Source organism: Nostoc sp. (assembly GCF_036917635.1).
In the GTDB taxonomy this organism is placed as follows: Bacteria; Cyanobacteriota; Cyanobacteriia; order Cyanobacteriales; family Nostocaceae; genus Nostoc.
On record NZ_JBALCW010000088.1, the window covers coordinates 57,672 to 115,342 of the forward strand.

Below are 57,671 nucleotides of genomic sequence, written 5' to 3' on the forward strand. Positions count from 1 at the left end.
TGATTCAACTAAAGGTAAAAGATGAGGAAAACAAAACAACTTACCGCGATTATTGAGCGCGAGGAAAAGGGCTATGTATCGCTTTGTCCAGAATTAGATAAGTAAGTGGGTCAAATTAAATATAAAACCTCACCCTCAATCCCTCTCCTTGTTATTGTCGGGGTCAGCCGGATTCAGGGTGAGGTTTGATATAAACCGCGTCTATCTTGAAACCTGTAGTTCTTCAGTGATGAAAAGGATTTGCCCTCATCCCCCAACCCCGAATCCCAAAATTGGGATTCGGGGAGCCAGAATTTCAAAGTCCCTCTCCCATATCTGGGAGAGGGATTTAGGGTGAGGGCAAAAACTACGGTTCTCAACTTAGATGAGGTTTAGATGTTTAATTACGCCTACCTACTTATTGTTAGCCAAGGTGACACTATCCAAAAAGCACGCAGTAATTTGGTTGAGGCATTGGAATTATTTTTTGAGACAGATGAACCCTCGGAAATCCAAGATCGGCTAATTACAGAAGATGGAAGAACTGCTAGAACTTAGGCAATTTTTAGAACAAGGCAAAATCCATGAGGCGCTGCTGTTGGTGGATGAGTTAGAAGAAATGAGCCTCGGTGACAAAATCAATAAAATTGATAGTTATGGTGTAATTCTGCTCATCCATTTAATTAAACAAAAAGCCGAAAAACGTTCTACTCGCTCTTGGGATGTTTCGATAGAAAATACAGTCCGTGAAATCAACAAAATAAACAAGCGCCGCAAATCCGGTGGTTTTTACTTGAATCAGGCAGAATTAATCGATATTCTGGAACAAGGATATCAAGTGGCACTGAAAAGAGCGGCGCTAGAAGCTTTTGAGGGGCGTTATGAAGCCCAAGAATTAGCTGCAATGGTTGACCAGCAAGAAACTTTAGCCGAAGCGCTGAAACTGATTCAACAATAGCCGATCAGTTCGTTGCCAGTCCATTCCAGGGTGTCGCCAATTTTTTTGCCGTCGTGGTAGGCGGCGAGTAAGATTTCGCTGGTTTTACCCCAAGCGATCGCTCCACTTGCATCTAAGGCGATCGCTCCCAAATCCCGTTGGTTCTGGTGCGCTTCTTTAAAGGATCGCTGCATCGCCTCCTTTAGAGACATCCCATCAGTGACACGTACTACAATCCGGGGAGCTAGACACTCATCGATGATATCTTCGCCAATGCCAGTACAGCTAACACCAGCGTTACTAGTAGCATAATTACCTGCTGGCATCGCCGAATCACTTACCCTGCCAATCCGCTCAAAGCCCTTACCACCAGTAGATGTGCCAGCTGCTAACCTACCAGATGCATCTAAAGCTACCACACCTATGGTGCCGCGTCCAGCATTGCTAGTTTCTACCAGTTCGGGTTCTGCTACCACGCCAGCCATTGCACTTTTAAAATTATCCTGTCGCTCTTGTATCCACTCTTGTAACCGCAAATCAGTTAAAGCGTTATAGCTGGGAAGTTGCATTTCCCGCGCCAACTCAGCCGAACCGAAGTCTGATAGCACTCGGTCTGGGGAGTTTTGTAAAAATTGCGCTAACTCAATCGGATTTTTCACCCGCGAGATATTAATTACACCACTAAACCGCCCTAATGCACCATCCATCAAAGAAGCACTCATGCGGATTTGCCCATCAGATTGTAGTACCGAACCAGTACCAGCATTAAAGCGGGGGTTATCTTCGAGCATTTGGCAACCATGCACCACCGCCTCAGAGGCAATTGCTCCGCATAATAGTAGACAATAGACTTCTTCTATGACTGTATGGAGCGATCGGCGCACCGCCTCCAATCCGCCTTTACCGTGGAGAGAACTACCAGCCCCCCCATGAATAATTAATTTAGGTTGCACCTGTGACTCCATTAATCTCTTGCGCTATTTGCGTCTGTGTTGCGGTTAGTTTCATTTTGAGCTTCAGAACGGCGACGACGACAACGTTCTGAGCAGTATTTCACATCGTCCCAACAATCTTGCCACTTTTTACGCCATCTGAAAGGACGTTGACATACCGGGCATATTTTTGTGGGTAGGTCAGATTTAGAACGAACACGTCCCATATAAATGCTGTGTATATAAGAATTTGATTTGTGAGAGAGATGGAAAATAATTATAACCAGTTTGCTAGGAAGGGAGGAAACTTTCGGCGAAGAAATGTAATGTCAATCTATCCTTAGAATTATTTTTGAGCTACGTCTTTAGGAATATAGAACTATGAGCAGATGCCTCAACTCTCAAGTAAGTCTGTAAATTTTTCCAGAGAGGGGTTTTCGTAGCATTGTCAAAGAAAAAGAGAAATACTGAGAAAATTATAGCGATTCTGACGTATGGTGCAACACAGTCATAACCTCACCCCGTATTTGAGGAAACTTACACTCCCCTCTCCTTGCTAAGGAGAAGCGTTGGGCGTGAGGTTTAAAAATGTACTTCATGCAAAGGAGAACCGCTATATATGTATTAGATAAGTCTTACAAGTTGAAACTAGAAAAGTGAGTAAGAATTGAGCAAGTTTTGGTCTGGAAAGTGAGTAAGTAAGCCCAGAGTTATTTCATTCTATTTTTAGGGCTATTTTTACGAATCTTTTTGGGAAAAACAATAATTTAGTAACGAACCTACCCCTTAAAAATGCCCATTTTGTGAGAATTAATTCGTAATAACAATTCTGTATGAAGGTGCGCCGAACTATATGAGGAACGAACCGCAAAGGACGCAAAGGACACAAAGAAAGAAGAAGCAAAGGAAATTTGGCGCAGCTTCACAAATAAATGGTATAAGCATAAAACGTAACATTTTAGAATGAAATAGCCCTGAAGTAAGCCGACTTTAAAAAATCAACCTATGTGATGAAATCTAAAATCAGCGAACAACTTATAAAGCAGCCATTACACAGTAATTACAAAACTAAATATACATAGGTTTTATCGTGCCGACCTACTTAGTAGGAGCCAATAAGCTATGAGAGACTTCGGTAATAACCGCACTGTTTACGCATACAATACTAGAGACAATACACCTCAACAAGGGCAACTATGAGAATAAATGCTCAGAGTTTCATCTCTTTTATACCAACTCAAGGGTGGGTATTTGTAGATAAACTAGTCCAAAATATGGCATTTTTTCCGATCAAGCGATCGCTGACTAAAGCTACTCGTTTTTTTCGTCCCATAGTGGCATTTGTCGCTATTTTGCTGGTAGTCCTAACCTATGCAACCCCTCAAGCTTTGGCTTCAGATCACCAGGACACAATTTTTCTTGCCAGTAGGCTTACTGCTGCGGATCTCACAGATTTGTTTGTGTTTGAGAGTCCGACAAACCCCAAAAATGTTGTCTTAGTGATGGATTTCGACCCTCTGATCGTTTCTGGTGAAAAAAGACCATTCGAGCCAAATGTTCTTTATCAGTTCAAGATTGATAACACTGGCGACAGTATTGAAGATGTCGTACTTCAATTCAATATAAATGGTAAAGGCTCACAGCAAACGGTCACAGTGCGCGGCCCAAGTAGTCCAATCAAAGTAGGAACAACGTCAGCTTTGCTTCCAGTAAGTTGGACGGGGCAACTTAACCAAACATTCTCGGCATCTAACGGCATTAAGTTCTTTGTTGGCACACGCAAAGACCCGTTCTTTTTCGATCTGGAACAGTTCTTCAAAATCATCCCAGATCGTAATTATAATATTCAGCCTAATCTTAATCCTCCCTTCACAGTTCTTACCTTCAGACCACCTGGACAAGCAAAAGACACTCTAGCCCCATTCAATGTTCACTCAATTATTGTCGAGCTACCCAGGAAACTGCTTGGTAAAGGCAAGATTGGTGCTTGGATAACAACTAGTGTTAGAACTCCTAAACTCAGAAACGGGAATTTAGCTCAGATTGAGCGGTTAGCAGTTCCAGCCCTGAATGAACTTTTTATGGACTACAAGGATCATAATAATAGTAATCTTCAGACACCAACAAAAGATGCTAGCAATCAATCCCAATTCATTAAATCCTTTGTCAAAGCGATTGGTAGACCTCAAGGCATAGCGGATGCAGTTATCTCAGTGGCGATTCCTGATGTGATCCAAGCTGACCTTTCTAAAGCTAACGGTAGTTATTTTGGTACTCAGTTAGGCAAAAACTTTGGTGGTAGAAGACTAAAAGATGATGTAATCGATGTAACAGCATCTGTTGTCTTTGGTAATGCAGTTACAGGGATTACTGCCGGACAAATTCCGGCGCTGACTAGCGATAATGTTGGGCCGAATAATGCTAACTTTCTTACTGCCTTCCCTTATTTAGGCAATCCTTTGTAAGGTTTATGCATCTAAGAATACTATGGGTGTTAGTGCTGACTAGCCTACTGGTTTTACTAAGACCCTGTGATACACAAGCGCTAAGTTTAGGCTACACCGATGGTAAGTTAGGCACATATTCCTTTACGGTGCAACTGCTGACTGTTAATTCTAGGCAGATATTACCAGTTCAGCAGTCAGATTTAGTCTTTCCTGATTATTTACAGCGATCGCATATTATCAGCGTCTATGAGCAGAAAGTTGCCCAATCTCCCGATTCCTCAATATTTTTACGTCTGTTAGCCGATCAATATTTGAGGCGCTTTCGAGAAATTGGAGATATAGACGATGTGTTAAGAGCAGAACAAGCGGCACGTAGATCCCTGGCACTACAGCCGCTCCATAATGATGTTTCTTCCATGCTCCTAGCATCAGCTTTACTATCTCAACACCAGTTTCGAGAAGCTTTAGAAGTATTAAATAATTCATCTGTTGATAATCCCAGCATTATCTCGCTCTTGGCATCGATTCAGATGGAGTTGGGTGATTATGAAGCAACTCATCAACTATTGCAGAGCCTTGCTCATGAGGAATCGAACTCTGGTCATAACGCAATTGTCGCCCGTTACTTAGAGTTAACCGGCAATCTAGCCTCAGCAAGGCAACTGCTAGATGAGGCTATGCAGGAGATGGACTCTTTCTACACGACGAGCGCAGAAACTCGTGCTTGGTTTCATGTGCGGACTGGGGATCTGGCTTTTGCATCTGGGGATTTTGCCCTGTCTGAACAGCGATATCGGGAAGCTTTTGACCTCTTCCCACGGCATATACCTGCGTTTACAGGACTAGCCCGCCTCTATGCGGCACAGCATCGCTGGCAGGATGCCCTGAATGCAGCCAATCAGGGTATAGAACTAATGCCGTTGGTAGAAACGCTGGGGTATAAAGCTGATGCTCAACTAGCTCTGGGAGATCAAAAAGGCGCAGCTGAAACTGAAGATTTGATCGGGGTAGTAGCTTACCTAAGCAAGGTTAAAGGAATCTACGATCGCGCAATGGCAGTCTACTATACCGAACACGGAATCCACTTACCAGAGGCGCTACAGATTGCCCGTAGTGAAGTGGCAGTCCGAGATGATGTATATGCAGAGGATACATTAGCTTGGGCAGCTGCGGCTAATGGGCAATGGGAAGAAGCGCAAAGGGCAGCACAACGGGCAACTCGCTTTGGAACAGAGGATGCTTTGCTGCAATTCCATGCTGGCATGATTGCATTTCACTTAGGTAAACGTGAGGAAGCAATAAAGCGATTAACTCAAGCTGTTACCCTCAATCCTCAATTTCATCACAAATATGCTGATCAAGCTCGTCAAGTTTTGGCTAACTTAGCTGAATCAGCAGAAGCCCCACACTAAAGAGTTCTTTATGAAAAAGCTGCTACATTACTTGGCTTGGAGTACTGCAATCATCGCAATATGTTTATTTTGGATGCCGAGGGCCGATGCCCATCCTTTAGGCAATTTTACCATCAATCATTACGCAGGAGTGCAGGTAGCAACCGATGGTGTGGGGATTGATTATGTTCTAGACATGGCAGAGATTCCGGCTTTTCAGGAAATTAATCACTTAGATATTAATCGCGATCGCAAAGCTGAACCTGTAGAGACGGTTCGATACCCTTCACAAAAATGCCAGGAAGTCAACTCACATCTGGAACTGTTGATCGATAAACAGCCTTTAGCACTGTCTTTGATCAAATCAACAGTCGAATTTCCTCCAGGTGTAGGAGGATTATCTACACTGCGGCTGAGTTGTAATTTTCAAGGGACAAGGGAGTTAGTAGGCGCGAATCAGTTAATCGAGTTTGAAGATCAGTTTTATCCACAGCGTTTAGGCTGGCGTGAAATTACTGTGGCTGCGAATGGCGTTCCCATTCAAGGTGATTTCACCTCTAGTAGTATTACCAACCGCTTGAGAGATTACCCCACTGAGTTACTTAGCAGTCCTCTCGATCAGCGTCGGATTGACTTTAAACTCAATCCGTCTCTGACATCGAGTCAACAAGCGCCTCCACCGTCTGTTAAATCATCCACGCGTTTAGATAATGCTTTGACAGGAAGAAGCAACGATATCTTTACTAGCCTAATTACCCAGGAAAATCATAATTTCCTGACTATTCTAATAGCTCTAGCGATCGCCTTTTTATGGGGTGGTTTACACGCCCTATCCCCTGGTCATGGGAAAACGATAGTTGGTGCTTATTTGGTGGGTTCCCGTAGCAATGCCAAACACGCCCTATTTCTGGGGCTAATTATGACGATTACCCATACTGCTGGAATATTTGCTCTGGGTCTAGTTACTCTTGGCACATCCCAGTTTATCTTGACAGAGCAATTGTACCCTTGGTTAAGCGTCCTCTCTGGTGTGCTGGTAACTGTAATTGGTCTGAATTTGTTTATCAGTCGATTGCAAGGGACTCAGGTTTCTCATTCAGATGACCATGTACATAGTCATCAACACAGCCACGACTTGCATCATCACCATCACCACAACCATGAGCATTCGCATCTACCGCCTCACGGTGATGTAACTTCCATGAAGTGGTCTAGCCTATTAGCGCTAGGAATTTCCGGCGGCTTGTTACCTTGTCCTTCAGCCTTAGTAGTGTTGCTGAGTGCGATCGCAATGGGACGAGTTGGCTTTGGATTAGCGCTGGTGTCTGCCTTTAGCTTAGGTCTAGCAGCAGTACTAACTGGAATCGGCTTAATACTGGTTTATGCCAAGGATCGGTTTGAACATTTGTCATTCCAAATACCCAGGATAAAAATGTTACCTGTGGCAAGCGCCTTATGTATTACCCTAATTGGCTTAGGCATTACTTCACAGGCTTTACTCGCTCATCCCTGGAACTAGATGAAAGTGCAATCATACAAAGCACTCAGTTTTGTCAAATAACCCTGAACAACTAGATGTCAGAAAATCTTATTTCGAGGAAAATATGAAACGATTTATCTTCATCTCTTTAATAACTGCTTTGTGCATAATCGGCTACTTTGAAATTAGCTTATCACAAGCTGAAAAACTTTTTTGGCTTAATTTGAGTCTTTGAAAACCTGCTCACGAAATGATTTTACACTTCGCACTAGGAATTTTTCCTGATTATTAGTACATTGGTAGGGGCGTATTGCAATATGCCCCTACGATGGGATATTTTTTTGATTTAAGTTCTGCAAAATGGATGGTTCGCGTTTCTCGCCATACCATAAAGCCATACAGTTCAGTTAAGCATTTCTTCCTTCTCTTCCTTCTCTTCCTTCTCTTCCTTCTCTGCGAGACGCAAACGTGAGTGCGTTCTTCTCTACAAAACGCACTCACGTTTGCGTCCTTAGCGGTAGCCTGCGGCAAGCCGCTTTGCGTCTACGTTAAAAAAATTGACTTTGGTAAAGAGTTAAGTCTTAACTTAACCGTATTTTACCATAAAGAGGGCGATTTAATGCTTAATTCAGAGGGTTATAGTCTGAGAGTAGATGATCTAAAAGCTTAACTTCGTAAGGATTTAAATCTGAAGCAGATGTTCCGAATTCCTGTAATTTATGGTAAATAAAATCACGTTCAAATGTTTCGATACGTTCTTCTAAGTTTCCATAAAGTTCCTGAAAGGTGAACTCAGTTGCTAAAGCTAAGGTAATTTGTTCTCGATTTTTACCAAGTGATCGACCGTTGAATTGATAATCACCTTGAGAATTATGCGATAGTAACCCAAGAGCGATCGCTAACAGCAGAGTTTGATAAGCTAATTTTAATTCCCTACCAGAACCAATTTCTTCTGGGATTAAATCGGGAATGTTTTCGTCTTCATCAATTTGTTCGCTCTGAGTCCGTTCATAACAGTCTCGATAATACTCAATTTGGCTGAGAAAATAAGCCGGAAAGCCCAACGAACGAGTCAAAATACACAACCGTTGCTCATCTTCAGCTACCAAGGCGGTTAAACTACGACTAAATCGACTGTAAAACGCAAAAACTTGTTCTTTATCTTTTGCTCCCAGCCAGAGGGTAATCTCCCGTTGAGAAGTTGGGTTTAAGTGAGTGTCAATATCTTGAATTCGCAACAATCAAATTAGCGCTATCATAAAGTTGATTAAAACGCAAATTAGCTGTACTAGCGGCAATTAAATCTGATTGCTTTAATACTTCGCCAATGGACAAATTACCCAATTGCTCGAACTGTTGAATATAGGTCAAACGTGAGAACCCAAAAAAGTGTCACAAAATGACAAATCCGTTTTTTCAGTTTCAATCGTCTGAAAACTATACTCTGCAAACGTTATGGGTGTTAAAAAGGTTTTACTTAGATAAAATTTAAAATTGATACATATAAAATAATTTGTACGGGTAAAAACCCACTGCGATCGCACCAAAAACAAACTGCGGGCGACGCGGGGGTGCTAGGAGGTGTGAAAGTTCGACATGGACTAACACGTAATGGTAAGAGTAAAGGTATCAGCTATGTAATGAAAAACCAGCAATTTAGCGGTACAAATTTGGAAACAGCTTATACATTCCCCGGATTGCAAAAACATAAAGGAGTTAATTATCAACCAAAACGTGATGACGGGCGTATTATCGCACTGCTATTAAATCCAGCCAAACGTACACAGGACAAATCTGATGAACGGAAGAAGAATCAATAAGCGCTACGAGATTATTCGTGAGTTAGGAAAAGGGGGATTTGGAGACACATATCTTGCTCATGACCAGTGGGGAGACAGTGATAATCAGTGTGTTGTCAAGCAACTCAAGCCTGACAATATTAATCCTTTGACTCTGCTGTTATTTAAGAATGAGGCTGAGTTTTTATACAAGTTGGGTATTCATAACCAGATTCCTAAACTTTTGGCACACTTTGAAGAAGATAATAAATTTTATCTTGTACAAGAGTTTATCGATGGGCATGACCTCACAAAAGACATCAAGATAGGGGAACGTTGGGGTGAAACTGAAGTTATCAAGCTTTTAGAAGATATTCTGGAAATCCTGGAGTTTGTGCATAAGAAGAATGTCATTCACCGTGATATCAAGCCTGCAAATATTATGCGGCGAAATCAAGATGGCAAAATTATGCTGATTGACTTTGGAGGAGTTAAACAAGTTAGAATCCAGGTGAGTTCCACGGTGTTAACTCCTGTTATCTCAACCCCTGGGTATACACCAGACGAACAATTCAAAAATAATGCTCAATTTTGTAGTGATATTTATGCTGTGGGAATAGTGGCTATCCAAGCACTTACAGGATTACAGCCTCTAGAACTTTCAAGAGATACCAAAACTGGGCGACTTCTCTGGCACAGCGAAGCACAGGCGAGCAATAGGTTAGCAGATGTTTTAGATAAGATGGTGCAATTTCACTACTCTGAACGCTATCAATCAGCAGCCGAGGTGTTAGATGCTGTGAAAAGTTTATCAACCACAGCATTATATTGGTTCCATCGCGGTGATAAATTAGTGGAGTTGAAAGATTATGAAAAAGGAATTGCAGTCTACGATAAAGCAATTCAAATTAATCCGAACTACTATCAAGCTTGGTATCATCGTGGCATTGCGCTACGTCAATTGAAAAAATTTGAAGAGGCGATCGCATCTTTTAACCAAACAACTAAAATTAATCCTAATTTTTATGAAGCTTGGTACAGTTGCGGTTTAGTCTTAGGAGAATGGGAGAAGTACGAAGAAGCGATCGCATCTTTTGACCAAACAACTAAAATTAAAGTAAATTATTATCACGCTTGGTATAAACGCGGGTTGATACTAGAGAAATTGGGAAGGTATAAAGAAGCGTTAGCTTGTTTTGATGAGACAATTCAAATCCAAAGCAATTACCTTTCACCTTATATTAGTCGCGGCAAAATATTAAATAAATTAGGAAAGTACGAAGAAGAAATAGAATCTTATTATCAAGCAATTGAAATTCAACAAAATTACCTTGAAGCTTGGATCAGGCATGGTTTTGCGCTAAATAATTTAGGCCAGTATCTTGATGCGCTCGCCTCTTTTGAGCAAGCGATTCAAATTCAAACGAATAATAATGAAGCTTGGTGCGGTTATGGCTTAGTTCTAAATAATTTGAAACGATATGAAGAGGCGTTCGCTTCTTTTAACAAGGCACTGGCTATCAAAGCTGACTACCAATTAGCTATAGAAAACCGTAAACTGGTAGAAAAAAAATTGCACACGCCACGATTTCTGCGATGGTTAGGACTGTAATAATTGCTTTATTAAAGAAAAATTAAAATTATATAAGGTTGTGCGAAATCGCTTGTTTGTAAAGTGTATTAGTTAAAGTACATAGGTTATTCCCTGTAACACATCATTATTAAAGTGGTGCGTTAAGGCTTTTACAACACTGTATTATCATGATTAACAAAATACTCAGAGAGCGCTATCAAATCATTGGACATTTAAGAAATGGCGGATTTGGTGAAACCTATCTTGCCCAAGATTTGCAGCAAACCAATGATAATCAATGTGTGGTTAAGCGACTCAAGCCTGATCTTATTAATCATTCAAACCTGGGCTTATTCAAGAAAGAGGCTAAAATATTGGACATATTGGGAAACCATGACCAAATTCCCAAATTTTTGGATGATTTTCAGGAATATCAAGAATTTTATTTGGTGCAAGAGTTCATCGAAGGACACAACCTCAGCAAAGAAATTAAGCTGGGGGAGAAATGTAGCGAAACTTATGTAATAAAGCTTTTAGAGGATATTCTGGAAGTCTTGGATTTTGTGCATCAAAACCATGTTATTCACCGCGATATCAAGCCTGCAAATATTATGCGGCGAAATCAAGATGGCAAAATTGTGCTGATAGACTTTGGAGGAGTTAAGCAAGTCAGAACTAATACTTCTGCTGGCTTGTCTACTGCTGTTGTCGGTACACCTGGATATATGCCCCAAGAACAAATCCAAAACAAAGCACAATTATGTAGTGATATCTATGCTGTAGGAATGGTGGCTATCCAAGCACTGACTGGTGAAAATCCTGCTGATGTCTTAAAAGATCGCATAACTTTGCAACCCATCTGGCGCGATAAAGCTTTTGTGGGCAACAGGCTAGCAGATATTTTAGATCGAATGGTGAGATTCGACTTTACTGAACGTTACCAGTCAGCAAGTGAAGCTTTAGAGGCTGTCAAAAGTTTGTCATTTACAGCCAATGAGTGGTACAACCAAGGAGAAAAACTATATCAGTTACAACGTTACTCTCAAGCCGTTTTTGCTTTTGACCAAGCGATTGAAATTCAACCAGATTATGCTCAAGCTTGGAAAAATCGCGGCATTATCCTAACTCAGTTAGACCAGTTCAATGAAGCCGTTTTTGCTTTTGACCAAGCGATTGAAATTCAAGCAGATTATGCTCAAGCTTGGGATGATCGTGGCTGGGCATTATACAACTTGGGCGGATACGAGGAGGCGAACATATCATTTAACAAAGCTATTTCAATTCAACCAAATTACTGTGAAGCATACTATCATCGCGGTTTAGTATTAGGTGAATTAAGCCAGTACGACAAAGCGATCGCATCATTTGACTATGTTATTCAAATTCAACCAGATAACGCTGATGCTTGGTATTATCGCGGTTTGATGTTAAACAGGTTGAAAAAATATAAAAAAGCTCTTACATCATTTAAACAAGCAATCAAATTTAGAGAAAATTATGCGGATGCTTGGTACAATCATGGTCTAGCGTTAACTCATTTGAGAAGACATCAAAAAGCGATTAAGTCATTTGACTATGTTATTCAAATTCAACCAAAACATTATCGAGCTTGGTGTAGTCGCGGTTTAGCCTTATATAAATTGACTTATTGGAATGAAGCGGTCACTTCTTGCAACAAAGCACTTAATATTAAACCCGATTATCAAGAGGGGAGAAAAACTCTAGATTTAATTAATCAAAGAGGAATAATTGTTATTAGAGCTTTTATAGTTTGTGGAGTTTTGAATATTATATATATAATATTAGTAGTAATATCCTTCTCTCATTCCTATAATTTTATTCATGCTTTAATTTCGATAGCAGTTATATCATTATTTTTATTAATTGCAGCACATAACACACCGACACATATCCGTGACCAAAATATGCATTATAATTGGTCAAATGTTATCAGAATTTATTTCCTTAATTTATTATATTTATTATTGCCACTAAAGGATATACCAAATATATCACCATATATTAAAAAAAATAGACGTTATACTTTGGTGAGTATTATAAGTATTTATATTTTTTATAAATTGGTGATTTTGCTAAAAATAGCAGGGTTATTTAGACAAATTAATTCATCTTTTAATCTCGAATTTGCTAAAACTTGGATTATAGGTTTATGTGGCTTACTTGCATTACCAGTACTTGTGATAATTTTATTGGTTTATTATGTGGTTCTTCACGAGACTCTGCCTAAAAATATCAATAATAAAACACTAAATTTAGTTGATAAAATAATAGAATTTATTATAAAACTACTCCCCTAATCACTCTGATTGAGAATTTGTCTGAGCAAAATCTTTTTCATCTGTAATTAAGGATTTGCGGGAAGGTAAGCGCATCTGCGTTTAAATTTCAACTAAATACAGTACTTCATTAATTTGTAGCAAATTATCCGCGTGCCTCTGCGCCCCTCTGCGTTTAAACTTTAACCCTCAATTCGCCACGATTTTACACTAAAAATTATCACCAACTAAAGTCAACAACAAGCGGCTAACTACCCGATTATCTGGTAATTGATAGAAATTCAACTCTCCTCCGAGTTCCTGCATAAGGTTTTGGCAGATTACCAGATGTAAACCTGGCGGTTGATCGAGGTTGGAGGGAGCAAGCACATCTTTGGGTCTATTATCATGTAGTTCTGTTAATAGCTGTGGTTCGATCGCACCGTTGTATGTAATCGACAGTTCTAGAGATGTCTGATTTTCAGTCCCTCCACTTCCAGAAGAATGCTTTGTATTTAAGGGTTTTGACGCATCAAAACGACGACACCAAATATCAATTCTGCCGCCGCTTTGAGAACGGTTACAGGCATTAACCAATAATTCATGGATAACTAACTCAATTTTGACAATATCACCAGCGATCGCCATTGCAGATTGAGCGTTAAAAGTAGGAACACCTTTAGCGTGTAAAGAATTCTTTGGCGATTGTTCCTCAATCTGTTGTCCCAAACCATGTACACCAATCCACAGCTTTTGTTGTTTAAGTAAATTTTCGATGCGTTCGAGCGATCGCTTTAGTAAACTGGCTATGGGCATAGTTTCCCAACTTATATTTAGCTGCCATTGCTCAAGTTTTAGCATTCCACTCATAGAGGCAGCTGTATGATCTAATTGCCGCAGCAATAGTTCGTAGCGCATCTGAGTCAGTTCATTAGTAGGAATACCCAAATGATGTATTTGTTTAAGGGATAGCGCCGTTATTCTTTGAATTTCCTCTAAGCGGCGATGTTTGTACCAGTTAAGTTGTCGTAAATCTTCTGTTGTGGATTCTAAAAGTCGGGTAATTTGCTTTTCACGACGCCACCAGCCTAATTGAGAAATCAGAGTTGCGGTCGCACTGAGATTTTGTTCTGACCAGCGACGCTCTTGATAGTCTGCTAACAACACTACACCCGTAATTTCATAATCAGCATTGGTACGTAATGCCATCAGCAAAATTTGACCTTTGTCTGGAATATTCAACCATTTTCGAGTTTTGGGGGGTAAATCATCTACGTTCAAAATTAGGTAACTCTGTGTGGCAAGTCCCCACTGAATTAAGGCTTCTGTTTGGATAGAAATAGATGCATCGGAAAAAAGCCCAAATAGGCTATTTTCAGCCACTCCAGAGATAATTTCTGCCCAACTTTCACCAGTTGACCAGGATAGCAGTAGCGCTAAAGGACAACCCAAAATTGATGCTATTTGTTCGAGTGCTGTACGTTCTAAATGCTTTTTTTCTACCTCAATTTTGCTATTTGGGGATTGTGTCAGGATGCGTAGGCATTGCTCAAATGCTTGGGAAGTTTTTTGCTGCTGCGTGGTGCGGCTATGTAATTGCCACTGGCGAATAATTACACCAATCTGTTGACTAACAGCCCATAGTAATTCTTTTTCTAGAGTTGTCCAAGAACGATGGGTTTCGTGAGCGATCACCAAAAGCGTTACTGGTATATGCTCGTGAGTGCATTTACAAATAAGTAGCGATCGCACTCCACTTTCTAACAACAAGGGACGCCAATTAAAAAAGCGTAAATCTTCATCTAAATTCTCAATTTCCACCGCTTGAGTTGAACGTTGCAAAAGCTGCCCATCTAATTCTTTGAGAGGATTAAGGGCAAATGTCAACGGTCGGCGATTAGAGGGCTGACTTTGGTAAATAAATTTATAATGATTCTGTTGATGATCATACTGCAACAACAAAAATCGCGTAGCAACTAATCGAGCTAAAACTCTTTTAGCACATCTGTCTAAAGTTTCCTGAAGGTCATGTTCGCTATAGATACCTTGAGCAACTTGACCAGTCAGTTGGGCATCCTCTTGAATCTGTTTGATAGTGTTTTCCATGCTTTCGGTAGTTGCAACCAGAGAAATTAAGCCAGCAGCAGCTTGAACAAAATTTTTGTCTGTCTCCGTCCAGATTCGAGGTTCATTGCTTTCTACCGCCAGAAAACCGAGCAAGTTCTTTTGCCAGATTATTGGAGCTGCTAAGAGCGATCGCACCTTCAACCGTTGCAGCAATTTTGCCGTAAAATGACTCTTTAAAGAACTGCGGGCATCACCAATCGAGACAATTTGGTTAACTGTCAAAGCATAATAAAAGTCACTCAACTCCTGTACTGTCATTCCCGCTGCTTGCTGACTGCTAGAATTGCGATCGATTTTCACCAGATGATTGCTCATTCGACACCAAAAATAGCGCCCTTCCCGCTCAAACCAGTAAATATTTGTCCGGTTGGGGGAAACAAATTTATGAGTTGCTTGCACCGCAGCTTCAAGTCTTTGATTAAGGTTATCAAGGGTGCGTAAATTTTCTAGCAATTCTAATAATTGTTCGTCGGTTCGCTTGGTTTGCTTTTGCTGCAAATGTATCTCATTTTGAGAAAGCACTGCCCCCAATTCGCCTAAAACCATCATCAAACGGGCTTTTGCTTCCCCTGTCAGTAGGTAGCCCCAGCGTTCTGAACCCAGTAGCAGCACACCTAAGCAACGGTCTTTATAGCGAATTGGTAAAAGAATCGTTCCTTGGATTTGGAATTTTTCGGCAATTTTTCGCCATTCGGCGGCGCGGATTTCAGTTCGCAAATCAGCTATGCCCAAGGGATGCTGTTCAATCACCACTTCCTCTAATAAATCCCCAGGACTGAGAACAACCTTTTGGTGTAAAAAGCTCGTGTCCCGATCGGGTATGATGCCTCCTTTGCCGAGTAATATGTGATTCAGGCGATCGTAAAGAGCAATCCAAATCAGTTTGTAGTCAAACTGTTCTTTAAGATAAGAAATAGTAGTTTCAATCAGAACGTCAACATCTTCTTCTTCTCTGAGGTTTTGGAGGACGCGCCCCAATGAGAGGATCTGCTGTTCGGCGGCTATAGATTTTTGCGGCTGCCCCATCTGATTTATTGGTTTACATAACTTGTAATATATAAGATGCCCAGAAAAGCACCCTGAGTAATAAGCGATCGCAATTATGCCATCTTCAGAACCAAAGTAGGGCTTAACTCTGTTCCTGAACCCAGTCCTCTTAGTGCCGTAGCAATTGCTGGTGTCATGGGATGGATGATCAAGCGCAAGCAAAAAGCCTCTCAACCAGAATAAATTCGTCGTGTTATACAGCTAAAGAACTGTTTTATCCCTGTTTTGTCACTTTCGGAAAACAATAATGGAAGCCAAATTCTGAGACTTTGAGCTAATGGATATTTATAAATTTGCCATTCGTCCGCTTTTGTTCAATGTGGTAAAAGCCGATTCGGAGTGGTTACACCAGCAGACGATTCGCAGTTTTAGCTGGCTGTCGCAAACCCCTAGTAGTTGGGCAAACCAACGCTTACAAAAATCCTTGTGTCTGTACGATTCCCGCCTAGAACAGAATTTGTTTGGACTAAACTTTCCTAATCCCGTAGGGTTAGCGGCTGGGTTTGATAAGGATGGAGTAGCTGCTAACATTTGGTCTAACCTGGGTTTTGGCTTTGCGGAATTAGGAACTGTAACTTTTCACGCACAGCCAGGAAATCCACCTCCCCGTTTGTTTCGCTTACCGTTGGATAAAGCTGCTCTGAATCGGATGGGCTTTAATAATCGCGGTGCAGCAGCAATGGCGGCACGTTTGGCACAAAAAAACCAGAACCTAACCCAGTCAATACCCATAGGGATAAATTTGGGTAAATCTAAGGTAACTCCTCTAGAAGCAGCCGCACAAGAATATCTTGATAGTTTTCGCTACCTCAAGGATTTGGGAGACTATTTTGTTGTTAATGTCTCTTCTCCCAATACACCGGGGTTGCGATCGCTCCAAGATGCTTCTATGCTTAGTGCTATCTTGAATTTATTACAACAAGAAAATACTACACAAAAACCAATTTTTGTCAAGATAGCGCCAGATTTATCATGGTCTGCGATCGCTGACATTATTTCTTTGGCTAAAAGCTACCAACTGGCAGGAATTATCGCCACTAACACCACCATCAGCCGTGATGGACTCAAAACCCGGGTGATTGACCAAACAGGCAAATCACCTCAGGATGAAGCTGGCGGAATTAGCGGTGAACCATTGCGCGATCGCTCCACTGAGGTAATTCGTTTTATTTGGCAGCAAACCCAAGGACAAATCCCGATTATTGGCGTTGGTGGCATCTTTTCTGCTGATGATGCTTGGGAGAAAATTACTGCTGGTGCTAGTTTAATCCAGGTTTATACAGGCTGGATTTACGAAGGTCCACTAATGGTACGCCAGATTCTCGCAGGTTTGCTTGTCCTACTAGAACAAAGCGGCTTAAATTCCATCAACGAAGCTGTAGGTTTACAAACAAAAATTCCAAAATTCTAATTACGAATTACGAATTACGAATTACGAATTGTTTAACCCTTCTTCCTCCACTGGGAAAAACTCCTTCGTTTTTTCTGAGTATGACCAGGCAATACCATCAGGGTCTTTGCTGCGACTCCACTCAGGAAACTCTGGATCGTTTCGCCGTTTATAAACCGTGCTGGAATAGACATTTAGCCGTTTGGCAAGTTCAGATTGAATCAGAGAGCCAAAAATTAACTGTTTTTCCAGCGATCGTGTAGCTGAATCATGGGTTGGCTGTGGTGGTGATTCGGTTTCTGGTTCCTCCTGTGGGGTTGGTGGTGGTGCTAGGAGCGATCGCGCAGTTTTAGTAACTGCTTGAGTAGGAAGTTCTTTAACAGGCTCACTACTATCAAGAATATTTCCGAGAATGCTGGCAGTTATAAAGTAATAAGACTGCCCCGCTTCTTCGGAGTTTACTATACTAGCGCCAAATTCCGAGGCTTTACTATCCAAGTAGCGTTTTGCCGTTGTTCCAGGAAAATTGCCCCTCATTGCCAAGTCCATTGGCGTAAGTCTGCCCTGATTTTCCCGAACTAACTGATGAAAAATTGGGTTAACTCGATGAGTCCACTGTTGCCATTGATATTCCTGCCAAACCTTGAAGCCAATTACCAGCAAAATTAGTGCCAGTAAAAATCTCCAAGTGGTAACTAGGAAAATAATCAAGAACGAGATGGGCAAAAGTAGAACGAGAAAAGCCTTGCCGTTATCTTCTATGGGTTTCTCACTCATGCCGATTTTTGCCAAGTGAATTTTTGGAAATAATACTATATATTGGCAAAAATTAGGACACTTTTTTGTATCTTTTGGCAAAGTTGCGGCAAAACCTTTCTTTGCTCAGACTTCTCTTTGCAAAGTAATAATTCTAAATTAGTTTGCCAGCCCCTTGACAACAAATAATACATATACTACATTAAGAATACAAGTCAACTTTCATTAGGGAGTTAGCTTTCACCAGTAGCGGATAGCTCAAATGGCAGAGCGCCCATTTTGCCCGGAAAGGCCGACATATCGAGGGTTATCGCATATAACTAAAACACCCTTGATCAAACTTCTGGAGGTGTAAGTAAAAATCTTACTTCGCTACAGCAAATGAGTGCTGAGTTTTAAATTGTCATGTGGTGGGTAGCCAAGTGGTAAGGCGCTTAATATCCTTATTCAACCCTTGCCTGCAAAGGCCGACGAATTGAGGGTTATCGTTAAAAACGAGCATTCGCGGGTTCAAATCCCGCTCCACTACACCAAATTTAGTACTGAGTGGAAAGTTAAAAGTGAGGAGTTTTAAATATTTAACTCATAACTCCTCACTCCTAACTCCTAATTCCTAACTTTATATGTGGCAGGTAGCTCAGTTTGGTAGAGCGCCGAAAAACATCCTTGTTCACACCTTGCCTGAAAAGGCCGACGAATTAGGGTTATCGCCTGTTAAGCCGGATGTCGCGGGTTCGATTCCCGCTCTGCCACATGGAAATTTTTGCCCACAAGGGCCGGGAGATGAAGCCATGAATTACAACTTCTTCACTAACAAGAAGACAACTACACCACAAAATCAGCCTATCCCCGGTCGGGAAGCCGAAATGGTTCAGGGACGTTCCGGCGGCTGGATGTTTGATGCTGGTATTTGGAAGATGCTGCGTCGTTGTCTTTTGGTTGGCACAGCAAAAAGCACTTACTACGCTGGTAAACAGGAATTAACTGAAGATTTTGTGGCAGTTGTAAGACTTGCTGTTGCTGAAAATCCCGGTCGTATAGCAGAAGAAATTTTATATGCTAGCGATGGACGCGCCATCAATAACAGTGCGCCAATATTAGCTTTAGTGTTGCTGTCGATGGGTGAAGCACCAGAAGCAAAACAGGCATTTGGTGAAATCTTCCCGCAAGTCGTCCGCACTGGTAGCCACTTTTACGAATGGCTGAATTACACCAAATCTTTGCGGGGATTTGGCAAAGTAGTGCGGGAAGCTGGTAAAACTTGGCTCTCAAGGGAAGATGTCAAAGGCTTGGCTTATCAACTCTTGAAATATCAACAGCGTCAAGGCTTCTCGAATCGAGATGCGTTGCGGTTGTTCCATGTCAAACCCCCTACAGAAAATCACCGTCAACTATTTGAGTGGGTAGTTAGAGGCTGGGAAGAATTACCAGCAGATATTCCCTCAGAGGCGTTGGCGCAGATTTGGTGGTATGAGTGGCTCAAGCGGAATCCTACCCAAACCCATGAAGCTATTTCCCAAGGACGCTTAACCCACGAAATGGCTGCACCTGTGGGCAAAATGGACAAGCTTGCTTGGCAGCTGCTATTTCAGGAAATGCCAATAGGTGCAATGCTGCGTAACCTGGGTTCTTTAACTGAACTGGGTGTGTTACGAGCCGATGAAAGCGCCAATTTGCTGCAAGTGGAAGCAGTTCTTAATCGCAGAGAACATCTGCGTAAAGGTCGCATCCATCCGATTGATGTTTTGAAAGCACTCAAGACTTATCAATCTGGTGGAACATTAGGACGCAGTAAGAAAACTTGGAACCCAGTTCCTCGGATTGTGGACATTTTAGAAAAGGCGGTTGAACTGTCTTTTGATGTTGTGCAACCCACACGTAAAGTATTCATGCACGCCGTAGACGTTTCTGGTTCTATGGGTAACTTGGTTACAGATATGGGGCTAACTTGTTGTGAAATTGCCACCACAATGGCATTAGTGACAGCAAAAGCAGAAAAAAACTACATGATTCGCGGCTTTGCTACCGAATTCCGTGAATTAGGTATCACCACCAAAGATAGTTTTAGTTCTGCGGTTCGCAAAGCTAGCAACCAAAACTTCGGCGGAACGGATGCATCTGTAGCTTACGACTGGATGATTAAGAATAAGTTTAAAGCAGATGTAGTCTGCTTTTGGACTGATTCGGAAAGCTGGGCTGGAAATAAACATCCAAGTCAAGCGCTGAAGGAGTACCGCAAAAAGGTAAATCCTAACGTGAAGGCGGTGTATGTCACCTTGACACCTTACCAAATTACTTTGGTAGATCCTGAAGATTCGCTGTCTTGGGATTTGGCAGGATTCGATCCGGGTACGCCTCGGATCATCCAGATGCTGGCTATGGGTGAATTGTAGATATTGCTGAAGGATAAAGTGTTTTATCCTTCATGCTTCATGGCGGGTTATCCCTGTTCGCAACTTGCCTTTCGGGGCCGAAGAATTTAGGGTTATCGGTTACGTCTCCACCATTGTGGGGATTAGCGGGTTCAATCCCCGCACCCGCCTTTGTTTGATCGGATGATTGCCCAAACGAATTGAATTTGCAACTACACGAACAAAGCCTACCTCCGTGGGCTATTAAGATATCACATTTACTCTTTAAGTTACTATTTTTTAATTTCAGCGATGCTAAGAGTAAGGTGTCTTAAAATTTTATATTATTATTAAATAGTTTGACAAAGAATATTATCCAACGGTTTTTGATTCTATAATTTCTATAGCCTGCTGATAGTAATCGTTTGCTTGTTTGTATTCTCCTAAAGCACGATAAGCATTACTTAGATTACAAAAAGTAATATGCATACCTTGTAGCGCCGAAGCTTTCAGGTTAAAGTTCCCAATATCTTCTGCAATTGCCAATCCTTTTTTATAAAAATCAATAGCTTGGTCATACAGATTAAGCAAACTGTGCTGAAATTTAAAAGCTAGGTTGTTAAGAAGGCTACCTTGAGCAATTAAAGCCATCCCCAACCCTTCTAGAGAAAAAGATACCATGCTACTATTACCAATATCTCGTGCGATTGTCAAGCCTTTATTAAAAAATATAATTGCCTCCTCGTATTCTCCCATCTGATTATAATTAGATGCTATGTTGTTTAAAATAGCACCCTCAGACCAATAGTTACCAACGTTATTTTGAAACCGAGTACCCACTTTTTCTAGCATTTGTAGCGATTTCTGAAAGCAATCAATTGCTTGCTGATTTTCCTTGATAAAACCATAAGCATTACCCAAACTACCCAGTGCGGTTGATTCTAAATATAAGTCACCAATCTCTTGAGAAATTGTTAAGGATTTGTTTGCATATTCAATTGCTTTTTCAGAATTACCTTGCCACAAATAAATACTACTTATATGGTGCAGTGAAACTGCTTCCCATGATTGATTATTAATCACCCTTGCTATTGCTAGGTGCTGCTTGTGGCATTCTAATGCCTCCTCATACTGCTCAAGCCGTTCATAAGCATTACCCAGACTACATAATGCATCGGTTTCAGCCTGATAATTACCTAACTCCCTTGCAATTTTTAGTCCTTGCAAACAAATTTCTATAACTTTGTTAGGCTGTCCGATATAAAGATAGGCGCTACCTAATTTTGTTAGAATTACTGCCAGTTTTTCTATTCCTAAATTACTTTTATCGAATACCTGTAATAGATACTCATACAGATCAGCTAGGAGAGTGTTATAACCTCGTAAATGTAAATATTCATCAATGTATACAACTAGTATTTCATAAGCGTGAAGAAATGCCTCTACTTCACAAGAAAGATAAAAAATATCTAGGAATGGCATCACATGTTCGAGTGTTTTCCAAGTATCTAAGGTTGGAGTAATTGAAAGATAATAAACCGCTAATTTCCGAGCAAATGCTTTTTTGTAGAATGCTTCTTCTAGATTAGATGTCTTTTGTTTAGCATACTGTAAAACAAATGGGTGGAACTGGTATTTTTGGCTTGCTGGCAATAAATCCAGTAATGAACGACTTATAAGCTCGTCTAAAGCTTGTTGAGTCTCCCAAGCATTAGTAGGCTCTTGTATCGTTTGATTATCTGAAGGTTTTAGCTGAACAGAAATATTATTTGTTGGACTTCCCCAAATACTAGTAAGTTCTTCTTTCTCAATTAAAGCTTCGGATGCTGCATATAGGTCAAAATCACGACGGAATATGCTGAGGTTGAGAAAAAATCGTTTTAGCTTTGGATTTAACTCTTTAAAATGTTGCTCCAGAATCCAGACAAACCGGAATCTTTCTCGATATCGATACGTCATAGGAACTTTATTCAATAACAAGTCAAGTTGCCTGAAACCAAGTTTTTTGGCTTTCAGTATATGAGTACCTCGTTTTAACTTTGATGCGACTAACCGCAGCATCATTGGATGTCCATCGAGATATTTAGAAAAATCTTGTAGTTCTTCATCAGATCCGACAATACCCAAATCTGACAATAATTTTGCACCTTCAATAACTTTGAGTCCTTGCAAGGATAGCCAATAGCCATGACCTTCCATGACTTCTGGTTGAATCTGGGTTGTTAGCAGTATCTTACTGGTTGTTCCATGTTCAATCCAGCGATTGAAGAAATATTTGTAAGGTTCCCGAAAATGACGCTCCTGATCAAGCAGTGTTTCTAAGTTATCGAACACTAACAAGCATGGCCGTTGTCTCAAAATGTCCAACAAAGCAAAGATGAGTTGGCTTGGTTCCCGTAGTGTCGCCAACTCTTCTGAAGATTTCCCAGCTAGTTCAGTCAAAGCTTTCTTGGCAAACACACTGAAATCAGTGCCTTCTCTAACATCAGCCCAGAATCTTACTTCAAATAGCTGAGATTCATACACCTTGGCTGCTAGACAGGATTTACCTATACCAGTTAAACCTTGGATTCCAATAATGTTGACATCGTTATCAGCTAACCAAGTTGTAATTTGCTGGATTTCTTGGTCACGGCCTTGCCAGTTTTTAAGCGTTGGTGGGTAATGAATTAAGTTAGCGGAAGAATTAAGCTTTTGCTCGTGTTGTTGTATTCCAGCCTCAATTCTCATAACCTCAGCGGAAAAAACCTTCTGAGAATTAACATGTGCGATCGCATCCTCACGCCCCACAAAATCAGAATTGTTGGATACTGGTATTTCAGAGACTGACTCTTGAGGCTTAGGGTTTGCGGCTGCGTGCGATGGAACTGAGCTAGATGATCTAGCCTTATATCCAGCTTCTTCCAACCACTTATAGATATCTCTCCAGTTCTCTAACGTGTTAGTAAGTCTATTGGTAAGTGTTTCAACATATCGGTAAATAGTTTCACAAAGATCAGCATTAAGACCTCTAGAGTTTTTGCAAAGCTTTTTAGCTATTTCATCTGGACTATTAGCGCAAAGCAAGCCTCTCAAATGCAGCTTTTCGATTTCCGTAAGTCCCTTTCTTTTGTGAGGCGCTACTTCTCGCTTAGATAATTCAAGGTCTTTGTACAACCTTTCTAAATCCCAGTCGTGAGCAGCTTCTGTAAATTTTTCTTCAGGATAATTTTGGATAGATGCCATTTTTAGAAATATTTATCAAATTCCTAACACTATCCTAACCAAGTACCTAACGCTTGTTTGGTAGCTTTCTAACAAGGGTCTGCGAAGCTATAGATGTAGTGATTCAAACACACCAAATCATGAATAAACAGCCATTAGCACCCGTACAACTCTGCTTATCTGTTGATAAGCGAATCTCAGTTATCCTCAAAGATATTAAACAAAGCCGCCAGCCACTCGCTATGGAGGCTGTAAAAAAAATTAAGGAAGCACAGTATCTACTTGAATCTTTACAACAAGCAGGAGGTATAAAATCCGTAACAGCAAGAGTTGCGATCAATGACTTACTAGCAAAATTTTAAGCTGCTTCTCTTGTGGGGTGGGTATCTTACCCGCCCTTACTTGGTGTCATAAAAGACGAAACTGCTAATGATACCCAGAAAGAAGTGCGATCGCAAACATCTACCTCTTGTAGAATAGACAAAATGCTTCTTTGGCAACATAATGTAATATAAATTAGCAATAATCGAGTGATCGCTGTTCCTTTTGGATGTAATTGCTATTAATGTGGCAATCTGCTAGATATCAGCCTGGTTTCATTCCCAATTGTCCACCCAAAGACAGTAGATTAAGTTTTGTGTAAATCATTATAAGGTATGAAATAGCTCTGTCCAAAAAGTGAAAAAGGAACAGATTTTTATGACATTTGATTACGATTTGTTTGTCATTGGTGCTGGCCCTGGGGGATTGGCAGCAGCTAAAAAAGCAGCTAGTTACGGTGTACGTGTCGCTGTTGCTGAACAAGAATCCGTCGGTGGGACTTGTGTAAATCGCGGTTGCGTTCCGAAAAAACTGATTGTCTACGCAGCCGACTTTGCCCTGCAAAATCAAATAGCGCACAGTTATGGGTGGAGTGACTGTCAAACATACTTTGACTGGACATTATTTATGAAGTCAGTACATCAGCATATTGACAGCATTAACCAGTCTTATTTTCAGCAATTGCAAAAAGCTGGAATTGAACTAATTTCTCAACATGTCACTTTCATCGATACCCATACTATCAATATTGATGGACGCAAAGTTACAGCAGACAAAATTTTAATTGCTGTGGGAGGACAACCCCTCAAGCCCAACATCCCAGGTATAGAATACGCTATCACATCCCGCGAGATGTTTCAGCTACCTTATCTGCCGAAACGTTTAGCAATTATTGGCGGCGGCTACATTGGCGTAGAATTTTCTAGCATGATGCACGCTTTCGGCTGCGAAGTGACGGTGATTGAAAGAGACGGAATGATTTTATCGGGGTTTGATGATGACATTCGCTCTGCTGTACAACAGGGTTTAATTAAACGCAAAATTAAGTTTTTCACCAATAGCACCGTTGCTGAAATCAAATTCTCAGAAGAAGGTTTCTTGTTGACTATTTCTGGTAAAAGCCAAGAAATAATTACAGCAGATACCATCTTAGTTGCCACAGGTTACGTTCCAAATACCAAGAATCTTGGTTTAGAAAATGCCCATGTTGAACTTGGCGAAGATGGTGCAATTAAAGTAGATGAATACAACCGCACCAGCCAAGAAAACATTTTTGCAGTGGGTGATTGCACCAGCCGCGTGCAATTGACTCCAGTGGCTAAGGCAGAAGGTATTTCCTTTGCCGATACAGTTTTTGGCAACAAGGTGCAAAAACTAAATTATGATTATGTCCCCACTGCTGTTTTTTGCCGTCCAGAAGCGGCTAGTGTGGGGATGACAGAGGCGAAAGCACGGGAAAAATTTGGTGATGTAGAATGCTACCGCACCCAGTTCCAACCACTGTTGTATCGGCTAATCGAACAGGATGAGCCAACCACTATAAAGTTAGTGTTAAATGGTGATTCTGGGCAAGTTTTGGGCGCTCACATGGTGGGTGAACATGCAGCAGATATCATTCAAAGTCTGGGTGTGGCAATTCGCAAGGGCATTACTAAGGAAGACTTGGATGAAACTATAGGCATTCATCCCACGACAGGAGAAGAATTTTTGTTGTTAAATTAAAATTATAAGTAAGTGGGCGCAAATAATTATCACTCGCTCGTAGGTGCGTTTTAGGGCGACAGCTTATCAAGTAGTTTCTGAGGATGGTTTTGAGCTAGATTGTGTGGGAGCGCCTAAGTCATCTAAAGTATTCATTAAAGAGTCATTCTGTAGCATGGGGTATCTGGTTTGAAAACTTACAATATCGTCAAAAACTTCAAGATCCTCAAGAGCCTCTGATGCAGACTGATATCGCTGTTTGAAGTCATCCAGCACCATTTTACTGAGAATCTTAGCGAGGGAGTGACTGACCTGGGTGCGTAGTTTACCGCCGTAGGCATCGCTCCATCTTATCTCTCCATTAGCATCTCTAGGTAGCTCACGGGGTGCCATACCAGTCAAGGCTTTAATCCCAACCATGCCGACTGCATAGATATCACTACTGTAGTGGGGACGCCCAAAACATTGTTCGCTTGGTGCGTAACCCTGAGTACCAATACCAATGGTGAAGGGATTTTGCTCTTGATGATCGAGCTGTTTTGTACTAACTTCTTTGACGGCTCCAAAGTCAATCAAAATCAGTTTACCGTCTGAATGTCGGCGGATGATATTGCTGGGCTTAATATCCCGGTGAATCACATTGTTTTTATGGACAAATGTTAATGTTTGCAATAAATCTCTGACAATTCTAATCGCTGCAATTTCATCAATTGCTCTACCTGCTGGCAATTCTTGATTTAAAGGATGACCAATGATTTGTTCTTGTACTAAATAAAATTCTTCATCTTCTTCAAAATACGCCAAAAGTTGCGGAATTTGAGGGTTTGTTCCCAATCTTTCGAGTGTTTGCGCCTCTGAGTGAAATAAACGTCTGGCAAGTTGCAAGGCTTCTGGTTTGGTGTTGGCTGGTTTTAGTTGTTTGACAACACATCGTGGATTCCCAGGACGTTGGGTATCTTCGGCAATGTAGGTTTCGCTGAATCCACCGGAACCGAGAACTTTGACAATTCTGTAGCGTCTAGCCAGGACTTTTCCTGATATAGCTAAATCTCGTTGCTGGATTAGGTCTTGCAAATCATCTTGTTGGCTGATAATCTCTTGGACAACGGCGGAAGTTTTATATTTCTGAAAAATGTCTACTAATTGGCGTTTTTTGATACTTTCTCTGACTAATGAGGTTCCCAGATAGGAAAATCCAATCATAGCGATCGCAATCATTGGTACTGTAGTGGGAAAAACTAACTGACTATGGACAAATAACCCATAGCTAATTACTGCCCAACTGCCAGACAGGACGAGGCTATAGAGAAATCTATTGATAGTATGCTTGCGTCTGCTAATTATCAAGGCTGTAGTGCCAACTATAATTAGCACAAACAAACCCCGCAACGGTGGACTTTTAATTGCAGGGGCGATCGCTTTACCTTGCATCAAAGTTGCGATCGCGTTGGCGTGAATTTCCACGCCCGACATGGGTTTAGCGCTGTTGCTAGCAGCGACTGGATAATAATCATTGTTTAACTTATCTGTTGAACCAATCAGCACTATCTTGTCTTTGAACACCTTTCCTTGCTGCAAATAGGTGTTCCAGTTTTCCGGATCGAGTACATGCCAAAACGGGATTTGCTCAAATGTACCAGCAGACCCCCAAAAATGAATGCGATCGCCCTTTGGTCGGGGATAATTTAATTTTGCTACCCTCAATGCTGCTTCATCAAAAGAGGGTAGCTTCTCGATCAAATTATCTTCAGCTAACAACTTAGAAAACTCACTCGCCAATCGATGAACTTTACCATCTGTCTCCAGGGGGAAATTAACTGAGCCAATGGACACAGACCCTGTATTAAACATCTGTTGTGGCTCAATCAGTTGCATAAAAGACCCCTGGCGCATCTGGGAATTTTCGTAGACGGCGGCTAAGGTAACTTTACTGCCATATTTTTGTAATACTGCTTGGAGTTGGCGATCGTCAGTAGCTCCATAACTGCTTGGCGTGTCAAAAACGACATCTACCGCTACAGACCGGACACCTGCTTTGATTAACTTTGCGATTACCTGGGAGTATGCAGCCCGTTTATAAGGATAAGATTTCAGTGTTTCTAAATAGGCATACTGTTTCGGATCTGTTTTATAGTACTGTTCGGGAACTGATATTGACTGATCGTCTATTGCTAAAATTACGATGTCTTCTGGAGGTAAAATCGAACCACGCACTTGAAAAAAGGCAGAAAGCGCCTTATTTTCGATCAATTGAACCAATTCTCCACCAGAAGCACTTAGCAATGCTGCACCCATTATGCAACCGCCAGCGAGGAGATGACCTAATAAAACCATCCATCTAGACTGACGAGCCGATGCTGTTGACGTTACCTTTGTCGGTTTACCTGAGTGTCTATTGGCAGCAGAGACATAGTTTTTAGTTAAGGTAGATGTAGGTTCTTCTGCCATATCGTGTTACTGATTGATTTAAGTCCAACACTTTTATTTATTCAGACCAGGTTTTAGTACAAGCACATTGAAATAAGACTTAAATGATAATCTTATACATTTGTAAAGTATCTTCTATTCATCAACAAACTTTTATTGACAAAGGTAGCCCCCAGGAGATTCCTACTCAGGTACTGCCTAAATTATTATTCTGTTGAGTGAGTTACAAAAGAGTGATTCTCTCACAGATTATAGCCGGATATACTTCGTCTCTGTAGTTGGTTGCGCTGAGATTTTACCCTAACCTAACCAACAACTATCCTCTTAACTGGGGTTTTACCAGAAGCTGTCCCAAGCTTGTCTTCTGTGTTTGGCGCAATATTGGTACTCCCCACAAAGCGTATCCTTATACTGAAAGCTAAACCTATAGATAGGCATCAACTTATATCCTACCCTAAGCATAAGGCATACCTCTTTAGGAGTAAAATTTAGTGTTATACAGTTATAAATGCTGTTACTAGTTCAATTTTATTGGTAGATTTTGATCGCAGGGTGGCTCTTGCAGTGCCGGAGGTGAATAAGGTTTAGCACCCAGGATCTCAACTCCAATGTTGCAGGCGTTTTTATGCCTTGAAAGAGGTAGGATAAAAGCTACAGATGAAGAGTTAGTTTATAGATATTAGCAAACAAGGCATTTGAAAATTGCTATAATCTATTGTTCCATCTAAATTCATATATATTATTAGGTGTAAATTTGTATGGGTTCTCCAATGAATCGTCTGTCTATTTTTGTAGACGGAAACAATATGTTCTATGCTCAACAAAAAAATGGTTGGTTTTTTGACCCGCGGCGAGTTTTAGAATACTTCAAACATGAGCAATCAGAGACAACATTAATTAACGCCTTCTGGTACACTGGCTTAAAAGACCCACAAGATCAACGAGGTTTTAGAGATGCTCTAATTAGTCTGGGATATACAGTTAGAACTAAAATTCTTAAAGAATATTATGATGATACCTCTGGTCGTTACTCGCAAAAAGCGAATTTAGATATTGAAATTGTTGTAGATATGTTTAATACAGTAGACCAGTATGACCGAGTAGTATTATTCAGTGGTGATGGAGATTTTGAAAGAGCAATCGAATTATTACGCTCAAAAAATACACATATTACAGTAGTATCGACCGAAGGAATGATCGCTAGAGAACTCCGAAATGCTACTGACAGATATATAGATTTAAATGATATCAGAGATCAAATAGAAAAAACAGAAGGTTAGTATTCTTAGCAATTATTTACAAAGGTAAGAGTAAAAGAAAAACTAAGGTTGAAGATATATTGAGCCACAAGTAAACACGAAACAACAAAGCGCAAATGACAAACAAAACAGACCGAATCATCATTTTTGATACGACATTGCGAGATGGAGAGCAGTGTCCAGGAGCAACTCTGAATATAGACGAGAAGCTAGTTATTGCCAAGCAACTAGCGCGTCTGGGTGTGGATATAATTGAGGCAGGCTTTGCCTTTGCGAGTCCCGGAGATTTTGAAGCAGTCAGCAAGATTGCCAAAATTGTGGGGACAGAAAATGGCCCAGTAATTTGCAGTTTGGCAAGAGCGATTAAAGCAGATATTGAAGCAGCCGCAGAAGCATTAAAACCGGCAGTTAACGCCAGAATTCATACATTTATTTCGACTTCTGATATCCATTTAGAGTATCAGTTGCGGAAGTCGCGGGCAGAAGTGCTAGCGATCGCCGAAGAAATGGTAGCTTATGCCAAGTCCTTCATGAAAGATGTAGAATTTTCGCCGATGGATGCGGCTCGTTCCGATCCAGAATTTCTTTACCAAGTGGTAGAGAGAGCGATCGCAGCTGGTGCAACAACAGTTAACATTCCCGATACTGTCGGTTATACCACCCCTAGCGAGTTTGGGGCAATCATTAAGGGGATTATCGAAAATGTCCCCAACATCGACCAAGCGATTATTTCCGTTCACGGTCATAATGATTTAGGCTTGGCAGTTGCTAACTTCTTAGAAGCCGTGAAAAATGGCGCCCGCCAACTAGAATGTACCATCAATGGCATTGGCGAACGCGCCGGAAATGCATCACTAGAAGAATTGGTGATGGCGTTGCATGTGCGGCGACAATATTTTAATCCCTTTTTAGGAAGACCAGAAGAATCTCAAGAATCCCTGACAAATATCGACACTCGGCAAATTTACAAAACCTCACGCTTAGTTTCCAATTTGACGGGAATGTTAGTACAACCAAATAAAGCGATCGTCGGGGCGAATGCTTTTGCTCATGAGTCTGGGATTCACCAAGATGGTGTGCTAAAAAATAAGCTCACCTACGAAATTATGGATGCCCAATTGATTGGTTTAACAGACAATCAAATAGTTTTGGGCAAACATTCCGGTAGAAATGCTTTCCGTACCCGATTGAAAGAATTGGGCTTTGAACTGTCAGATACTGAGTTAAATAAAGCATTCGTCAGATTCAAAGAAGTAGCAGATAAAAAGAAAGATATTTCTGATTGGGATTTGGAAGCGATCGTTAACGATGAAATCCAACAAGCACCCGATTTGTTCCGAGTCGAATTGGTGCAAGTTTCCTGTGGTAGCAACGCCCGTCCTACAGCTACAGTTACCTTGCGTACCCCAGACGGTGAAGAATTAACCGATGCTGCGATCGGTACTGGGCCAGTGGATGCCGTTTACAAGGCTATCAACCGTGTGGTGAATGTCCCCAACGAGTTGATTGAGTTTTCTGTGCAGTCAGTAACAGGCGGTATTGATGCTATTGGAGAAGTAACGATTCGTTTGCGTTATGAATCTAAAGTATTTTCTGGTCATGCAGCGAACACAGATATCATCGTGGCATCCGCGCAAGCTTATGTAAATGCGCTCAATAGGCTGTATTCGGCGTTGCAAAGGCAAGAAAAGCCAGAAGTATCTGCACAGAAAGTCTGAGATCGTAATACAAGCACCGCACCTTGTATTTTAGCTGATGCTAAAAAACTCCTTCCCGACTTGGGGAGGAGTTAGGTGTGAGTTACGAAAATTTGTTGAAAAATTATGCTGACAGAAAAACATATCACTATCAGAGAAGCCACTACCGAAGAAGACTCACTGATTGCAAAACACTTTTACCAAATGTGGCTAGATATTGGTGTTCATGAGAGTAATATCCAACTTGATTGGCAGAAGATTACCCTCAAATTCATAGAACAGGCGCGTCGAGATTTGTTTTACAAGGCTTTTGTTGCAGAGGTTGATAATACAGTTGTGGGTTCTGCAAGCTGTCAACTTTTTGCAGAGAGCATCCCAAATGTTTTCAAAGATAAATACCGCAAATTTGGATATATTTGGGGCGTTTACGTTGAACAATCTTACCGCAGACAAAGCATTGCTAAATGCTTAACTAATAGAGCAATTGAATATTTAAAAGTGAGCGGTTGCACGCGAGTGCTTCTTAACGCCTCACCATTGGGTAAACCAGTTTACTCCAGCCTTGGTTTCTCTGAAGGGAATATAATGCAATTAGATTTAATTGAAGTATAGCAATTTTTTTGCCTATCAGCAGAATTGTTTGTAGACTCATCTCCCAAAAGTTAGTTCATTTTTTAATTTTTAATATGGGTAGCACTTTCTGTTTTAACAATTCAATTAAAGCTAATTCCATATATTCATATTCATCTAGTATATCTAAACAGATAATTTTTTTATCTTTAAGAAAGGGCTGAAAATTTTTCGATAGCTTATTTTTATGGGATTTTTCCATCACAAAGATCATATCAGCCCATGTGATCGCCTCGGTTGAAAGTGGTACTTGGGCATAGCGATCCAAACCTGCCGAGTCTGTTTCAAGTCCTTCATATTCAGAAAACACAGCCTCGGCGGTGGGACTTCGCAATTTATTCTGGCTACAGATAAATAAGAGCTTTTTCATGGATTAGTATAAATTTTGTTTAGCCATTTATCGCAACTTTCATTAAATCACCAAGTCACTGCTCGTAGGTTTTCAACCTCCTCAAAGTGAGCATCGCGTGTAACTAACGTTAAATTATATTGGACTGTAAGTGCTGCAATCCAAATATCGTTTTCAGGCAACGGTCGCCCTTTTAAACGTAACTTGTTTTTGACCTCACCATAATGTTTAGCAGTTTCTGCATCACATCCGAGTACAGTAATGTTGGCTATAAATTCGTCAATACGTTCTAAATTATCTTTTAAGCGTCCTGATTTTCTTGCGCCGTAACACAACTCACCAACTGCAATGCTGGGGATGAATACCTCGTGCGCCTCTCCAAGGCTGTGTTTGACTGCTAATTCATCCGCAAAGAGAGCAATAACAATGTTAGTAGCAAGTATCTACCATTCATTGGTATCAACCTGCTCACAGTCCTGTTCAATTGCTTCGCGTATCAACTGGATGTCATCTGTTGGTATTGAACCTGCAAAACGTAGTAGTTGCTGACCTGAAACACCTAGAATTTTGGAATCTGCCAAGGTGCGTGCAAATTCAAGCACTTGCGACTGCAAGTGTTGGGGCATAACTTTCAGTTGCTCAATTACCTGATCAAGGATAGATGTATCCATTTTGCTCTCCTGTCCAACATCCTAAACTTATTCTAGTTGGGCTTAGGGTTAGCTGTAGCTCTACAGTTTAACTGTTTAGATAAAGTATTTTACTTTGCGATCGCACTACAGACAACCCCAAAACTACCCCAAGTGTAAGCGATCGCATTCTGTTCAGCTTCAGAAAGTTGCATTGGAGTGTGGTCTTAGATAAATATAATTTTATTGCTGTATATGTAATCCATGAACTATACCGCCTTCAGAATCAAATCTAGACTGAATGATAGAGAAAAACCTGCTATCTCCCTTTTCAAAATGTCTGAAAATTGCGTAAGCGAGTAGATCAGCAAGTTGAATTAGTCTCGAAGCTTTTGAGTCTAAAAATAAAGGCACTTCCGAAAAATTTCTGATAACACCCCAACTGTATCCAATAGTTCTAAAGTCAGTTGCTAAAGATTGAATCGTTGTCTCGTAAGTGGATTTGTCAAAAATTATGATGCCTCTCTGTGTATTATCATTTTTGTGCAGCCTGATCAAATACCTATCAAACCTACTAGCTAGTTGTTCAAATGCAACTTCAACAGGGTCTTTTGGTGATACTACAGTTTTCTTGATCACACTTGCGAATAGTCGGTTACTTGGGTGTGACTGTAGGAAAATCTGCAAAATATCTTCAATAGCTTTCTCTCTGTCGCTCTTAGGATAAGTCCTCCACTTTCCTCTACCACTCAGCATTGGACTACCGTGCAATTCAACTGATATTGGATCAGCTGGATCAAATCTAGCAGCAATTTGGTCAAGCTGATCAGAAATCCAATATCCTTGGCGCTCAAATACACAAAATCCAGCCAGTACAAAATATTGTTGGTTTGAGTCGTGGGTAGTGCCAGACTCATCTGCATACAGCAAATACATGGCTGTTCTATATTTTTAGACAATAAAAATCAGTCAAGGGAAGACCTAGCTTCCGCGATCTGAAAAGGTCAGACCTCTTGACTGCTATTCATATTATATCAGTTACTTTATAGGCTAGCTTGTCTCTGGTTGCCTAGTTATTAAAGTAAAATAGCTTACTCTGCGATCGCACTACAAACAACCCCAAAACTACGCCAAGTGTAAGCGATCGCTTACAATACACTCAGATAAGTTTGCTCAGAATTCATCGGTAAAATCCGCAACTTCCGATTTTTAATATCTGGTTCTAACCCTAAAACTTCCATTAGCGTTACACCCAAAAGGGCATAAGGTACTTCTGTGAGTTCCAGACAATCAAAGGTTCCTTGACGTTCTCCAATACTAAGTTCAACATCTCGGAAAATCCGCCCCTGCTGCACTCAAGTATTTTTTACGCAGTTTTGCTCCAAGTACAACAGAAATGGTTGATAAACTAATCTCAGTTGCACTCGACTTAATAAATCCTCAACATTTAAGAAACTGGGAAAGCTAGTTGCTGCTACTGTACCTCATAACAGCCGGAAATGCTGTAATGTATCAACAGCTTTAAATGTCGATATGAACTCGGAGCTAGGGGTACTGGATGAGCCAATTGATGGGTTTTAAGCGGGGCGAATTTCCCCCCCGCTCCGTCGTGATTTACTCACCGAACTAGAAAGTAAATTTTTGTTAAGTAAGGCATTTGAGAAGGATTTATTTCTCTGACTCCAATACCCCCGGCTCTGCCGTGTTTTTATATCGAGTTCTGTATAAAAACAAATAAAAGATATAAAAAAGAAAGCGAGTCAATGACTGAAACTCGCTCTCCTGCTGGCTTTTTATTTTTATCTAGTTCTGGATTTTGCTACACCCGCAGAGTAAGTTCTTTGGGAGAATACGGTTAAAATTTTGTTAAAAGTTATAAATTCTTTTTTGTGTTTGACACAAATGATGCATAGGGCTACAAGCTTCTAGTTGGCTGAATCCAGTTATTGCTGTTTAATTTACGCTTCATTGAATAACCGATACCTACAGCACCGAAAGCAAAGATGCCTAATACTGAAGAAGCTTCGGGTATACGTATACTAGGATTAGCAGTAAATTTAAATTGTACTGGTGACCCATCACTAACAGTTCTATCGACTCTAAAACCTTGCCCAGCGGCTAGAGAGAAACCACTAAAGGTGGCGGTTTTGTTATCTGAGGAAAGAGTTACTTGGGGGATATTATTTGAGGTAACAGCACCAAATACAGCACTTGGAGTTAGAATTTGGTAGACTAAACTAGAAAATGTGATACCTGTATCGTTATTATTATTGTTAATTGCTGGAGCAGTACCTTCACCAGTGATAAAGGTGTTGGTGTAGTTTGTTGAAGCACCTACACCTGCTTCGCTAAAGTTAAAAAGAGGTTCATTTGCTGCATAGGGGGGATTCACTAAATCGATAACTTGGTTTACAGTAGCTGCTTGGCTACCAGTGATTGTACTAGCGAGGACTGCCAGCACAGTAGCAGTAGATAGTAAAGCAACTTGATTAATTTTCATCATTTTTCGTTGATTGAGTAACTAGAAATAAATACTTAAATGTACCCTAATATTTATACCACAATACTAGCTTTAAGTAAAACTTGATCAATTCGATTCGTGACTGTGAGGGTAACTATTACTTGTCCCATTTGCTTGCCCTGAAGATTTGGCAGTACTAGCTTACCCATTTCAGCAAACTCCTGAAAACAAAATATTTTTGAGAGATGCCTTAAAATACAAAGACGCAAAAGCACTCTCTGCGCCTCTGCGTCTCTGCATGAGATATTCTCTACTTACACCATCTCTGATTCTGCCTGCATCATCTGCTGCGGCTGCGGCTGGAACATGAACAACGAGTACACAACGTCTCGGCGAATGTTAACCATCATATCCAAGAAGAGTTCGTAACCCTCGCTCTTATACTCAATCAACGGGTCTTTTTGCCCATAACCACGTAATCCTACTGATTCGCGTAAGGCATCCATTTGTTGCAGGTGTTCCCGCCACAGAGTATCAATGCGTTGCAAGATAAAGAAGCGTTCAGCTTGGCGCATAAGTCCGGGTTGAACTTGGTCAATTTGCGCTTCTTTGAGGTCGTAAGCAATTCGCACCTGTTCATGGAGAAAAGCTTTAATCTCGCTGACTGACATATCCTCCAATTGATTTGGCTGCAAATCCTCTAGTAGATAGACGAATTCTTTAACTTTCTCAACCAGCTTTGCTAACTCCCACTCTTCCGAGGGCAAGTCTACGTTGATATAGTAGTCAACGATGTCATCCATCGTTTTTTCGGCGTACTTGATTACCTGTTCTTTCAAGTCTTGACCTTCTAATACCCGGCGACGTTCAGCATAAATAGCCCGACGTTGATTATTCATCACTTCGTCATACTCAAATACCTGCTTACGAATGTCATAGTAGTAGGTTTCAACTTTTTTCTGTGCGCCTTCCAAACTGCGGGTAAGCATCCCAGATTCGATGGGCATATCTTCTTCCACTTGGAAAGCATTCATTAACCCAGCAACGCGATCGCCTCCAAAAATCCGTAGTAGGTTATCCTCTAAACTGAGGAAGAATCTCGTGGTTCCAGGGTCGCCTTGTCTTCCTGCACGTCCGCGCAACTGGTTATCAATCCGCCGCGATTCGTGGCGTTCTGTACCAATTACGTGCAAACCGCCGATTCCCACTACCTCATCATGTTCGCGGGTAGTAAATTGTTCGTATTCCTGCTTAACGCGGTTGTAAGCTTCTCGCAATTTCAGAATCACAGGGTCGTCGATGGGAGCTTTTTCGGCGGCTACAGCTACCTTGTCTTCTGCTTCCAGTTCCGATAAACTGCGATCGCCATACTCACGCACCGCAATTTCTACTGCATCTTTGAGTAGTTTTTCTGTTTCTTTTGTCAATTGGGTGGGGAAAATTTCTGGCGAAGCCCGCCAAGTTTTGACTTTTTTACCAGGGACAAAGCCTTGACCACCACCATGTCCTGTGGGTAATCCGGCTGGTCTTTGCACGCCAAAGCTATCTTCATCTTCTGGCATCACAATCCGGGGCATGAAGTATTCCCGCAGCTTCAGACGTGCCATGTATTCGGAGTTCCCGCCCAAAATGATGTCTGTACCTCTACCAGCCATGTTAGTAGCAATGGTCACAGCACCTTTTCGTCCAGCTTGGGCGACGATTTCCGCCTCACGCTCGACGTTTTCGGGACGGGCGTTGAGTAATTCGTGAGGAATCGTCAACTCCTTCAATAGTCGGCTGAGATATTCGGACTTTTCTACACTAGTGGTTCCTACTAACACAGGTCTGCCAAGTTCGTGCATTTCGGCACATTCTTTAGCGATCGCACCCCACTTGCCTGGTTCTGTCTTAAAGACCATATCAGACAAATCTTCGCGTCTGCGATCGCGGTTGGTGGGAATTACCGCAACTTCGATTTTGTAAATTTTTTCAAATTCCGGTTCTTCGGTTTTTGCCGTTCCGGTCATTCCACCCAGTTTTGGATACAGCAAGAACATATTTTGATAAGTAATTGTCGCTAGAGTTTGAGTTTCTGGCTGAATATCTACGTGTTCTTTGGCTTCAATGGCCTGGTGTAATCCATCACTCCAACGCCGTCCGGGTAGCACCCGACCGGTAAATTCATCTACAATTACCACTTCGCCATTACGGACGATGTAATTTACATCCTTAAGAAAAAGTTCTTTGGCTTTAATCGCATTGAAAACGAAGTGCGCCCAAGGATCTTCCGGGTCAAATAAATCTGTGACTCCCAAAAGATTTTCGGATTCCGCAAAGCCTTCATCAGTCAAAAGCACGTTACGAGCTTTTTCATCCACATCATAATGCTCATCTTTTTGAAGTGTGAATGCGATTTCAGCTGCTTGCAGATACTTTTCTGTAGGTCTTTCCACCTGCCCAGAAATAATTAGCGGTGTCCGCGCCTCATCAATTAAAATCGAGTCTACCTCGTCAATCACGCAATAATTAAACGGGCGTTGCACCACATCTGCCATTGATGTCGCCATGTTATCCCGCAGGTAGTCAAACCCTACCTCGCTGTTGGTGACATAAGTGATATCGCAATCATAGTTTTTCTGGCGTTCACTGGGAGTCATGGTTGACTGGATTAGCCCCACACTCAGCCCCAAGAACCGATGCACCTGTCCCATCCATTCAGCATCCCGACGAGCCAGGTAATCGTTTACAGTAACGACGTGTACACCTTTACCAGTAAGACCATTTAAATAACTCGGTAAGGTTGCTACAAGCGTTTTACCCTCACCAGTTTTCATTTCGGCAATTTGCCCTACATGCAAAATGATACCGCCAAGCATTTGGACATCAAAGTGCCGCAAGCCTAAGACTCGTCGTCCTGCTTCCCGGACAACGGCGTAAGCTTCTGGCAATAGGTCATCCAGAGTTTCGCCTTTGGCAAACCGTTGTTTAAACTCGACGGTTTTACCTTTTAACTCCTCATCGGAAAGAACCTTAATTTCTTCCTCAAGAAGGTTAATTTCAGTAACAGAAGGTTGGTATTTTTTAAGCTTACGAGCGTTGGGGTCACCCAACAAAAGTTTTAGCATGGCAGATTATAGAACTGAATCAAGGGGGATGGGAATTAAAGGTTTGGCATTGATTATAAACATTTAACCCAACCCAACCTTCTTGGTTGTGGATGGGTGTCAAGTGAGAATTAACTCAAAAACAGGAGAAAAACGAGGCAATCAGTTTACTAAATGATTGGTTTTAACTCTTATCTGATTATTTAGTCTTTCTTCATAGTATCATTTTGCCCTCAGATGGGGCCAGAGAAGGAGCGGGGGAATAGAGTTATGAGTTATGAGTTATGAGTTATGAATTTTTCAACTCCTAACTCCTCACTTCCATTCTGCTGTCAGGCGGCGGAAATTGTAATCACTAGCGCCTTGATGACAGCTAACACAGCTGCCAAGCTGGACGGGACGTGGTAATTTAACTCCTGGATGTAAAGCTTTGAAATAACGTGAGTCATTAAGGCGATATGGTGTTTCTTCGTCGTCTCCCTGAACACGGGAGAAAGTCGAAAGATATTTCCACACCAAGATGCGTGGCGGATCGACTAAAGGCTTTAGTTGTGCGCCGTAGTGCTGCGAGTCTTGCAGGAGATTTTTCCAAGTTTGGGTGGGTAAAACGGCTGGCGGTAAGCCGATGTGGCATGTGGAGCAGTTTTCTAGATACAGTTCTTGTCCTAATTGATACTGTGCAGGTACTACGTCAACAGTGCCAATTTCGGCGGTAGGAGTAGCATGGGCATTAGTTGCCAAAGCTAGAAGCCAACCCATAGCTAGGCTCCAGGTTACAACTACCAGAAGTAAACCGAAAAATTGACGTTTGAATTGGCGTTCGGCGCTTTGCTGTAGTACAAGGCCTTGGCGTAGCCCGCCGTAGGCATCGCTCTTTGATGGGCGATTTTTGCGATCGCGGATTTTGCGCTTAACAAAAATTGACATTCCTCACATTCCTAGATATTTAGAAGTGGCGCTTGTGCTAATCATAGAACTTAGCCAGCGTTGGCAGTAGCAACATAGCAATGCCTATTGGCAAGCCCTTCTGCGTCTGTGCATCTCTCAAGATTACAAGGAAAAATCTCTTAGCAGTTTTAACCAAAGTCACTAGAAAAATCAGCGACAATATCTCGGATTTCATTTGCACCAATATCTTCTCGGTCAGATTTGGAATAAATCGTTAATAGCAAAATACTTGTAGGTGCTTCAATTTGATAAATCAATCACTATCCAGCACTCTTACCTTTTTGGATACTACTGTTGCGAACTCTCACCTTATACTGTAAAGCACTTACTTACGCACAGGTAACGGAAAATCGAACCTTATTAGGCGCAGAGAAGGCAGTGCGCCCTTGCGGTTAAGAGACTTGAAGCAACTGGCGCGACACGGAGGAATGAAACCAATTCGCACTCTTGCCGGAGGCACGCTTTGTGCGTTCGCAATTCGCAATTGAATCAAGCCCGATAGGGGTGGGGTTTCTACCTGCCTTGGGATACAAGGACTGTTTCGCGCCACTTGCTGGCGAGGTTTTAAACCTTCCCTTTTTTCATAAAAGTTTGAGAGGTTTTTTGCGTAAGTCCTAAAGTAAAAGCTTAAAAGCAACAGTTATCTTTAAGGAATAGAAACCGATCGCAATAATCGCTCAACAACAGTTCTTGCGTTCCGTCCACCTCTTGGGATAAGGCGATGGCAAAGAACATGAGGGACGAGAAATTTCACATCATCGGGAATCGCATAATCACGCCCTAAGAGAAAAGCTAACGCTTGAGCAGCCCGTTGTAATGCTAATGTGCCACGCGGACTAACACCAAGGGCTATTTCTTCATCTTGCCGTGTTACTCGCACCAATTCGAGGATGTACTGTTGCAACGAGGGTGCTACTTTTACTTGAGAGCAGAGGTAACGCAATTCCTGTACTTCTGCCAAGGTAATACAAGGCTGCAAATCAGCAACCTTCACACCATTTTGGAGATTTTGCAGCATTTGGAGTTCTTCTGCCTCGGAAGGATAGCCCAAACTCAGCGACAACATGAACCGATCCATTTGCGCTTCCGGTAGCGGAAAAGTACCTTGATACTCAATCGGGTTTTGAGTAGCAATGACAAAAAAGGGCTGGGGAACTGCACGAGAGACACCATCAACTGTTACCTGATGTTCTTCCATGACTTCTAATAAAGCTGACTGAGTGCGGGGTGTAGCGCGGTTAATTTCGTCAGCTAGTAGTATATTGGCAAAGATTGGCCCAGGAAGATAAGTAAATTCGCCGCTTTTGGGGTTCCAGATGTTAGTGCCAGTAATGTCAGTTGGCAGTAAATCGGGGGTACATTGTAGCCGTTGAAACTTACCATCCAGTGAACGAGCTAGAGATTTAGCCAGTAGGGTTTTACCAACACCAGGGACATCTTCTAGCAAGGCATGACCACCACCTAGCAAGGCTACTAGCACTAAACGTATTGCCTCAGCTTTGCCAACGATGGTAAGAGCCAGATTTTGTGTTAAAGCGTCAATTTTTTCTCTCATGCGGTGCGGGAGTAGGGAGTAGGGAGTGGGGAGATGAGGGAGATGAGGGAGATGAGGGAAGAGTTTTCACAATGCCCAATGCTCAATTTCCCTAAATACATTGTTCCCACTCCTAACTCCTAACTCCTAACTCCTAACTTTTAACTCCTAACTCCTAACTTTTAACTCCTAACTCCTAACTTTTAACTCCTAACTCCTAACTCCTAACTCCTAACTCCTAACTCCTAACTCCTAACTCCTAACTCCTAACTTTTAACTTTAGGCTTCAGCACTCAAAATTTCTTTGGCAACAACGCAGTCAAGTTGAATTTGTGTTTTCAGGGCTTCTAGAGAAGCAAATTTTTGTTCAGGGCGCAAAAATTTCACTATTTCTACAGCTAATTTTTTGCCATACAAATCACCAGACCAATCGAATAAATGTACTTCCGCAGATGAATAAGTACCATTTACAGTTGGGCGATTACCGATATTCATCACGCCCAAGCTTTCACTAGGAGCGACATCTGATGTTTCACTGAGAATGAAAACGCGGACAGCATAGACTCCTTGGCGGGGCAAAAACTTTTCTTTTGGTAGTTGGAGGTTGGCGGTGGGAAAGCCAATTGTTCTGCCCAATTGTTGACCTTGAACGACAACACCAAGGAGAGTGTAGGGGCGTCCTAGTAGTAGATTTGCATTTTTGATGTCGCCTTGCTCAAGGGTTTGGCGAATTAATGAAGTGCTAATGCGGGCATCCTGAGTAGGATTCGTACTGAGGCAACTGCTTTCGGTGGGCGAGTTACCTGTATAAGTTTGTAAGGGAACGATGGTAACGGGGATATTGTGCTTGGCGGCGATTAATTGCAAATCTTTGGCAGTACCACTGCGCTTTTCGCCAAAACAAAAATCCTGCCCGATGCTAATTTGCTGGCATCGCAGTTGCTGCACAAGAATTTTTTGGACGAATTCTTCGGGGGTCAAAGCAGATAGTTCTTTGTCAAAGGGTAGTAGTACCAGTTGTTCTACCCCAAGCGATCGCAATTGTTGGACTTTTTCATCCAGTGGCGTTAATAAACTCCGGGGCTGCCCCGTAAAAAATTCCTGTGGATGGGGGTCAAAGGTGACAACTGTTGAGTAAATATATTCTTGATTTTCCTTTGACTGCGGACTACTAGCTACTGACAACTGACCATCAGCGTGCAAGACTGGCTGAATTACCCTTTGATGACCAAGATGAACACCATCAAACTTGCCAAGGGCAACAGCAGTCGGCGTTAGTAGCCCAACGCTAGAAGAAGCAACCCACACAGAACACCCATTTTGAGACAAATTTAGCACGTGGATTCTGAGATTTTAGGTTTATTTTAGCTATCAGCAGGAAGCTACCTTATGGTAAACCGCCTTGAGGAGGACATTCACCAACTGCCCATGAGGTTTTGTGCGATCGGCCAGGGTGTTCATGCTACCCCTTTTAGCTATCAGCCAAAAGCCTAAGGAATAAGAATTAAATAACATACAATTTATGTCCCTGGGTTACCTCACCCTCAATCCCTCTCCGATATATTGGAGAGGGATCGTGATAATTGATGAAGTTTTGCATTTTATTTAATCCACTTTCCTAACCCACGGGAAGTTGCCCAAGATGGTATCTTGTGCTATTAGCTTGACAGCTAATTACTAAGTCCAGATAACCCCAAATACTAGAGCTAAAAAGGCTCTAGTTCCTTGTTGAGACTGCAACGAAGTTTTACAATTCGATCAGCCGCAATCTTAGGGCGTCTGTGGGTGTCTGGGCTGTGTTGGTGCTATAAAGTAGTCCTCCTGTTGTCGCCCTTATCCTATGGTTGGCGTGACAACGGCAGCGCTGTCTCAGCTACAGCCAACAGGTACGCTCTCGCGCTGAAAGCTTCTGATCACCAATCTAATCTAAAATCTCCAATTCCTCCGATCGCAATCTTTAGGTAGAAAACTTACTAACAGGAAAAGATTCTGATAAGACAACTGAGGTGGGAATCTGAAGTACCAATCCTTCCCGTGCCATGATCGCCCCAGGAAATTTCGCAGCTGCTTCTTTCCCTACACAATCCAAAAAGTCGTCATCGTGCGCGGGGTCGTGGTGGTAAATCACCAGAGTTTTGACGTTAGCAGCTTGTGCCACTTTCACTGCTTCTTGCCAGGTAGAATGTCCCCAGCCAATTTTCGGGGATTTGGGCGAATAGTATTCCTCGTCTGTGTAGGTGGAATCGTAAATCAGAATGTCGGCATTACGAGCTAGCCACAGCACATTATCATCGAGCCGGTCGGGAAAATGTTCGGTATCAGTGATATAAGTAGCAGCACCACCACGCCAGTTGACGCGGTATCCTATGGCTTCACCTGGATGGTTTAAAGGTGCTGTTTCTACGGTAAGGTCATCGATGTGGATTGGTTGCCCCGGTCGAATATCGTAGAAACTTAAATTGGCTTGCATAATCTGCAAGGGTACGGGAAAGTTCGGGTGTAACATCTGGTCATTGAGGCGCTGTTCTATGGTAGAACCATCAGGTGCGATCGCGCCGTAGATATGAAAGTCATTCCCCTTCACAAATCCTGGGGTAAAGAAGGGAAAACCCTGCATGTGATCCCAGTGAGAGTGGGTAAAAAATATATGAGCTTCTAACGGCATTTGGCGCAACAAAGATTGCCCCAAAACATGTAGTCCCGTGCCAGCATCGAAAACTAAGCGTTTATCGCCCGCTTGCATTGATATGCAAGGGGTATTACCGCCGTAACGAACGGTGTTTGGCCCTGGGCTGGGGATGCTGCCGCGAACGCCCCAAAATTGTACGGTAAATTGGTTCTCTATCCTAGACATGGGTATTGCTTGCTGGCTGGCTGGACTGAGCGGGCGATAAGTGGAAAAATTGATTGTTATTGATTTTGTCTAAATTTATGCTGTCTTACCGATTTTGCTGGAGGAAGGATTTCTTGGTAAAACAGCATACCCTGTTTCTGGCTGATTGTGTAAATGTGGATGAGATCGTCTCAAGTAGAATTTTCTGGTTTTTAGGGTGGATGTGTATCGGTTTTTCAAGAGCGCCCCTACGTTATAGCCTACATTTTTCTCTAATGCATTTAAATAATTTTAGTTTTATCCTGATAAATCAAATGATTTACAGAAAATTGAATTCCCAGTCAGACAATTTATTTAGCCCATCTACGTAAGTAAGATTATATTGTAACGGCGTTATACTGATGTAGTTTTTACGTACAACATGCACATCTAACGGTACATTTGGAAGCAGATTTAATCCGGTTGGGGGTTCTACATCCTCAATTACCTCTCCGGTTAACCAGTAGTACGTTTTTCCACGAGGATCAACTCGTTTATTAAACACATCAATGTAACGCCGCACTCCTTGACGGGTGAGAGTAACTCCGGCAATTTCTTCCCACTTAACGGCAGGAATATTGACGTTGAGCAACATTAAATCTGGCAAAGGTTTTTGGGCTAACTGGTCTAGGAGAATTTTGGCAAACTTAGCAGCAGGTTGAAAGTCTTTAGAGGTGTGACTAATCAGACTCAATGCTACACTGGGAATGCCTTCAATTAAACCTTCCATTGCCGCAGAAACAGTGCCGGAATACAAAATTTCAGTTCCCAAATTTGCACCTTGATTAATGCCAGAGAGAACTAAATCGGGGGGAGTATCTAGCAAAGCCCACAGAGCCAATTTGACGCAATCTGAAGGGGTACCATCGCAAGCCCAAGCTTTGACAGCAGGATGAAAAATCTCTTCAACAATTTCGGCGCGAATGGGTTGGTGTAAAGTTAATCCGTGTCCAGTTGCCGATCGCTCTCGATCTGGGCAAACTACACTCACATCATGACCTGCCTCTGCCAAGTAGTTGGCTAGAGTACGAATACCCAAGGCAGAAATGCCGTCATCGTTGCTAATTAGTAATTTCATAGTCATTAGTCATTGGTCATTGGTCATTAGTTATTTGTTATTTGTTATTAGCCATTTGTCAATGTCTGATGTCACAGCAGCAAAAAAATATACATACTCATTAGTAGACTGTGGCGGAAGTTTGCCTACTTTTAACAAGGGGCTTTCAGCTTTTTGTCTAGTTAATTGAGATGCATTTTAGCTGGATATTGAGATGTTACCTGCATTTATGTCAAGCTGTACTACTACCGCAAGGCAGAGTTCAAAATTAAAAATTCGTCTTGAAAAGTTCTGATGGGCGGAAACCTCCCCTTTGGCTGATATTGATGCCATAGCTGTAAGTTGATTTATCGAGCAGCTTACAGCTTTTGAATATAGACTAATGACTAATGACCAATGACTAATAACTAATGACTAGCAATTTAGAAGCTCAACTTTTAGCACTGCGGCAGTCAGGAGAAAAAGCGATCGCAGCCGCCGACACCCTAGAACGTCTGGAGGAACTCAGAGTTAACTATCTGGGTAAAAAAGGGGAACTGGGGGCGCTGTTGCGAAGTATGGGGCAAATGAGCGCAGAGGAACGGCCAAAAATTGGAGCGATCGCCAATACAGTCAAAGAATCTCTGCAAACTAGTCTAGACCAGCAACGCGTCGCCTTAGAAGCCGCCCAAATTCAGCTACAGCTAGAGGCTGAAACTCTGGATGTTACTATGCCGGGAATTTACAGCCCCCAAGGTCGAATTCATCCCCTCAATGGAATTATTGACCGCGCACTCGATATTTTTGTCGGTATGGGCTACACCGTGGCTCAAGGGCCAGAGATGGAAACAGATTACTATAATTTCGAGGCTCTTAATACCCCGCCTGACCACCCCGCCCGTGATATGCAGGATACCTTCTACCTACCAGATGGCAATCTTTTACGGACTCATACATCCTCAGTGCAAATTCGTTACATGGAAAGAGAAGAACCACCAATTCGGGTTGTGGCTCCAGGGCGAGTTTATCGGCGAGATAATGTAGACGCGACTCACTCAGCAGTTTTCCATCAAATAGAACTTTTAGCCATTGACGAGGGACTAACTTTTACAGACCTCAAAGGCACAATTAAGGTATTTTTACAAGCAATATTTGGCGAGTTACCAATTCGCTTCCGCGCCAGTTATTTCCCCTTTACCGAACCCTCGGCTGAGGTAGATTTGCAGTGGAATGGGCGCTGGTTAGAGGTGATGGGCTGCGGTATGGTCGATCCAAATGTACTTAAGTCTGTGGGCTATGACCCAGAAGTTTATACAGGGTTTGCTGCCGGTTTTGGTGTAGAACGCTTTGCAATGGTGTTACATCAAATGGATGATATTCGCCGCTTGTATGCTAGCGATTTACGATTTTTGCAGCAATTTTAGGGAAGCGATCGCTTTAAATATTCAGGCGGTTACTAAATTTGCAAAAGTCAATTGGATGAAAATATAACCACAGATAAATATCCATGAGTTATCTGTGGTTTTAAATAATAGACTAGGATTGATGGATTTGGTAAACTATCAATACTAATTTATATTGAGGTGATATGACCGTAATCACTGGCAAAAATCTGACGCTTGAGGAATATTTGAAGTATGACGATCGCACGGATAACCAATATGAACTGGTGGCAGGTGAGTTAGTTGCAATGCCGCCCGAAAGCCCAAAAAATGTCGAGATATCTCTTTTTTTGCTGGTAAATTTCCTCAAATTCGTCCCAGTTAATCGCTTAAGTAACAAAGTTGAAATTGTTGTTGCTGGATCTCGTGCAACAACTCGCATTCCTGACTTAGTTGTGCTGACAGATGAACTGGCAACAGCCTTAGAAGGGGCAACGCGATCGACAATCACTTTAGATATGCCACCGCCGGCGCTGGTTGTCGAGGTCGTTTCTCCTGGCAAAGCTAACGAAGATCGGGACTATCGCTACAAACGTTCTGAGTATGCTGCAAGGGGAATTGCTGAATATTGGATTGTTGACCCTCAAATGAACAGAGTTACCGTACTGATATTAGTTGACGGGTTTTATGAAGAAACCAGATTTACGGGAAATAGTGCGATCGCTTCTATTATTTTCCCAGATTTACAACTAACCGCAGAGCAAATACTCAACGCTGGATAAAACAATATCTCAAATCCCCAGACAATTAGGATCTTAGAGTAAAATTTAGTCAATAATTCCTACCCAAAATTCATGCCATGAGTCGATGGCCTTTTTACCGCAGGATGCAATAATCGCAGAAGAAAAGCTAACCAAGTATCTGCTTGTGCCATTGCCAAAAGACGATAAATCTAAATTTCTGGCTAGCGCTGGGTACACACTAGATAATTGGCAACAACTGAAACAGGATCTACGGACTCAAGTTTTAACGCAACCTGCCGAGGCGATCGAAATAACTCGCTATGGTGAAAAGTATGCCATTCGTGGGTATCTGCGAGGAATCAATGGCGTTGAACTCAATATTTTAACCATTTGGATGGTTGCTAACAATACAACCAAATTTGTCACCTTAGTACCAGATCAAGGAGCAAACTTATGAAGTTAGAACACCCCCTATTCTCCCAAGTCGCCTTAGCGCAGGATTTACCAGAATACAACCTGAAACGCGGGAATGTTGCAACAATTGTGGAACATTACCCTATGCCTGAAGGGGAAGAAGACGGGTATAGTCTGGAAGGGTTTGATTTGCCCCATGTCACAATCGAAGTACCAGCATCTCAAATTATCCCCATTGCCCAGTGGCAGCAAGAAGAAATAATTTTAGCCAAGTTACGCCAGCTATCTGAAGCGAGGCTGTTGCAATTACAAGACTATCTCGATTTTCTCTTGCAAAAAGAAGAGTCTGAGCATCAGAGTTAGGTATGGAGCTTGAGTATTACAAACAGTACTTGCATTATAAAAAACTTGGTTTTCGCACCCAAGCCAGACAACACCTTCAGCAGTTTCTTGCTTCATTTGCTTCATTTGCCGAGAAAGAATTGTGGACTCACAAGTTTCTGGAAACTCAAGAATACGAATCTGGATCGCATATAATTCGCTATGAGCTTTATGAACAGGTTGTATTTCCTGTTCTTCTTAGCGGTTATCAAAAGCGCGATCCTTGGTCAGTTTTGTGGCTTGCTCGTACAGCTAACAATTTTTATAGAGCAAAGCATCTCCATAAGCAGATTGACTTTAAAACAGACTATGGGTTACTCAAAGAATGTTACTTGCTCGCTCCCAACAATAATGAAGTACATAAAGACTTACTAAATATTCAGATTCGATGGCTTCAGTATTGTATTCATGAATATCCAACTGGGATACTATATGGAGCAGTAAATGGAGCAACAATAGACGAATGCCAGGAAATTATTTCAGAAGTTGAGTTTGCTAGAAAACTTGATGTTGAAAAAATTCAAGAGAAATTCTTCAATGAGGTTCAGTCAAAAGTCCTTGAATACATCGTTAGACTTCGGTCTTACAAGTATCAAGGTGGTTAGAGAAAATCACTAACCACCTTTTTATTTTTGAGACTTAATTTTATTTAACTATTCCTGAATGACCGGGGATATCTGCCAAAGGTTCAAATCTACCACCTAAGTATTTGGCGAGAAACTCTTCTGCGATCGCAAAAAAGTGCAACCGATTTTCTGGCCTGGCAAAACCATGTCCTTCATCGCTATAAAGTACATATTGCACTGGTAAACCAGCCTGTTGCATTGCCTTGACAATTTGATCGCTTTCTGATTGTTTCACCCGTGGATCATTTGCACCTTGACCAATGAGTAAAGGTTTTTGAATCCGGTCAGCGAAAAATAAAGGCGATCGCGATTTGAGAAACTCTGATTCTTTCTCTAAATTACCAACACGATGATAAAGCATTGCCTTGATTGGTTGCCAATAAGGCGGTATAGTTTCAATCAGCGTTATTAAGTTACTTGGCCCGACAATATCCACACCAGCAGCAAAAACCTCTGGTGTAAAAGTCAATCCTACTAAGGTAGAGTAACCTCCATAAGAACCGCCCATAATCGCAATTTTTTGTGGATCAGAAATGCCTTTTTCTATCAGCCAGTTAACACTATCAATCAAATCATCGTGCATTTTTCCACCCCATTCCCGATTCCCAGCATTCAAAAATGCTTTACCGTAGCCTGTGGAACCGCGAAAGTTGACTTGCAGAACGGCATAACCACGGTTAGCTAGCCATTGCGTTGTCGGAGAAAAACCCCAAGTATCCCGCGCCCAAGGGCCACCGTGAACCAGTAATACTGTTGGAAGATTTTGGCTAGGTATTCCCGTAGGGGTTGTCAGATAACTATGGATAGTTAAACCATCCCGCGCCTCATAAGAAACTGGTTGCATTGAAGCTAACTGCAACGTTTCGAGTTTGGGTTGGTTGCTAAAAAGGAAAGTGCTAGTTTTTGATTCTCGGTTATAGGCATAGTAATAAACTGGCCCACTGTCAATTTTATAAGCTATTAGCCAAATTTTATCTTCCAAATCGCGGCTAATTACAGAAAATTCTCCAGGACGCACCTTGGAGATTTCCTCAAAATCAGGGGTGATACTGCGATCGATTATCTGCCATTCTTGTTTATCTTTGTAGAAAGAAACCGCTTGGATAACTCGCGTCAATGGCTGAATAATTATCCCCACAACATCATATTGATCATCTTCAGCAATGACGCTTTCTTGGCGGCTATCTAAGTCAACAGCTAGCAGACGTTTGGCATTAGCATCATGATTTCCTTGAATATAAAGGGTTTTACTATCAGCTGAAAAGCTAACAGAATTCCCTTCCTCTTCAGCCCCCCAGTGGCGAAGAATTTCCCACTGTTTATCTGCTTTCTGCAATAATAAATCATAACCACCATCGGGTGTACTAGCTGTTGCTGCGCGTATTTGAAACTCGGCATCAGATGTCCAACTGATAATGTTACCGGGGTTGTCTGTATCGAACTCAACCGCACCATTTTTTAGGTTGATGCGGTAAACATCAAACTTTTGGGGATTGTTCAAGTTCAACGCTACTAACGCTTGGTCTGGAAATTTAGGTTCTAGTTCCACGAGTTCGGCTTTTACACCTTGGAATGGTGTTAAATCGCGCACAATCTTGGAATGAATATTAACCAAGTGGAGGTGAAAGTTTTCGTCACCATCCGAGTCCTGCATATAAATCAACTGGTCGGCGTTATAAGTCCAGAAGAAAATGCGGATACCGCGCTTTTTGTCAGCAGTTAGTATCTGGTCGTCTTCTTGTCCTACAGTTCGTAACCAAACCTGCAAGACATTTTTCTCGTCCGGGGCGATATATGCCAAGTGTTTGCCATCAGGCGAGAGTTGGGGGCTGGTTTTTTCGGGATTCCCAAAGAGAATTTGACGCGGAATCAACGGTGCTAAGGAGGGCGCTTGAACAGATGACATATTTTCATCCTCTACTTGACTAACTTATTGTCACTTAGTTATGAAAATGACAATTCATCCTATTGGGTGAACCTAATTAGAGAATAAGCTAATAGATATCTCCAGAAATTAAATATGCGTAACCTGAAACCCTTGTAGAGACGTAGCAGTGCTACGTCTCTACATTGATTGTCACCAGATGTCTAATGGACATTCAAAAACAATTCTTAACCTGAGCATATTGACAATTGAGAGGGAATAGGGAATTTTAACGGCAATTGTCGCAATGTCCACAACGCCAGTTAGCAGCTTCTTTGTCAAAACCAAAGGCGTTTAACAAAAATTGCCAACGACACTGCTTTGTAGTCAGATATTGATGCATTTGTTTAGCGGCGTGTAATTGCGTCGGTGGCTGAGTTCCCGCTTTTTGCCCAATGGTGTAATGAAAAGGGTCAAGCCAGTTTAGCTGACCACTGCTATGAAGTAAAGCTAGTGCTGTAGCACCTTCGGGAAATTGTCGCGTTACTGCATTCACTTCTCCCTGTTTTGGTAATTTTTTCACAAGTTGTTGCGCTATTTGTTGCTGCGATCGCATTTGTTCTTGAAAAAACTCCTGTCTTTGCTTATCCTCTGGATCTAACCACCCCGTAGGTTCACTTACTAATGTCAGTGCTTCGGCCGGTTTCCCATCCCTTCCAGCCCGGCCAATTTCTTGCACATATTCAGATAACAAATGCGGCGCGTGAAAGTGGGCTACCCAGCCCATATTATCTTCAGTTAAAAGGTTAAAAACCTTTGTGGACAATAGCTTTACTTCGTGGATATGATTACAAAGTAAAGGTTATTCACCGTTATGAGAAGTTTTTTGAGAATTCCGTCTTTGCTGTTGGGACTCCTAAAACCAAAATCTAAATCTAACAAACCTGAAATTGAAAGCTATGGTCAAAAAGATAGTGGGTTAGAAGTAGGACAGATTCAACAAATTATGGAATGGCTGTTTGCCAGTCTGCTGAATGCAGGATATGTTGGTAGGTCGCACTTGATCTGGGATTTAGGTAATTAAGACTGGAAACAAGTAATGCTGATGGGACTTTTAAAGGATGAGCCAGTATTTCTATGCCGATGCGGCGATAGACCATCATTGGCTCCAGAACATTGTTGCTGGCGATTAATGGCAAAATACCCATCCCTACGAATTTATCAACTAGAGATTGAAAAAGGTTAGTACAGCTTGGCGGAAGTAAACAGACCATTAAAAGCTATGAAAATTCGGTGGAATACAAGGCTTAAAAATGGTCTGTGTATTTACGACGCACGGTATTAGCTACTTGTGATCGCACTCTTGGCGAAAGCAGGACTCAGGAGCGATCACTTCACAAAGATGATGAATGATTTTTCACAGGATCATGGTTGTGGGATTGTGAAGATTGTAAAATTTTTATTCTTAAAAAAAGTCACTTTTTGGTTGCCACAATATATATCTAAGTACCTGCACGACCGTTACGCGCTGTTGTGTCCACTTTGATCGGTAGCACCAACTCTAACAATTTTTCTTAAAATCTTTCACAAGATGCTGAAGTTGTCCCCTAAATTGGGTATCTTGGAATTAAAAAGTGCATGGATTTAGCTTTTTAAGGACGGGTTGGCAGCATGGCAGTAATCGACACTTCAATTAGGTTAAGTGAATTCTCCTCTATGTCTAAGCAAGAGAAGGATGAGCGCGTAGATGCCCTACTTCAATCTGCGGTTAGCCCAACGTCGGAACAAATAGAAGCCTGGATTAAGCAAGTTAATGATGAGATCCGTTTATACGAATCTCGGTATAAAATGTCTTCAGATGATATGAGTCAAGCTTTAGAGACAGGTGAAGCATCTAATTTTCCTGACATTTGTAGCTGGCTAGCGCTTTTGAAGACTAGAGGTCAAATTGAAAACAAATATAGGTGTTCACGCCCCCAATAGTTTTTCTACTTATGAGCAAATTCACGAAACTGTCATCAATCAGTTTCGTGATTCTCATTTTATTCATGACCACACTCTGAAATTTTCTCCTTGGCGGCGTTTTGATGATGTTTCGGGTAAAAATGTCCCTCAGATTCGCCTTAATGGTGAAATAGGTTGTCGAGGCAAAATACTGATAAGAGTAGACAAGTTTTTAGATGTTTTAAGCAATTCTGACGACAGCCTCGTAATTCAAACTATTTCTTATGCTTATAATGCCTCAGTGCAGGGATTTGGCAATATTTTTCGATATGACAACCTAGATGACTACTTTGTTGTTAACTTTGGGCATCTAGATAGCCATCACAAACACAACTTTAACTGGCGTATTAATCAGCAAAAATGGGAAGAACTCACTTGGGTTGGCTATGAAAATTGGCCAACGTTAGGTCAATTTGTAAGTGAACTAGAACAGTGGTACTGGGATAATAGAGATGAATTAGCCAATTACGTGGGTGATACAGATGGCTACCCTGTACTAGGGCTTGGGTGGGACTAGATAAGTGAAAATGTGCCATCCATATTGATAGCTGTAAGTGAGAAACAAAAGTTGTATTAGGATGGATGTACAAGTTTGTGGACAGCAGGGTAATCGAAACCCTCAGTTCTGAGTTTAGGAGACCCGTCTGGCACCAAGCGCCGCCCATGAATTTGCCAAGCGGTGAGATATTCTCTCACCGTTCTGGATTAAAAGTTGTCAACACTTTATCTGAACAACAAGCTACGATTTATTAGACCAAATATGAGGATTTAAATCCATTAATGCTTTTGTTGCATCATGCCCAAGCGTTTCAAATGCGACATATTGAGAACCCATCCCGTAATTCACCTGGTGTCCAGTAGCTAACCAAAAGTAGCCTCCGCGCAGAGACAGTTGGTCGTAAGCAACCAATCCTTCCTCACGAAAAAACTCTTTCATATAGTCTCTGTCAGCACCAATGCCCATTCCACGTCCTACATATTTAGTATGGCACTGGGCAACAATATCTTTACTGATGGCAGTAATCCTTTGAGAGACAATCATCCAGCCAATTCCTAGTTTACGAGTAGTATTAAAGGCATCACGAATAACTTTTGTTACCTCATCATCACCAAATTGTGGTGCCCAGCGCGGTCCTTCATCTAGAACTACCAAGCCATTGCGGGTTAATCCAAGAGCTTTAAAATCACCCTCAGCCTTGCGCTTAGTTTTGCTAAAAATTTCGTACATCACATAACGCTGCTCTGACTCTGAAAGAGTAGCCATATTAATGAGAATGATACGTCCTTGATCCATGAAACCTTGAACTATTTCATCAATACTGTATTTGCCCTCAAAATATTTCATTACACCATTGGTATATGCACGAACCCAAGAACGATTTTGAGCGGGGTTTGTTCTTAACTCTTGAGCCTCGGTTAATTTTTCATTACGCTTTGCACCAGTGTAAATAGAGGAAATTTTATCAATAGCCTCATCAAGTACTTTGCCAGGTTGAGCAATCGCTAAATCAACTTCTTTGTCAAACATTTCTTCTGTCACTTTGTCTGCCAATTGCTCAGATTTTTCACCGTGCATATTGAGAATTCGTCGGAGTATAGGATTAAGGAGTTGCTTAAATGAGGTTTTACTCGTCAACCTTACTTCGCTAATAGGGATATATTGAGGTTTGCGTCCTGCTTTGTTTAATAATTCAATAAAATTGAATTTGAAATCTCCTTTCGAGTGTGAACCGCCCCTAGAAATATCTCCAGCTGTATCAGGAATTAAACAGCCTTGTAGCGGATTAGCAGCAAGTTGTGTCGCTATTAGCGATAAAGCAAGAACTGTTTTACCGGAACCATTTTGACCAAATATACAAGTGTGTTTAGCTTCTCCATGCCCCCCATCATCCCACTCACCAAAGTGGCGATTTACTATAGACATTGGCATTGAAGGTTCATCTGGTAAGTTCCCGACAACTGCTTGGTATTTTTTTTCTACTTGGTAGTCAACAATCTCTGTATCGTGCAAAACTCTTAAGAGAGTTCCTGATTTTGGTGGACAAGCTATACCCGAAAAAGCACCATCAGAAACTCTAATGCAAGCAATGATTTCTACTTCAGCCGTCAAAATATCGCAATCCCCAGAGTAGTAAGGTAAATAACCTTTATCAGCAATAACTTGCTGAAATTCCTGGGTTTCATGAATAGGATTAACCATGTCTACACGATTTATTCGACATAGCACACGCTGTAATCCAATGTCTGAGCTAATTTCTATTTCGCAAAGTTTTCCACTAATACTGCGGTTTTTAACCTCACTCAAAATGGTGACGTTTAACTTTCCTTTTTTGAAAGAATTAACGGTGGCAATACAATCTTTTTGCGGTAACATATTTATCGACGTGCAGAAGTACGAAAAGAGCTAAATAACTTAGGGTAACGACCAACATTGACTTCGCCATACAAGCTAATTACAGATGTAGCCTGCTTGGAAAGTAAATCAGCTAAATATAGGGGCATTGGCTCCATAATGCTGCGGGTCTGGGTTTGCGCTTGAACTACGCCCAATACTTCATCTAATTCGCAAACCTGCTTGTTGTAGTGAATTGTCATTACACTCGACCAATGCCAAGGGCGGAAATTGACAATTTGCATATTCTTGAATGTCAATTCCACTTGCTGATGCTGGCTTTCCAAAGTTTTATTAGCAGTATGAGGCTTGCCATAACCTTTGACTTTTGAACCGTGGGAAGACTCAAAAACTTGTTCGTAAGTAACAGGTTTTGTATATTCTCCTGCTTTAAGCGCCAACCCCAAAATTAATTTGTCAGATGGGATAAAAGCGGTTGTTGTGATGCCAGCTAGCGACTTGAGTTGCTTGGAATAAAATTTGCTGATTCCTTTTTTACTGATAGAAATTAGTTTTTCGGCTCCCATGCCACCCCTGCCGCCAAAGACACTAAACCAGTCAGAATCTCTATTAAGAAGGCACCTTTCGTAGATATCTTGAACTAACTCCCATTCAAGAAAATCAGGATCTTCCACTGTCGTGTCATCTTTGGGCATAGCAGCAGCAAATTTGCATAAATCCCAATTGAGAGACGTAAAACTTCCATCATACATCACCCATTGACCTGACTCGCAGGTGTAACGCAAAGCAGCTAATTCTTGAGCAACACGAATGTACGAACTAACCTTGTTGAAGGTTTCACTAGATGTACCGTATACCGACTGGAAAAAGTATTTTGGTTTAATTTCTTCACAAGTAGAACTAACTACTCCAACCGCTAAAGCAGTCGAAATTTCTCCATAATCACGAGAAACAGTGCTAGCGTCTGCACCTAAAACTGGCACATCAAGTAATTTACCATCAAAGATTTTTACCCATTCCCTCGCAATTATTTCTTCTCTAATTTGTTCAACTTTATCGGAAATCTCTTGGTGCAATTTTTCCATGTGAGGATGAAAATTATTGTCCAAATCAAGTTGTACTTCCTCGAAGAATAAGGAAGTAACAGGAATTGAATGATTGCTATCCATTTCACTGAAAGATTAAAAAGCGAATTTGACTCAACTATTAAATTTCATTCCTGCGATAGGCTGAAACTCTGAGTTGAGTCCAAAATACTATTTGATTGTTTAAGCCAGCCTACAGCTGTTTTTTAGCCCTGTCAACTAAATTTTTGAGCTTTTTGGGAATTTCTCTATTAGCACTCATCCACCGTCCTAAAATAGTTGCACAGTATTCAGGATTAAGTTCTGCACCATGACAAATCCTACCTAACTGCTCCGCAGCCATAAGAGTAGTTCCGCTGCCCAAGAATGGATCGATAATAAGATCATCTTTGCTAGTTAATCGGTCAATCCAGGTTAATACAAAATCAATTGGTTTTCTCCCCGGATGGTCATTCTCGTCTCCATCCACGGCTTGGATAATGCTCTGAGAATAGTTTTGATTACGAATTCCAGTAACTTTGTAAGGAGTAGATTTTTTACAGAATACTGCTGCAATAATATGATTACCATACCCCATTGGACCTTTGCTCATACCGTTTTGTATCCAATGAGCAATCATGCATTTGTAGGGCATAGTGGTCTTTCTGAGAAAGTGGGAACAAGATTCGTCGCCTGGTGTGACAATTACTAAATCCGCTTTTTCAATTAGCCAATCATGATTCCATTCAAAACCTATATCCCAGGATGCCATCCCTGCATTGTATGGAGGGTCAGCAATTGCTAGCCTAGCTTGTGGTGCATTCCAGGTGGCAGAGTCACAACAAGTTAAAGTGTGATTGCCGAGTTGCCACACATCACCAAACAATACAGATGGCGACTCTGATATTTCCATAGCTAAAATCTGATTAACTGCCTGCTCAATTATCTGCTTGGCTATCTCCTGCTTGACATCCTTGCGATATTTAACTAATTTTTTGATTCTTTTGCCCGTTGACTTATCTAAACTAAAACGTCTAACTACTTCTTGTTTGATTTTTTCAGGTTCTGTTCTTATCTGATAAGCATCTGCAACTGTTACCTCACCATTGCGGATATACTCCCAAACTTCAGGGAATGAACTCTTGATAGACTTGGCTGATTCTATAGTTCTAGTGCTTACACTTAATTGCTCTGCGGCTTCTTTAATCGAGAAAGTGGCTCCGCAAATTTGCGGAGCCACTTTAGTTTGATACTGGTTAGTCCCATTCTGCAAATTTGCTATATCAGCAGCGATAGCCGCCCTTTGGCTTTCACTTAAATGTCGCCGTTTAATATTGAGTGAAATAACTTTCCATAATATTTGAGGTTCAGTTAAGTCAACATGGTCAATCTTGGGTTTAATACCTAATTCTTTGCAAACCTCATAGCGATGCCGACCATCGATAATCTCGTTAGTCTTTTTTAGGACTGTAATTGCTATGCCCTGCCCGTTGATAGCAATGTCTGCCCTCAAATTTTGAAATTCTTGTGGGCTAAGAGGTGGAAACAAGAAAATATAAGGGTGGTAAGTTAATTCTTCTACTTGCTGGTGATGGCATTGTATATTAGATTGTTTTCTAGGCATGATTCAGAACCTAAGCACTACTGAATTGTGGTTATTTGCCTTTACCAGAGGCTGTTAGCGGTATCCTTACCGCCTTTGCAAAATTATACTGGCTAATTTTGGTATAGTACGCTAGTACTGCTAAAATTTTATTATTGACTTAGGTACTGCTTTTTGATGTCCAATGGTTGTAAAGTCTTGATTTCGACTCAACACCAGGCTTATGTTTACTTGGGAATCTTTGAGCGCAAATACTCAAAAGTCCATTTTGACGAAAATTCCTCAAATGGAAGCCACTGACTAGTATTTTCTTGAACCCAGATAGAGCCATCATCTTCCTTCCTACTCCCAATTACAATCCCAAATTCCCTAGCCAAGCCATACCATTCACTAAACAGGTCTGCTGGATTACTTTCAACTCCAAGATGCTGATTAGGTTGCCATGCATCATCAATTGCGGTAGCTAGCCATCCCCCAGGACTTGTGATTACCTGATGCTGTAGTTGCTCTTTTAGTGCTTCTATTGCAGTTAAAACTATCTCTTCCGTTGATTTCCGTATCTTAGAAGCAAGGGTACTAGTCAGCTTAATACCCAAGACAGCTAATTCATCTCTAATGA

49 protein-coding genes, 2 tRNA genes and 1 pseudogene (1 of these 52 only partly in view) are annotated in these 57,671 nt (G+C 41.5%); 26 read left to right on the plus strand and 26 right to left on the minus strand.

Features of this window, described 5'->3' with window-relative positions; genetic code table 11:
- Positions 1-375: 375 nt before the first annotated feature.
- Positions 376-537, plus strand: a complete 162-nt coding sequence (locus tag V7K32_RS19980) for a type II toxin-antitoxin system HicB family antitoxin (RefSeq protein ID WP_334995542.1) — start codon at positions 376-378, stop codon at positions 535-537.
- Positions 515-937 carry a DUF29 family protein gene (locus V7K32_RS19985; RefSeq protein WP_334995543.1) on the plus strand — a complete coding sequence of 141 codons (423 nt, stop codon included), beginning with the start codon at positions 515-517 and terminating at the stop codon, positions 935-937. Before V7K32_RS19980 ends, V7K32_RS19985 begins: the two co-directional genes overlap by 23 nt.
- Here V7K32_RS19985 and V7K32_RS19990 read toward each other — a convergent pair.
- Positions 928-1,881: an isoaspartyl peptidase/L-asparaginase gene (locus V7K32_RS19990; protein ID WP_334995544.1), complete on the minus strand. Its 954-nt coding sequence runs from the start codon at positions 1,879-1,881 to the stop codon at positions 928-930. The genes V7K32_RS19985 and V7K32_RS19990 overlap by 10 nt on opposite strands.
- Positions 1,881-2,075, minus strand: a complete 195-nt coding sequence (locus V7K32_RS19995; RefSeq protein WP_334995545.1) for a DUF2256 domain-containing protein — start codon at positions 2,073-2,075, stop codon at positions 1,881-1,883. The genes V7K32_RS19990 and V7K32_RS19995 overlap by 1 nt, the downstream gene beginning before the upstream one ends.
- 1,047 nt (positions 2,076-3,122) lie before the next feature.
- On the opposite strand from V7K32_RS19995, the gene V7K32_RS20000 reads away from it, so the two are divergent.
- From V7K32_RS20000 to V7K32_RS20010, 3 genes are read left to right on the plus strand one after another with little or no spacing between them, the layout of a single operon-like run.
- Complete coding sequence (locus tag V7K32_RS20000; RefSeq protein ID WP_334995546.1) at positions 3,123-4,313, plus strand: DUF4331 domain-containing protein; 1,191 nt, start codon at positions 3,123-3,125, stop codon at positions 4,311-4,313.
- A 5-nt stretch (positions 4,314-4,318) separates the two neighbouring features.
- Positions 4,319-5,707 carry a tetratricopeptide repeat protein gene (locus tag V7K32_RS20005; protein ID WP_334995547.1) on the plus strand — a complete coding sequence of 463 codons (1,389 nt, stop codon included), beginning with the start codon at positions 4,319-4,321 and terminating at the stop codon, positions 5,705-5,707.
- A gap of 10 nt (positions 5,708-5,717) precedes the next feature.
- On the plus strand, positions 5,718-7,205 hold the full coding sequence (locus tag V7K32_RS20010; protein WP_334995548.1) for a nickel/cobalt transporter: 1,488 nt from the start codon (positions 5,718-5,720) through the stop codon (positions 7,203-7,205).
- A gap of 584 nt (positions 7,206-7,789) precedes the next feature.
- On the opposite strand, the gene V7K32_RS20015 is transcribed toward V7K32_RS20010, so the two are convergent.
- A complete protein-coding gene (locus tag V7K32_RS20015; RefSeq protein ID WP_334995549.1) occupies positions 7,790-8,407 on the minus strand; it encodes a hypothetical protein in 618 nt (205 codons plus the stop codon).
- A gap of 342 nt (positions 8,408-8,749) precedes the next feature.
- Between V7K32_RS20015 and V7K32_RS20020 the strand changes: the two genes are divergently transcribed.
- The 3 genes from V7K32_RS20020 to V7K32_RS20030 all read left to right on the plus strand — a co-directional run bounded on the left by V7K32_RS20020 (position 8,750) and on the right by V7K32_RS20030 (position 12,835).
- On the plus strand, positions 8,750-8,986 hold the full coding sequence (locus V7K32_RS20020; protein ID WP_334995550.1) for a hypothetical protein: 237 nt from the start codon (positions 8,750-8,752) through the stop codon (positions 8,984-8,986).
- A complete protein-coding gene (locus V7K32_RS20025) occupies positions 8,964-10,556 on the plus strand; it encodes a serine/threonine-protein kinase (protein WP_334995551.1) in 1,593 nt (530 codons plus the stop codon). The genes V7K32_RS20020 and V7K32_RS20025 overlap by 23 nt, the downstream gene beginning before the upstream one ends.
- 149 nt (positions 10,557-10,705) lie before the next feature.
- Positions 10,706-12,835: a tetratricopeptide repeat protein gene (locus tag V7K32_RS20030; protein WP_334995552.1), complete on the plus strand. Its 2,130-nt coding sequence runs from the start codon at positions 10,706-10,708 to the stop codon at positions 12,833-12,835.
- 189 nt (positions 12,836-13,024) lie between these two features.
- Here V7K32_RS20030 and V7K32_RS20035 read toward each other — a convergent pair whose 3' ends face one another.
- Entirely contained in the window at positions 13,025-15,946 is a 2,922-nt protein-coding gene (locus V7K32_RS20035) for a sensor histidine kinase (protein WP_334995605.1), read from the minus strand.
- A 144-nt stretch (positions 15,947-16,090) separates the two neighbouring features.
- Here V7K32_RS20035 and V7K32_RS28850 point away from each other — a divergent pair, with 144 nt between their 5' ends.
- Positions 16,091-16,150, plus strand: a complete 60-nt coding sequence (locus V7K32_RS28850; RefSeq protein WP_442938774.1) for a hypothetical protein — start codon at positions 16,091-16,093, stop codon at positions 16,148-16,150.
- Between the two features lie 94 nt (positions 16,151-16,244).
- Positions 16,245-17,378, plus strand: coding sequence for a quinone-dependent dihydroorotate dehydrogenase (locus tag V7K32_RS20040; protein WP_334995553.1), 1,134 nt, complete (start codon positions 16,245-16,247; stop codon positions 17,376-17,378).
- Between the two features lie 21 nt (positions 17,379-17,399).
- On the opposite strand, the gene V7K32_RS20045 is transcribed toward V7K32_RS20040, so the two are convergent.
- Positions 17,400-18,134, minus strand: coding sequence for a hypothetical protein (locus tag V7K32_RS20045; RefSeq protein ID WP_334995554.1), 735 nt, complete (start codon positions 18,132-18,134; stop codon positions 17,400-17,402).
- 386 nt (positions 18,135-18,520) lie between these two features.
- Here V7K32_RS20045 and V7K32_RS20050 point away from each other — a divergent pair.
- The 3 genes from V7K32_RS20050 to V7K32_RS20060 all read left to right on the plus strand — a co-directional run bounded on the left by V7K32_RS20050 (position 18,521) and on the right by V7K32_RS20060 (position 20,506).
- Positions 18,521-18,646 (plus strand) — tRNA-OTHER (locus V7K32_RS20050).
- Positions 18,647-18,738: 92 nt separating this feature from the next.
- Positions 18,739-18,867 (plus strand) — tRNA-OTHER (locus tag V7K32_RS20055).
- Positions 18,868-18,904: 37 nt separating this feature from the next.
- Positions 18,905-20,506: a TROVE domain-containing protein gene (locus V7K32_RS20060; RefSeq protein WP_334995555.1), complete on the plus strand. Its 1,602-nt coding sequence runs from the start codon at positions 18,905-18,907 to the stop codon at positions 20,504-20,506.
- Positions 20,507-20,836: 330 nt separating this feature from the next.
- On the opposite strand, the gene V7K32_RS20065 is transcribed toward V7K32_RS20060, so the two are convergent.
- The gene (locus V7K32_RS20065) at positions 20,837-23,689 is read right to left on the minus strand and encodes a tetratricopeptide repeat protein (RefSeq protein WP_334995556.1); all 2,853 of its coding nucleotides are present in this window, start codon (positions 23,687-23,689) and stop codon (positions 20,837-20,839) included.
- A gap of 98 nt (positions 23,690-23,787) precedes the next feature.
- Between V7K32_RS20065 and V7K32_RS20070 the strand changes: the two genes are divergently transcribed.
- Together V7K32_RS20070 and gorA are read left to right on the plus strand one after the other, a co-directional pair.
- The gene (locus tag V7K32_RS20070; RefSeq protein ID WP_334995557.1) at positions 23,788-24,030 is read left to right on the plus strand and encodes a hypothetical protein; all 243 of its coding nucleotides are present in this window, start codon (positions 23,788-23,790) and stop codon (positions 24,028-24,030) included.
- 337 nt (positions 24,031-24,367) lie between these two features.
- On the plus strand, positions 24,368-25,711 hold the full coding sequence (gorA, locus tag V7K32_RS20075) for a glutathione-disulfide reductase (protein WP_334995558.1): 1,344 nt from the start codon (positions 24,368-24,370) through the stop codon (positions 25,709-25,711).
- 66 nt (positions 25,712-25,777) lie between these two features.
- Here the strand turns inward: gorA and V7K32_RS20080 are convergent, their stop codons facing one another.
- Positions 25,778-28,138, minus strand: coding sequence for a CHASE2 domain-containing serine/threonine-protein kinase (locus V7K32_RS20080; protein ID WP_334995559.1), 2,361 nt, complete (start codon positions 28,136-28,138; stop codon positions 25,778-25,780).
- A 737-nt stretch (positions 28,139-28,875) separates the two neighbouring features.
- Here V7K32_RS20080 and V7K32_RS20085 point away from each other — a divergent pair.
- The 3 genes from V7K32_RS20085 to V7K32_RS20095 all read left to right on the plus strand — a co-directional run bounded on the left by V7K32_RS20085 (position 28,876) and on the right by V7K32_RS20095 (position 31,685).
- On the plus strand, positions 28,876-29,397 hold the full coding sequence (locus V7K32_RS20085) for a LabA-like NYN domain-containing protein (protein ID WP_041565194.1): 522 nt from the start codon (positions 28,876-28,878) through the stop codon (positions 29,395-29,397).
- Between the two features lie 95 nt (positions 29,398-29,492).
- Complete coding sequence (locus V7K32_RS20090; RefSeq protein ID WP_334995560.1) at positions 29,493-31,094, plus strand: 2-isopropylmalate synthase; 1,602 nt, start codon at positions 29,493-29,495, stop codon at positions 31,092-31,094.
- A gap of 105 nt (positions 31,095-31,199) precedes the next feature.
- On the plus strand, positions 31,200-31,685 hold the full coding sequence (locus V7K32_RS20095; RefSeq protein ID WP_334995561.1) for a GNAT family N-acetyltransferase: 486 nt from the start codon (positions 31,200-31,202) through the stop codon (positions 31,683-31,685).
- Between the two features lie 55 nt (positions 31,686-31,740).
- On the opposite strand, the gene V7K32_RS20100 is transcribed toward V7K32_RS20095, so the two are convergent.
- From V7K32_RS20100 to surE, 13 genes are all read right to left on the minus strand, one after another.
- Positions 31,741-32,073, minus strand: a complete 333-nt coding sequence (locus V7K32_RS20100; RefSeq protein ID WP_334995562.1) for a low molecular weight protein tyrosine phosphatase family protein — start codon at positions 32,071-32,073, stop codon at positions 31,741-31,743.
- Between the two features lie 47 nt (positions 32,074-32,120).
- Entirely contained in the window at positions 32,121-32,495 is a 375-nt protein-coding gene (locus V7K32_RS20105; protein WP_334995606.1) for a type II toxin-antitoxin system VapC family toxin, read from the minus strand.
- Complete coding sequence (locus tag V7K32_RS20110) at positions 32,496-32,723, minus strand: hypothetical protein (RefSeq protein WP_334995563.1); 228 nt, start codon at positions 32,721-32,723, stop codon at positions 32,496-32,498.
- A 201-nt stretch (positions 32,724-32,924) separates the two neighbouring features.
- Positions 32,925-33,617 (minus strand): DUF3800 domain-containing protein, encoded by a 693-nt coding sequence (locus V7K32_RS20115; protein ID WP_334995564.1) that lies wholly within the window; start codon positions 33,615-33,617, stop codon positions 32,925-32,927.
- A 212-nt stretch (positions 33,618-33,829) separates the two neighbouring features.
- Positions 33,830-34,036 carry a hypothetical protein gene (locus V7K32_RS20120; protein WP_334995565.1) on the minus strand — a complete coding sequence of 69 codons (207 nt, stop codon included), beginning with the start codon at positions 34,034-34,036 and terminating at the stop codon, positions 33,830-33,832.
- Between the two features lie 560 nt (positions 34,037-34,596).
- Positions 34,597-35,184 (minus strand): hypothetical protein, encoded by a 588-nt coding sequence (locus V7K32_RS20125; protein WP_334995566.1) that lies wholly within the window; start codon positions 35,182-35,184, stop codon positions 34,597-34,599.
- A gap of 272 nt (positions 35,185-35,456) precedes the next feature.
- Positions 35,457-38,249: a preprotein translocase subunit SecA gene (gene secA / locus V7K32_RS20130; protein ID WP_334995567.1), complete on the minus strand. Its 2,793-nt coding sequence runs from the start codon at positions 38,247-38,249 to the stop codon at positions 35,457-35,459.
- 294 nt (positions 38,250-38,543) lie between these two features.
- Complete coding sequence (locus V7K32_RS20135; RefSeq protein WP_334995568.1) at positions 38,544-39,155, minus strand: cytochrome C; 612 nt, start codon at positions 39,153-39,155, stop codon at positions 38,544-38,546.
- Positions 39,156-39,304: 149 nt separating this feature from the next.
- On the minus strand, positions 39,305-39,433 hold the full coding sequence (locus tag V7K32_RS20140) for a hypothetical protein (protein ID WP_334995569.1): 129 nt from the start codon (positions 39,431-39,433) through the stop codon (positions 39,305-39,307).
- Between the two features lie 389 nt (positions 39,434-39,822).
- Positions 39,823-40,731: an AAA family ATPase gene (locus tag V7K32_RS20145; RefSeq protein ID WP_334995570.1), complete on the minus strand. Its 909-nt coding sequence runs from the start codon at positions 40,729-40,731 to the stop codon at positions 39,823-39,825.
- A gap of 258 nt (positions 40,732-40,989) precedes the next feature.
- Entirely contained in the window at positions 40,990-42,048 is a 1,059-nt protein-coding gene (locus V7K32_RS20150; RefSeq protein ID WP_334995571.1) for a bifunctional riboflavin kinase/FAD synthetase, read from the minus strand.
- 619 nt (positions 42,049-42,667) lie between these two features.
- Positions 42,668-43,564 (minus strand): MBL fold metallo-hydrolase, encoded by an 897-nt coding sequence (locus V7K32_RS20155; protein ID WP_334995572.1) that lies wholly within the window; start codon positions 43,562-43,564, stop codon positions 42,668-42,670.
- 298 nt (positions 43,565-43,862) lie between these two features.
- Complete coding sequence (gene surE, locus V7K32_RS20160) at positions 43,863-44,660, minus strand: 5'/3'-nucleotidase SurE (protein WP_334995573.1); 798 nt, start codon at positions 44,658-44,660, stop codon at positions 43,863-43,865.
- Positions 44,661-45,049: 389 nt separating this feature from the next.
- Here surE and pheS point away from each other — a divergent pair, with 389 nt between their 5' ends.
- From pheS to V7K32_RS20185, 5 genes are all read left to right on the plus strand, one after another.
- Entirely contained in the window at positions 45,050-46,042 is a 993-nt protein-coding gene (gene pheS / locus V7K32_RS20165; protein ID WP_334995574.1) for a phenylalanine--tRNA ligase subunit alpha, read from the plus strand.
- Positions 46,043-46,206: 164 nt separating this feature from the next.
- On the plus strand, positions 46,207-46,782 hold the full coding sequence (locus tag V7K32_RS20170; RefSeq protein ID WP_334995575.1) for a Uma2 family endonuclease: 576 nt from the start codon (positions 46,207-46,209) through the stop codon (positions 46,780-46,782).
- A gap of 85 nt (positions 46,783-46,867) precedes the next feature.
- Positions 46,868-47,200, plus strand: coding sequence for a DUF6883 domain-containing protein (locus tag V7K32_RS20175; protein WP_334995576.1), 333 nt, complete (start codon positions 46,868-46,870; stop codon positions 47,198-47,200).
- Positions 47,197-47,520, plus strand: coding sequence for a DUF4926 domain-containing protein (locus tag V7K32_RS20180; protein ID WP_334995577.1), 324 nt, complete (start codon positions 47,197-47,199; stop codon positions 47,518-47,520). The genes V7K32_RS20175 and V7K32_RS20180 overlap by 4 nt, the downstream gene beginning before the upstream one ends.
- 2 nt (positions 47,521-47,522) lie before the next feature.
- Positions 47,523-48,143: a hypothetical protein gene (locus V7K32_RS20185; protein ID WP_334995578.1), complete on the plus strand. Its 621-nt coding sequence runs from the start codon at positions 47,523-47,525 to the stop codon at positions 48,141-48,143.
- Positions 48,144-48,183: 40 nt separating this feature from the next.
- Here the strand turns inward: V7K32_RS20185 and V7K32_RS20190 are convergent, their stop codons facing one another.
- Entirely contained in the window at positions 48,184-50,070 is a 1,887-nt protein-coding gene (locus V7K32_RS20190; RefSeq protein ID WP_334995579.1) for a S9 family peptidase, read from the minus strand.
- A gap of 247 nt (positions 50,071-50,317) precedes the next feature.
- Positions 50,318-50,809, minus strand: a pseudogene (locus tag V7K32_RS20195) (RecQ family zinc-binding domain-containing protein); the annotation flags it as partial.
- Between the two features lie 105 nt (positions 50,810-50,914).
- On the opposite strand from V7K32_RS20195, the gene V7K32_RS20200 reads away from it, so the two are divergent.
- The 3 genes from V7K32_RS20200 (at position 50,915) to V7K32_RS20210 (ending at position 52,549) form a co-directional block, all read left to right on the plus strand.
- Positions 50,915-51,112, plus strand: coding sequence for a hypothetical protein (locus V7K32_RS20200; RefSeq protein ID WP_334995580.1), 198 nt, complete (start codon positions 50,915-50,917; stop codon positions 51,110-51,112).
- Positions 51,113-51,744: 632 nt separating this feature from the next.
- The gene (locus V7K32_RS20205; protein WP_334995581.1) at positions 51,745-52,011 is read left to right on the plus strand and encodes a hypothetical protein; all 267 of its coding nucleotides are present in this window, start codon (positions 51,745-51,747) and stop codon (positions 52,009-52,011) included.
- Positions 51,977-52,549, plus strand: a complete 573-nt coding sequence (locus tag V7K32_RS20210) for a hypothetical protein (RefSeq protein WP_334995582.1) — start codon at positions 51,977-51,979, stop codon at positions 52,547-52,549. The genes V7K32_RS20205 and V7K32_RS20210 overlap by 35 nt, the downstream gene beginning before the upstream one ends.
- A 222-nt stretch (positions 52,550-52,771) precedes the next feature.
- Here the strand turns inward: V7K32_RS20210 and V7K32_RS20215 are convergent, their stop codons facing one another.
- The 4 genes from V7K32_RS20215 to V7K32_RS20230 all read right to left on the minus strand — a co-directional run.
- Complete coding sequence (locus V7K32_RS20215; RefSeq protein WP_334995583.1) at positions 52,772-54,406, minus strand: ATP-binding protein; 1,635 nt, start codon at positions 54,404-54,406, stop codon at positions 52,772-52,774.
- 2 nt (positions 54,407-54,408) lie between these two features.
- Positions 54,409-55,554, minus strand: a complete 1,146-nt coding sequence (locus V7K32_RS20220) for a hypothetical protein (RefSeq protein ID WP_334995584.1) — start codon at positions 55,552-55,554, stop codon at positions 54,409-54,411.
- 109 nt (positions 55,555-55,663) lie between these two features.
- The gene (locus V7K32_RS20225; RefSeq protein ID WP_334995585.1) at positions 55,664-57,073 is read right to left on the minus strand and encodes a ParB/RepB/Spo0J family partition protein; all 1,410 of its coding nucleotides are present in this window, start codon (positions 57,071-57,073) and stop codon (positions 55,664-55,666) included.
- A gap of 206 nt (positions 57,074-57,279) precedes the next feature.
- Positions 57,280-57,671: the end of a DUF6262 family protein gene (locus V7K32_RS20230; RefSeq protein ID WP_334995586.1), read on the minus strand. Its footprint extends 532 nt past the window's final position; 392 of the gene's 924 nt are visible here — the last part of the coding sequence; the start codon falls outside the window, past its right edge; its stop codon occupies positions 57,280-57,282.

What these genes read in the sequence shown, in the direction of transcription:
- V7K32_RS20215 (WP_334995583.1), bottom strand. Translation starts at nt 54,406, where the DNA reads ATGTTACCGCAAAAAGATTGTATTGCCACCGTTAATTCTTTCAAAAAA.
- V7K32_RS20080 (WP_334995559.1), bottom strand. Translation starts at nt 28,138, where the DNA reads ATGGCAGAAGAACCTACATCTACCTTAACTAAAAACTATGTCTCTGCT.
- V7K32_RS20145 (WP_334995570.1), bottom strand. Translation starts at nt 40,731, where the DNA reads ATGAGAGAAAAAATTGACGCTTTAACACAAAATCTGGCTCTTACCATC.
- V7K32_RS20185 (WP_334995578.1), top strand. Translation starts at nt 47,523, where the DNA reads ATGGAGCTTGAGTATTACAAACAGTACTTGCATTATAAAAAACTTGGT.
- V7K32_RS20035 (WP_334995605.1), bottom strand. Translation starts at nt 15,946, where the DNA reads ATGGGGCAGCCGCAAAAATCTATAGCCGCCGAACAGCAGATCCTCTCA.
- surE (WP_334995573.1), bottom strand. Translation starts at nt 44,660, where the DNA reads ATGAAATTACTAATTAGCAACGATGACGGCATTTCTGCCTTGGGTATT.
- V7K32_RS20110 (WP_334995563.1), bottom strand. Translation starts at nt 32,723, where the DNA reads ATGGATACATCTATCCTTGATCAGGTAATTGAGCAACTGAAAGTTATG.
- V7K32_RS20085 (WP_041565194.1), top strand. Translation starts at nt 28,876, where the DNA reads ATGGGTTCTCCAATGAATCGTCTGTCTATTTTTGTAGACGGAAACAAT.
- V7K32_RS19980 (WP_334995542.1), top strand. Translation starts at nt 376, where the DNA reads ATGTTTAATTACGCCTACCTACTTATTGTTAGCCAAGGTGACACTATC.
- V7K32_RS20135 (WP_334995568.1), bottom strand. Translation starts at nt 39,155, where the DNA reads ATGTCAATTTTTGTTAAGCGCAAAATCCGCGATCGCAAAAATCGCCCA.
- gorA (WP_334995558.1), top strand. Translation starts at nt 24,368, where the DNA reads ATGACATTTGATTACGATTTGTTTGTCATTGGTGCTGGCCCTGGGGGA.
- V7K32_RS20030 (WP_334995552.1), top strand. Translation starts at nt 10,706, where the DNA reads ATGATTAACAAAATACTCAGAGAGCGCTATCAAATCATTGGACATTTA.
- V7K32_RS20115 (WP_334995564.1), bottom strand. Translation starts at nt 33,617, where the DNA reads ATGTATTTGCTGTATGCAGATGAGTCTGGCACTACCCACGACTCAAAC.
- V7K32_RS20060 (WP_334995555.1), top strand. Translation starts at nt 18,905, where the DNA reads ATGAATTACAACTTCTTCACTAACAAGAAGACAACTACACCACAAAAT.
- V7K32_RS20225 (WP_334995585.1), bottom strand. Translation starts at nt 57,073, where the DNA reads ATGCCTAGAAAACAATCTAATATACAATGCCATCACCAGCAAGTAGAA.
- V7K32_RS20090 (WP_334995560.1), top strand. Translation starts at nt 29,493, where the DNA reads ATGACAAACAAAACAGACCGAATCATCATTTTTGATACGACATTGCGA.
- V7K32_RS20010 (WP_334995548.1), top strand. Translation starts at nt 5,718, where the DNA reads ATGAAAAAGCTGCTACATTACTTGGCTTGGAGTACTGCAATCATCGCA.
- V7K32_RS20125 (WP_334995566.1), bottom strand. Translation starts at nt 35,184, where the DNA reads ATGATGAAAATTAATCAAGTTGCTTTACTATCTACTGCTACTGTGCTG.
- V7K32_RS20065 (WP_334995556.1), bottom strand. Translation starts at nt 23,689, where the DNA reads ATGGCATCTATCCAAAATTATCCTGAAGAAAAATTTACAGAAGCTGCT.
- V7K32_RS19990 (WP_334995544.1), bottom strand. Translation starts at nt 1,881, where the DNA reads ATGGAGTCACAGGTGCAACCTAAATTAATTATTCATGGGGGGGCTGGT.
- V7K32_RS20205 (WP_334995581.1), top strand. Translation starts at nt 51,745, where the DNA reads ATGTCTAAGCAAGAGAAGGATGAGCGCGTAGATGCCCTACTTCAATCT.
- pheS (WP_334995574.1), top strand. Translation starts at nt 45,050, where the DNA reads ATGACTAGCAATTTAGAAGCTCAACTTTTAGCACTGCGGCAGTCAGGA.
- V7K32_RS19995 (WP_334995545.1), bottom strand. Translation starts at nt 2,075, where the DNA reads ATGGGACGTGTTCGTTCTAAATCTGACCTACCCACAAAAATATGCCCG.
- V7K32_RS20100 (WP_334995562.1), bottom strand. Translation starts at nt 32,073, where the DNA reads ATGAAAAAGCTCTTATTTATCTGTAGCCAGAATAAATTGCGAAGTCCC.
- V7K32_RS20155 (WP_334995572.1), bottom strand. Translation starts at nt 43,564, where the DNA reads ATGTCTAGGATAGAGAACCAATTTACCGTACAATTTTGGGGCGTTCGC.
- V7K32_RS20045 (WP_334995554.1), bottom strand. Translation starts at nt 18,134, where the DNA reads ATGAGTGAGAAACCCATAGAAGATAACGGCAAGGCTTTTCTCGTTCTA.
- V7K32_RS20005 (WP_334995547.1), top strand. Translation starts at nt 4,319, where the DNA reads ATGCATCTAAGAATACTATGGGTGTTAGTGCTGACTAGCCTACTGGTT.
- V7K32_RS20180 (WP_334995577.1), top strand. Translation starts at nt 47,197, where the DNA reads ATGAAGTTAGAACACCCCCTATTCTCCCAAGTCGCCTTAGCGCAGGAT.
- V7K32_RS20025 (WP_334995551.1), top strand. Translation starts at nt 8,964, where the DNA reads ATGAACGGAAGAAGAATCAATAAGCGCTACGAGATTATTCGTGAGTTA.
- V7K32_RS20095 (WP_334995561.1), top strand. Translation starts at nt 31,200, where the DNA reads ATGCTGACAGAAAAACATATCACTATCAGAGAAGCCACTACCGAAGAA.
- secA (WP_334995567.1), bottom strand. Translation starts at nt 38,249, where the DNA reads ATGCTAAAACTTTTGTTGGGTGACCCCAACGCTCGTAAGCTTAAAAAA.
- V7K32_RS20170 (WP_334995575.1), top strand. Translation starts at nt 46,207, where the DNA reads ATGACCGTAATCACTGGCAAAAATCTGACGCTTGAGGAATATTTGAAG.
- V7K32_RS20040 (WP_334995553.1), top strand. Translation starts at nt 16,245, where the DNA reads ATGGATATTTATAAATTTGCCATTCGTCCGCTTTTGTTCAATGTGGTA.
- V7K32_RS20175 (WP_334995576.1), top strand. Translation starts at nt 46,868, where the DNA reads ATGGCCTTTTTACCGCAGGATGCAATAATCGCAGAAGAAAAGCTAACC.
- V7K32_RS19985 (WP_334995543.1), top strand. Translation starts at nt 515, where the DNA reads ATGGAAGAACTGCTAGAACTTAGGCAATTTTTAGAACAAGGCAAAATC.
- V7K32_RS20220 (WP_334995584.1), bottom strand. Translation starts at nt 55,554, where the DNA reads ATGGATAGCAATCATTCAATTCCTGTTACTTCCTTATTCTTCGAGGAA.
- V7K32_RS20190 (WP_334995579.1), bottom strand. Translation starts at nt 50,070, where the DNA reads ATGTCATCTGTTCAAGCGCCCTCCTTAGCACCGTTGATTCCGCGTCAA.
- V7K32_RS20000 (WP_334995546.1), top strand. Translation starts at nt 3,123, where the DNA reads ATGGCATTTTTTCCGATCAAGCGATCGCTGACTAAAGCTACTCGTTTT.